Annotated in this window: 34 protein-coding genes and 2 tRNA genes (1 of these 36 only partly in view); 6 read left to right on the top strand and 30 right to left on the bottom strand. The window is 60.6% G+C overall.

Annotated features, from left to right (window positions below; translation table 11 throughout):
• The 3 genes from ACFPU0_RS09665 to ACFPU0_RS09655 all read right to left on the bottom strand — a co-directional run bounded on the left by ACFPU0_RS09665 (position 1) and on the right by ACFPU0_RS09655 (position 2,645).
• Positions 1 to 76, bottom strand: a tRNA-Ala gene (locus ACFPU0_RS09665).
• 140 nt (positions 77 to 216) lie between these two features.
• On the bottom strand, positions 217 to 1,698 hold the full coding sequence (gene gltX / locus ACFPU0_RS09660) for a glutamate--tRNA ligase (protein WP_377692708.1): 1,482 nt from the start codon (positions 1,696 to 1,698) through the stop codon (positions 217 to 219).
• 26 nt (positions 1,699 to 1,724) lie between these two features.
• The gene (locus tag ACFPU0_RS09655; RefSeq protein ID WP_377692707.1) at positions 1,725 to 2,645 is read right to left on the bottom strand and encodes a LysR family transcriptional regulator; all 921 of its coding nucleotides are present in this window, start codon (positions 2,643 to 2,645) and stop codon (positions 1,725 to 1,727) included.
• 108 nt (positions 2,646 to 2,753) lie between these two features.
• Here ACFPU0_RS09655 and ACFPU0_RS09650 point away from each other — a divergent pair, with 108 nt between their 5' ends.
• Positions 2,754 to 3,800: an HlyD family secretion protein gene (locus tag ACFPU0_RS09650; RefSeq protein WP_377692706.1), complete on the top strand. Its 1,047-nt coding sequence runs from the start codon at positions 2,754 to 2,756 to the stop codon at positions 3,798 to 3,800.
• A gap of 49 nt (positions 3,801 to 3,849) precedes the next feature.
• Positions 3,850 to 5,349 (top strand): MDR family MFS transporter, encoded by a 1,500-nt coding sequence (locus ACFPU0_RS09645; RefSeq protein ID WP_377692711.1) that lies wholly within the window; start codon positions 3,850 to 3,852, stop codon positions 5,347 to 5,349.
• 75 nt (positions 5,350 to 5,424) lie between these two features.
• Here ACFPU0_RS09645 and uvrB read toward each other — a convergent pair whose 3' ends face one another.
• On the bottom strand, positions 5,425 to 7,440 hold the full coding sequence (gene uvrB, locus ACFPU0_RS09640) for an excinuclease ABC subunit UvrB (protein WP_377692705.1): 2,016 nt from the start codon (positions 7,438 to 7,440) through the stop codon (positions 5,425 to 5,427).
• A 183-nt stretch (positions 7,441 to 7,623) separates the two neighbouring features.
• Here uvrB and ACFPU0_RS09635 point away from each other — a divergent pair, with 183 nt between their 5' ends.
• A complete protein-coding gene (locus ACFPU0_RS09635; protein WP_377692704.1) occupies positions 7,624 to 8,814 on the top strand; it encodes an amino acid aminotransferase in 1,191 nt (396 codons plus the stop codon).
• Positions 8,815 to 8,883: 69 nt separating this feature from the next.
• Positions 8,884 to 8,959: transfer RNA gene (locus ACFPU0_RS09630), tRNA-Asn, on the top strand.
• 313 nt (positions 8,960 to 9,272) lie between these two features.
• Here the strand turns inward: ACFPU0_RS09630 and ACFPU0_RS09625 are convergent.
• From ACFPU0_RS09625 to ACFPU0_RS09500, 26 genes are all read right to left on the bottom strand, one after another.
• A complete protein-coding gene (locus tag ACFPU0_RS09625; RefSeq protein ID WP_377692710.1) occupies positions 9,273 to 9,596 on the bottom strand; it encodes a ComEA family DNA-binding protein in 324 nt (107 codons plus the stop codon).
• A 63-nt stretch (positions 9,597 to 9,659) separates the two neighbouring features.
• Positions 9,660 to 11,672 carry a polysaccharide biosynthesis protein gene (locus ACFPU0_RS09620; RefSeq protein ID WP_377692703.1) on the bottom strand — a complete coding sequence of 671 codons (2,013 nt, stop codon included), beginning with the start codon at positions 11,670 to 11,672 and terminating at the stop codon, positions 9,660 to 9,662.
• 177 nt (positions 11,673 to 11,849) lie between these two features.
• The gene (locus ACFPU0_RS09615; protein ID WP_377692702.1) at positions 11,850 to 12,860 is read right to left on the bottom strand and encodes an MraY family glycosyltransferase; all 1,011 of its coding nucleotides are present in this window, start codon (positions 12,858 to 12,860) and stop codon (positions 11,850 to 11,852) included.
• Complete coding sequence (locus tag ACFPU0_RS09610; protein ID WP_377692701.1) at positions 12,857 to 13,858, bottom strand: NAD-dependent epimerase/dehydratase family protein; 1,002 nt, start codon at positions 13,856 to 13,858, stop codon at positions 12,857 to 12,859. Before ACFPU0_RS09610 ends, ACFPU0_RS09615 begins: the two co-directional genes overlap by 4 nt.
• Positions 13,859 to 14,046: 188 nt before the next feature.
• Positions 14,047 to 15,285 (bottom strand): glycosyltransferase family 4 protein, encoded by a 1,239-nt coding sequence (locus ACFPU0_RS09605; protein ID WP_377692700.1) that lies wholly within the window; start codon positions 15,283 to 15,285, stop codon positions 14,047 to 14,049.
• Positions 15,286 to 15,677: 392 nt separating this feature from the next.
• Entirely contained in the window at positions 15,678 to 16,811 is a 1,134-nt protein-coding gene (gene wecB / locus ACFPU0_RS09600; RefSeq protein ID WP_377692699.1) for a non-hydrolyzing UDP-N-acetylglucosamine 2-epimerase, read from the bottom strand.
• Positions 16,804 to 17,814, bottom strand: coding sequence for a polysaccharide biosynthesis protein (locus ACFPU0_RS09595; protein WP_377692698.1), 1,011 nt, complete (start codon positions 17,812 to 17,814; stop codon positions 16,804 to 16,806). Before ACFPU0_RS09595 ends, wecB (ACFPU0_RS09600) begins: the two co-directional genes overlap by 8 nt.
• Before the next feature lie 31 nt (positions 17,815 to 17,845).
• The gene (locus ACFPU0_RS09590; RefSeq protein WP_377692697.1) at positions 17,846 to 18,703 is read right to left on the bottom strand and encodes a dTDP-4-dehydrorhamnose reductase family protein; all 858 of its coding nucleotides are present in this window, start codon (positions 18,701 to 18,703) and stop codon (positions 17,846 to 17,848) included.
• Positions 18,704 to 18,706: 3 nt separating this feature from the next.
• Complete coding sequence (locus ACFPU0_RS09585; RefSeq protein ID WP_377692696.1) at positions 18,707 to 19,063, bottom strand: hypothetical protein; 357 nt, start codon at positions 19,061 to 19,063, stop codon at positions 18,707 to 18,709.
• Between the two features lie 268 nt (positions 19,064 to 19,331).
• Positions 19,332 to 20,627, bottom strand: a complete 1,296-nt coding sequence (locus ACFPU0_RS09580) for a glycosyltransferase (protein ID WP_377692695.1) — start codon at positions 20,625 to 20,627, stop codon at positions 19,332 to 19,334.
• Positions 20,628 to 20,655: 28 nt separating this feature from the next.
• On the bottom strand, positions 20,656 to 21,729 hold the full coding sequence (gene wecB / locus ACFPU0_RS09575) for a non-hydrolyzing UDP-N-acetylglucosamine 2-epimerase (RefSeq protein WP_377692694.1): 1,074 nt from the start codon (positions 21,727 to 21,729) through the stop codon (positions 20,656 to 20,658).
• Between the two features lie 119 nt (positions 21,730 to 21,848).
• A complete protein-coding gene (locus ACFPU0_RS09570) occupies positions 21,849 to 23,087 on the bottom strand; it encodes a hypothetical protein (RefSeq protein WP_377692693.1) in 1,239 nt (412 codons plus the stop codon).
• Between the two features lie 45 nt (positions 23,088 to 23,132).
• The gene (gene asnB / locus ACFPU0_RS09565) at positions 23,133 to 25,016 is read right to left on the bottom strand and encodes an asparagine synthase (glutamine-hydrolyzing) (RefSeq protein WP_377692692.1); all 1,884 of its coding nucleotides are present in this window, start codon (positions 25,014 to 25,016) and stop codon (positions 23,133 to 23,135) included.
• Between the two features lie 23 nt (positions 25,017 to 25,039).
• On the bottom strand, positions 25,040 to 26,332 hold the full coding sequence (locus tag ACFPU0_RS09560; protein WP_377692691.1) for a lipopolysaccharide biosynthesis protein: 1,293 nt from the start codon (positions 26,330 to 26,332) through the stop codon (positions 25,040 to 25,042).
• On the bottom strand, positions 26,320 to 27,411 hold the full coding sequence (locus ACFPU0_RS09555) for a DegT/DnrJ/EryC1/StrS family aminotransferase (protein WP_377692690.1): 1,092 nt from the start codon (positions 27,409 to 27,411) through the stop codon (positions 26,320 to 26,322). Before ACFPU0_RS09555 ends, ACFPU0_RS09560 begins: the two co-directional genes overlap by 13 nt.
• A 3-nt stretch (positions 27,412 to 27,414) precedes the next feature.
• The gene (gene wbpD / locus ACFPU0_RS09550) at positions 27,415 to 27,996 is read right to left on the bottom strand and encodes a UDP-2-acetamido-3-amino-2,3-dideoxy-D-glucuronate N-acetyltransferase (RefSeq protein ID WP_377692689.1); all 582 of its coding nucleotides are present in this window, start codon (positions 27,994 to 27,996) and stop codon (positions 27,415 to 27,417) included.
• 7 nt (positions 27,997 to 28,003) lie between these two features.
• Positions 28,004 to 28,954, bottom strand: a complete 951-nt coding sequence (wbpB, locus tag ACFPU0_RS09545) for a UDP-N-acetyl-2-amino-2-deoxy-D-glucuronate oxidase (RefSeq protein WP_377692687.1) — start codon at positions 28,952 to 28,954, stop codon at positions 28,004 to 28,006.
• Between the two features lie 22 nt (positions 28,955 to 28,976).
• Positions 28,977 to 30,290: a UDP-N-acetyl-D-glucosamine 6-dehydrogenase gene (gene wbpA / locus ACFPU0_RS09540; RefSeq protein WP_377692686.1), complete on the bottom strand. Its 1,314-nt coding sequence runs from the start codon at positions 30,288 to 30,290 to the stop codon at positions 28,977 to 28,979.
• Between the two features lie 168 nt (positions 30,291 to 30,458).
• Positions 30,459 to 31,517, bottom strand: a complete 1,059-nt coding sequence (locus ACFPU0_RS09535) for an LPS O-antigen chain length determinant protein WzzB (protein ID WP_377692685.1) — start codon at positions 31,515 to 31,517, stop codon at positions 30,459 to 30,461.
• Positions 31,518 to 31,762: 245 nt separating this feature from the next.
• Positions 31,763 to 32,041 carry an integration host factor subunit beta gene (gene ihfB / locus ACFPU0_RS09530; protein ID WP_226283900.1) on the bottom strand — a complete coding sequence of 93 codons (279 nt, stop codon included), beginning with the start codon at positions 32,039 to 32,041 and terminating at the stop codon, positions 31,763 to 31,765.
• Positions 32,042 to 32,189: 148 nt separating this feature from the next.
• Entirely contained in the window at positions 32,190 to 33,869 is a 1,680-nt protein-coding gene (rpsA, locus tag ACFPU0_RS09525) for a 30S ribosomal protein S1 (protein ID WP_044875460.1), read from the bottom strand.
• Positions 33,870 to 34,149: 280 nt separating this feature from the next.
• Positions 34,150 to 35,322 carry an acetylornithine deacetylase gene (gene argE, locus ACFPU0_RS09520; RefSeq protein WP_377692684.1) on the bottom strand — a complete coding sequence of 391 codons (1,173 nt, stop codon included), beginning with the start codon at positions 35,320 to 35,322 and terminating at the stop codon, positions 34,150 to 34,152.
• Positions 35,315 to 35,992 carry a DUF1028 domain-containing protein gene (locus ACFPU0_RS09515; protein ID WP_377692683.1) on the bottom strand — a complete coding sequence of 226 codons (678 nt, stop codon included), beginning with the start codon at positions 35,990 to 35,992 and terminating at the stop codon, positions 35,315 to 35,317. Before ACFPU0_RS09515 ends, argE begins: the two co-directional genes overlap by 8 nt.
• Positions 35,993 to 36,005: 13 nt before the next feature.
• Positions 36,006 to 36,437: a RidA family protein gene (locus tag ACFPU0_RS09510; protein ID WP_377692682.1), complete on the bottom strand. Its 432-nt coding sequence runs from the start codon at positions 36,435 to 36,437 to the stop codon at positions 36,006 to 36,008.
• Between the two features lie 57 nt (positions 36,438 to 36,494).
• On the bottom strand, positions 36,495 to 37,814 hold the full coding sequence (locus ACFPU0_RS09505; RefSeq protein ID WP_377692681.1) for a flavin-containing monooxygenase: 1,320 nt from the start codon (positions 37,812 to 37,814) through the stop codon (positions 36,495 to 36,497).
• Positions 37,815 to 38,185: 371 nt separating this feature from the next.
• Complete coding sequence (locus tag ACFPU0_RS09500) at positions 38,186 to 38,680, bottom strand: DMT family transporter (RefSeq protein ID WP_377692680.1); 495 nt, start codon at positions 38,678 to 38,680, stop codon at positions 38,186 to 38,188.
• Between the two features lie 79 nt (positions 38,681 to 38,759).
• On the opposite strand from ACFPU0_RS09500, the gene ACFPU0_RS09495 reads away from it, so the two are divergent.
• A complete protein-coding gene (locus ACFPU0_RS09495; RefSeq protein ID WP_377692679.1) occupies positions 38,760 to 39,665 on the top strand; it encodes a LysR family transcriptional regulator in 906 nt (301 codons plus the stop codon).
• 90 nt (positions 39,666 to 39,755) lie between these two features.
• On the top strand, positions 39,756 to 41,238 hold the 5' portion of the coding sequence (locus ACFPU0_RS09490; RefSeq protein WP_377692678.1) for a VRR-NUC domain-containing protein. 149 nt of this gene lie beyond the right edge of the window; the window shows 1,483 of its 1,632 coding nt (coding positions 1-1,483); the start codon lies at positions 39,756 to 39,758; its stop codon lies off the right edge, out of view.

Here is a 41,238-nt window from a genome sequence, read left to right as displayed (position 1 = left end):
TGGTGGAGCTAGACGGGATCGAACCGTCGACCTCTTGCATGCCATGCAAGCGCTCTCCCAGCTGAGCTATAGCCCCGTCGCGAGGACGGGGCGCATATTAGGGGCGCCCCCTCCCGCTGTCAACAATATTTTTACAACAACACGAACTTTTTTATCTGGAAGAACAAACACTTACCCGACTGGCGCGAGCCCTTCCCCGCGCCAGCCACAAGGCCATCAAGCGATGGCGGCGAGCAGCTTCTCCCATTCCTTGGTTTCCTTCTTCGACACGCCACCGAGCAACTCGATGGCCTGGCGCAGACGGAAGCGACTGAGGTCGGCCCCAAGGATTTCCATGGCATCCAGCACGGAAACCGAGCTGGCCTGACCGGTGATGGCCGGGAACATCAGCGGCATCACGTCGCGCAGCTTGAGCTCCAGGGACTCGGCCACGGCCTGGATACAGCCGGTGATGCGGTCTTTCTCCCACTGGCGCAGGGACTCCAGCTTCCACAGCACCAGCTGCATGACCTGGCGCACCTGGTCCTGGTTCAGCTTCTTGTGCTCGAACAGCCGGGCATCCAACGGCACGCTACCGGAGAAGAAGAAGCCGGCCAGCGGCGCGATCTGGCTGAAGGTCTCCACCCTGCCCTGCACGTGCGGCGCGATGCGCAGCAGGTACTCCGGATTGAGTGCCCACTTCTGCACCTCTGCGGCGAAGCGCTCCACCGGCAGCTCGCGGATCCACTGGCCGTTCAGCCAGGAGAGCTTCTCGAGGTCGAAGATCGGACCGCCCAGGGAAATACGGGACAGGTCGAAGTGCTCGACCATCTCCGCCAGGGAGAACTTCTCGCGCTCGTCCGGCATGGACCAGCCCATGCGCCCCAGGTAGTTGAGCATCGCCTCGGGCAGGAACCCCATGCGTTCGTAGAAGGTGATGGAGGTGGGATTCTTGCGCTTGGACAGCTTGCTCTTGTCCGGATTGCGCAGCAGCGGCATGTAGCAGAGCTTGGGCTGCTCCCAGCCGAAGTATTCGTAGAGCTTGATCAGCTTGGGCGCCGAGGGCAGCCACTCTTCGCCGCGCAGCACATGGGTGATGCCCATCAGGTGGTCATCCACCACGTTGGCAAGGAAATAGGTGGGCAGGCCGTCGGTCTTCATCAGCACCTGCATGTCCATGCGGTCCCATGGGATCTCGACATCGCCACGGAGCATATCCGGCACCACGCAGACGCCTTCGCTGGGCACCTTCATGCGCACCACGTGGGGCTCGCCAGCGGCGATGCGCTGATCGGCCTCGTCCTTGGCGAGGTGCATGCAATGACCGTCGTAGCGCGGAGTTTCCTTGCGCTCGGTCTGTTCGGCACGCAGCTTGTCCAGGCGCTCGGCGGTACAGAAGCAGGGGAAGGCGTGCCCCTTGTCCACCAGCTCCTGGGAGTACTTCTTGTAGATCTCGCCGCGTTCACTTTGGCGATACGGGCCGTGAGGGCCGCCGACATCCGGACCTTCATCCCACTCGATGCCGAGCCAGCGCAGGGCATCGAAGATCTGCTGCTCGGACTCGCGAGTGGAGCGCAGCTGATCGGTGTCTTCGATGCGCAGGATGAACTGACCGCCGTGCTGGCGCGCGAAACACAGGTTGAACAGGGCGATGTAGGCGGTGCCCACGTGCGGGTCGCCAGTGGGCGACGGCGCGATACGGGTACGGACGGTGGTCATGAGTTGCTCTCGAAACAGAGGGACGATCAAAGGCGCGATCTTATCAGGCTGGCCGCCGCGGGCTCCAGCAAGTGTCCTTCCTGCACCGGCAGGCTGCGCATCAGGAAGTCGAGGAATGCCTTGACCTTCATCGCCTGGAAGCGCCGGGACGGGTAGACCGCATAGATTTCGCCACTGGGCAGCCGGGCCTCCGGCAACAGCTCGATCAGCTCGCCACGTTGCACGGCCGGCTCGGTGAACATCAGTGGCAGCGCGGCGATGCCAGCTCCGGCCAGCACAGCCTCGCGGGCGAAGGTGATGTTGTTGCAATAGAGGACGCGCTGGCAGGGCACGCTTTCGCCCTGCAGCATCCAGTAGCGCTGGGAATCCTGGGGCAGCAGCACGGCGCGGTGGCCGGCCAGCGCCTCCACCGTGCGCGGCGTGCCATGGGCCGCCAGGTAGGCGGGGCTGGCGCAGAGCCGGCGGCCGCTCTCGAACAGTTTGCGCGCGATCAGCGTGGAGTCCTGGGGCTGGCCGATCATGATGGCGATGTCCACGCCCTCCTCCAGCGGATCGACATTGCGCGAGGTGATTTCCACCTCCGCGGTGATCTGCGGGTACTGGCGCATGAAATTGCCCAGCACCTTGCCCAGGAACAGCTGGCCGAACTCGATGGGCGCGGTGATCCGCAACAGTCCCGATGGCTCCTGCTGCAGTTGCATCACCGCCTGCTCGGCCTCGGCGAAGTCCAGCATGATCTGCCGGCAGCGCTCGTAGTAGGCCAGCCCCACTTCGGTCAGGCGAAGCTTGCGTGTGGTGCGATTGAGCAAGCGCACCCCCAGGCGTTCTTCCAGCAGGGCGATGCGTCGGCTGACGGTGGACTTCTGCATGCCCAGGCTCTGGGCCGCCTGGGTAAAGCTGTGGCATTCGACCACGCGAGTGAAGATCAGCGCATCATCCAGCCCCATTATTGTTCCCTATAAGCAACAAAGTTTCTGAATTGTAGCGGCTATTTGCGAGCACGGAACACTGCTAGATTCGCAACATTCTGCAAAGACTTCGAGCCACGTTTTGCCATGCCTGCCAAACTGCAACGCCGCCTGTTCACCTTCATCGCCCTGGTGGCACTGGCCATCGCCGCGCTCTTCGCCCACTGGCTGCTGGTCGGTCGCTTTGTCGAAAGCACCGACAACGCCTATGTGCAGGGCGAGATCACCCGCATCTCCAGCCAGCTTGGCGCGCGCATCGAAGAGGTGCTGGTCAGCGACAACCAGCAGGTGAGCAAAGGGGACCTGCTGGTGCGCCTGGAGGCGGACGACTTCAAGCTGGCCCTGGAACGCGCCCGCGCCCAACTCGCCACCCGCGAGGCCGAACTGGCCCAGGCGCAGACCAAGCTCGCCCAGCAGTCCAGCCTGATCGCCGCCAGCCAGGCCGATGTGGCTGCCAGCCAGGCCACCCTGGGCCGCGCCCAGATCGACCTGTCGCGTGCCCAGACCCTGCGCAAGCCTGGCTTCATCTCCGAAGAACGGGTCACTACCCTCTCCGCCGACTCCCGCGTCGCCCGCTCCCAGGTGGCCAAGGCCGAGGCCGATCTCAAGGCCCAGCGCCAGCAGGTGGACGCCCTGAACGCCGAGATCAAGCGCCTGGATGCCCAGATCGCCAATGCCCGCGCCGAAGTCGCCCAGGCGGAGCTGAACCTCGGTCGCACCGAGATCCGCTCTCCCGTGGATGGCCGTGTCGGCCAGCGCGCCGCACGCAACGGCCAGTATGTACAGGTCGGCGCCCACCTGCTGTCCCTGGTGCCGGATGCGGACATCTGGGTCCAGGCCAACTTCAAGGAGACCCAGATCGAGCGCATGCAGCCCGGCCAGAAGGCCGAACTGGTGTTCGACAGCTTCCCCGACACCCCGATCGAAGGCCGCGTGGACAGCCTGTTCGCGGCGTCCGGCGCACAGTTCAGCCTGCTGCCCCCGGACAACGCCACCGGCAACTTCACCAAGGTGGTGCAGCGCATTCCGGTGAAGTTGACCCTCGCCGCCGATCACCCACTCAAGGGGCGGATTCGCCCGGGCATGTCCGTACTGGTCAAGGTGAGCCTGAAGGCCGAAAGCCATGGCGGCTGATGCCCTGATCCGTCCCAGCGGCGAGCCGACGCGCCGCGACTGGATCGCGGTGATGAGCGCCATGCTCGGCGCCTTCATGGCGGTACTTGATATCCAGATCACCAATTCCTCGCTCAAGGACATCCAGGGTGCCCTTTCCGCGACCCTGGAAGAAGGCTCGTGGATCTCCACCTCCTATCTGGTGGCGGAAATCATCATGATTCCCCTCACCGCCTGGCTGGTGCAGCTGCTTTCGGCCCGACGCCTGGCGGTCTGGGTATCGATCGGCTTCCTCATCTCCTCGCTGCTCTGCTCCCTGGCCTGGAGCCTGGAAAGCATGATCCTGTTCCGCGCCATGCAGGGTTTCACCGGCGGCGCACTGATTCCCCTGGCCTTCACCCTCACCCTGATCAAGCTGCCGGAACACCACCGCGCCAAGGGCATGGCGCTGTTCGCCATCACCGCCACCTTCGCTCCTTCCATCGGTCCCACCCTGGGTGGCTGGCTGACGGAAAACTTCGGCTGGGAGTACATCTTCTACATCAATGTGCCGCCGGGCCTGCTGATGATCGCCGGGCTGCTCTACGGCCTGGAAAAGAAAACGCCGCACTGGGATCTGCTCAAGCGCACCGATTACGCCGGCATCGTCACCCTGGGAGTGGGGCTCGGCTGCCTGCAGGTGTTCCTCGAGGAAGGTCATCGCAAGGACTGGCTGGAGTCGGAGCTGATCGTCGGACTCGGCAGCGTTGCACTGATCAGCCTCGTCCTCTTCGTCATCCTCCAGGTATCCCGACCCGATCCGCTGATCAACCTGGGCATCCTGAAGAACCGCAACTTCGGACTGTCGAGCATTTCCAGCGTCGGCCTGGGCATGGGCCTGTACGGCTCCATCTATGTGCTGCCGCTCTACCTCGCACAGATCCAGGGCTACAACGCGCTACAGATCGGCGAAGTGATCATGTGGATGGGCATTCCCCAACTGTTTCTGATTCCGCTGGTGCCGAAGCTGATGAAGGTGATCCCACCCAAGCTCCTCTGCGCGCTGGGTTTTGGCCTGTTCGGCTACGCCAGCTTCGCCTCCGGGGTGCTCAACCCGGACTTCGCCGGCCCGCAGTTCAACCAGATCCAGATCATCCGCGCCCTGGGCCAGCCCCTGGTGATGGTGACCGTGTCGCTGATCGCCACCGCCTACATCCAGCCCCAGGATGCAGGTTCGGCCTCCAGCCTGTTCAATATCCTGCGCAACCTGGGTGGCGCCATCGGCATCGCCCTGCTCGCCACTTTGCTGGATGCACGCGCCAAGGTCTATTTCGACTATCTGCGCGAATCCCTGGTACCAAGCAATCCGCAAATCGCCGAGCGCCTCGCCCTGCTGACCGAGAAGCTCGGCAGCGAGCAAGCGGCCCTTGGCAAACTCAGTGAAATCGCCCATCAACAAGCCAGCATCATGGCCTACAACGACGCCTTCCACTTCATCGGCATCGCCCTCGGCGTCAGCATGCTCGCCGTGCTGCTCACGCGCCCCCTGCCCTCCGGCGCTACCGGAAACGCAGGCGCCGCCGCCCACTGATCTCGAACTGGGCGTCGCGCCGATCAGCTTTGGCCACCGCTGAGGGTAATGAAGGGCGCCGATCGGCGCCCAATTTCAGAGCTGCAGCAAGCGTTCCCGCAACTTCTGGATCTCGTCGCGCAGTTGCGCCGCGGCTTCGAACTCCAGGTCCCGGGCCAACTGGAACATCTTTTCTTCCATCTGGCGAATACGCTTGGTGATCTCGCTGGGCGACCGCAGCTCGGCCTCGTAGCGGGCGCTCTCCTCCGCCGCCTTGGCCATGGCCTTGCGCTTGTTGCTGCGCGAGCCGGGCACGGTGGCGCCTTCGAGGATGTCCTGGATGTCCTTCTTGACCCCCTTGGGCACTATGCCGTGGGCTTCGTTGAAGGCCATCTGCTTGGCACGGCGCCGCTCGGTCTCGCCAAGGGCCCGCTGCATGGAGCCGGTGACGTTGTCTGCATAGAGGATCGCCTTGCCGTTGAGGTTGCGCGCGGCGCGGCCAATGGTCTGGATCAGCGAGCGCTCGGAGCGCAGGAAGCCCTCCTTGTCCGCATCGAGGATGGCCACAAGGGAAACTTCCGGCATGTCCAGGCCTTCGCGCAGCAGGTTGATGCCCACCAGCACGTCGAACGCACCGGTGCGCAGGTCGCGGATGATCTCCACGCGCTCGACGGTGTCGATGTCCGAGTGCAGGTAACGCACCTTGACGTCGTGGTCGGCCAGGTAGTCGGTGAGGTCCTCGGCCATGCGCTTGGTCAGGGTGGTGACCAGCACCCGCTCCTCGACGGCGACGCGCTTGCGGATTTCCGAGAGCAGATCGTCCACCTGGGTGGTGGCCGGACGCACTTCCACTTCCGGGTCAACCAGTCCGGTGGGCCGCACCACCTGTTCGATCACCCGCCCAGCATGCTCGCCCTCGTACGGCCCGGGAGTGGCCGACACGAAAATGGTCTGCGGGCTGATGGCCTCCCACTCGTCGAAGCGCAAGGGACGGTTGTCCAGCGCCGAGGGCAGGCGGAAGCCGTACTCCACCAGGGTTTCCTTGCGTGAACGGTCGCCCTTGAACATGGCGCCGACCTGGGGAACCGTGACGTGGGATTCGTCGATTACCAGCAGCGAGTTGGCCGGCAGATAGTCATAGAGCGTCGGCGGCGCCTCGCCCGCGGCGCGGCCGGAGAGGTAGCGGGAGTAGTTCTCGATACCGTTGCAGTAGCCCAGTTCGAGGATCATCTCCAGGTCGAAGCGGGTGCGTTGTTCCAGCCGCTGGGCTTCTACCAGTTTGTTGGCTGTGCGCAACTGTTCCAGACGCTCCTTCAATTCCTCCTTGATCTGGTCCACCGCCTCCAGCAGCACCTCGCGGGGCGTCACATAGTGGCTCTTTGGATAGAAGGTGAAGCGCGGCAGCTTGCGGATGACCTCCCCAGTGAGCGGGTCGAAGGCCGCCAGGCTTTCCACTTCGTCGTCGAACAGCTCGACACGAATGGCTTCCAGGTCAGATTCCGCCGGGAAGATATCGATGACATCGCCGCGAACCCGGAAGGTGGCGCGCGCGAAATCCATGTCGTTGCGGGTGTACTGCAGCTCCGCCAAGCGTCGCAGCAGGCTGCGCTGGTCGAGACGGTCGCCGCGGTCGATGTGCAACACCATTTTCAGGTAGGACGCCGGGTCGCCCAGGCCATAGATGGACGATACGGTGGCGACAATGATGGCATCCGGCCGCTCCAGCAGGGCCTTGGTTGCCGACAGCCGCATCTGCTCGATGTGGTCGTTGATCGAGGCATCCTTCTCGATATAGGTATCGGAGGACGGTACATAGGCTTCCGGCTGGTAGTAGTCGTAGTACGACACGAAGTACTCGACCGAATTGTTCGGAAAGAAGGATCGGAACTCGCCGTAAAGCTGGGCCGCCAGGGTCTTGTTCGGTGCCAGCACGAGCGTAGGACGCTGAACCTGGGAAATCACGTTGGCAATGCTGAAGGTCTTCCCCGACCCCGTCACACCCAGCAGGGTCTGGTGCGAAAGGCCGGCCTCCAGCCCTTCCACCATCTGGCGAATGGCCTCCGGCTGGTCGCCGGCGGGCTTGAAGCGGGTGACAAGCTGGAACTCCGACATGCTGACCTCGACTTTGGATGTGACACCTGCGCAGAACGGGCGTCATACCTGGCGGAAAGCTTGCGCGCGATGTCGCCGCAAGCTGTCTGGGCCGCTATAATACCGGCCCGATTGCGCAACCCCTAGCGCACATCGTTCGGGGTTGCATCCCATCCTCACCTTCCTCCTCCGAGCTGCCGCATCATGAGTCTGTTTTCTGCCGTCGAAATGGCTCCGCGCGACCCCATCCTGGGTCTCAACGAAGCGTTCAACGCCGACCCCCGTGCCACCAAGGTCAACCTGGGCGTGGGCGTCTACTACAACGAGGAGGGCCGCATCCCGCTCCTGCGTGCTGTAGCTGAAGCGGAAAAGGCCCGCATCGAAGCCCATGCTCCGCGCGGCTACCTGCCGATCGAAGGCATCGCTGCCTACGACCAGGCCGTGCAGAAGCTGCTGTTCGGCGCCGATTCCGAACTGCTGGCACAGGGCCGTGTGGTCACCACCCAGGCCGTAGGCGGTACCGGCGCGCTGAAGACCGGCGCCGACTTCCTCAAGCGCCTGCTGCCCAACGCTGTCGTTGCGATCAGCGATCCGAGCTGGGAAAACCATCGCGCGCTGTTCGAGTCCGCCGGCTTCCCGGTGCAGAACTACCGCTACTACGACGCGGCCACCAATGGCGTGAACCGCACCGGCCTGCTGGAAGACCTCAAGGCCCTGCCCGCTCGCTCCATCGTGGTCCTCCACGCCTGCTGTCACAACCCCACCGGCGTGGATCTCGGTCTGGATGACTGGAAAGCCGTCCTGGAAGTCCTGCGCGAGCGCGAGCACGTACCTTTCCTCGACATCGCCTACCAGGGCTTCGGCGAAGGCATCGACCAGGATGCCTTCGCGGTACGCCTGTTCGCCGAATCGGGCCTGCAATTCTTCGTGTCCAGCTCCTTCTCCAAGTCCTTCTCCCTCTACGGCGAGCGCGTTGGCGCCCTGTCCGTGGTGACCGGCTCGAAAGAAGAAGCCGGCCGCGTGCTGTCCCAGGTCAAGCGCGTGATCCGTACCAACTACTCCAACCCGCCGACCCATGGCGCCACCGTGGTCGCTTCGGTGCTCAACAGCCCCGAACTGCGCGCCATGTGGGAAGAGGAGCTGGGCGAAATGCGCACCCGCATCCACGCCATGCGCCTGGCCATGGTCGAGCGACTCGCCGGCGCCAAGCGTGACTTCAGTTTCGTGGCTCGCCAGCGCGGCATGTTCTCCTACTCCGGCCTGACGGCCGAGCAAGTGGAGCGCCTGAAGAACGAGTTCGGTATCTACGCCGTCAGCACTGGCCGTATCTGCGTAGCCGCGCTGAACAACAGCAACCTGGAAACCATTACCCGCGCCATCGCCCAGGTCCTCTGAAAAGAATTTGGAGAAGCTCAAGCAGATGCTTGACTTCTCCTTTCTAATCAGTAAGATACGCGCATCCGATCCGCGATAGCTCAGTCGGTAGAGCAAATGACTGTTAATCATTGGGTCCCTGGTTCGAGTCCAGGTCGCGGAGCCAATTCGAAAGCCCTCGGCACATGCCGGGGGCTTTTTCTTTGTGCTCAAGACTCTCACCAGGGACTTCGTCCCAGGTTATTCGGGCCTGCGGCCCTCACCCCTTCGGGGCCGCGCTGAAGCGCGTTCGGCTGGCGCCGTCGAGTCCAGGTCGCGGGGCCAGATTGAATGACATCCAGTTCATCCCGCGGGCCTGTTCGTCATGCGGCACCAGAACTGCCGACGGATACGGCCCCTGCCGCAGGAGCGCTGCATCAACACTCCCGCAGGCATTAAAAAGCCGGCCATCGCGGCCGGCTCTTCAACGCTTTGCTGCATTACTCCACGCTGAGTTTCTCGCGATTCTTCTCGAGGGTCTTGGCACCAATGCCCTTGACCTCGAGAAGCTCATCCACCGAGGAGAACGGACCATTCTCCTCCCGGTACTGGATGATTGCCTTGGCCTTGGTTTCGCCAATACCAATCATCTGGCCCTGCAGGGTAGCCGCATCAGCCGAGTTGATATTGATCTTGCCGGTCTGCTGCTCAGCACTGGCGACAGCGGCCGCAGCCTCCTTCGGCGCGGCAACCGCGACCTGGCCAAATCCAAGGAAGAGCGTACAGAGAGCAAGAAACAGCGAGGCAACACGAACGCGCAACATCATGAACACTCCTTGTCATCAGTAAGGGAAAGGGCGGTACATCCTCAACCGCCCTCACACAAACTAATGCCTGGAGCTGGAAGGCTCAATGCGGCGCTGTTGATGGATCCAGTCAACAATTTCCTCTTCTGGGGTGTATCCGTTGACGGTTTCGCGTAGGAGTTGGCGCACACGCACATAGTCATCACTCTCGACCGCAGCGAAGAGCTCGGCCAGCATGCGCTTGAACACATCCCAGGGCAGATGCTCTTCGTTGGCCCGCATGATCATGGGATGCTCGGTGGGATTCACATTGTCACCGATCAGCAGCTCTTCATAGAGCTTCTCGCCCGGTCGCAGGCCAGTGAACTCAATGGCGATGTCACCACTGGGATTCTTCTCCGAGCGAACGGTCAGACCGGACAGGTGAACCATCTTCTCCGCAAGCTCGGCAATCTTCACCGGCTGCCCCATATCCAGCACGAACACGTCCCCCCCCTGCCCCATCGAGCCCGCCTGGATAACCAACTGGGCGGCTTCAGGAATGGTCATGAAGTAACGTGTGATATTGGGATGGGTCACGGTAACCGGGCCGCCACGCTTGATCTGCTCGCGGAACAACGGAATAACCGAGCCGGAAGACCCCAGGACATTGCCGAAGCGGACCATGGTGAAACGAGTCTTGTTGACCCGGTGAACGGAAGCCTCTTCCCCCACCAAGACGGGTGCCGACTCCCGGCTCAAGGCCTGCAGGACCATTTCCGAGAGGCGCTTGGTACCTCCCATGACATTGGTGGGTCGAACGGCCTTGTCCGTCGAGATCAGCACGAAATTATCGACACCCGCCTTGATCGCCGCCTGCGCGGTGTAGAGCGTCCCCATCACATTGTTGAGTACGCCTTCGGCAATGTTGTGCTCGACGATAGGAACGTGCTTGTAAGCTGCCGCGTGATAAACGGTGTCCACGCGCCAGGTCCGCATCACATCGTGCAGTCGAACCAGATTGCGCACCGACCCGAGAATGGGGACAAGGTGGATGTTATGCGACTCTCGAGAGATCCGGCGCTCGAGTTCGATCTGAATGTTGTACAGGTTGAACTCGCTGTGCTCGAAGAGGATCAAGGTCCGCGGACCGCAACTCAGGATCTGCCGACACAACTCCGAACCGATGGAACCACCGGCACCGGTCACCATGACCACCTGATCACGGATGCAGCGCTCGAAAAGCTCCTTGCGGGGAGGCACCGCGTCACGACCCAGCAGGTCGGCGATATCGACCTCCTGGATGTCATCCACCTTCACCCTGCCGCTGGCCAGGTCCATGAAGCCGGGGATACTGCGCACGTGAAGGGGATAGCGTTCCAGATCAGCCAGAATCTGCCTTCTGCGCTCTCTGGAAGCAGACGGAATAGCCAGTAGCACTTCCTGGGCTCCGGTCTGCTCGATCATCTGACCGATGTGCTTGGGCTTGTAGACCTGCAAGCCGGCTATGGTTCGAGTCGCGATGCTGCTGTCATCGTCGATGAAAGCCACAGGCCGCATAACCCGCCCCAGACGCAAAGCCGCGACCAGCTGGTTACCTGCCGCCCCGGCACCATAGACCGCAACCCGCGGAAGACCATCCTGCGCGGTCACGAACGGCATCTGGCGCGCCGCGGCAAACCAGTCTCCCAAGAAGTACTGACGCATGACCAGGCGCAATCCGCCGACCAACACCAGGCTCAACCACCAATAGTTGAATACAAGGGAACGGGGAATCATTTCGGGGGCGCCACGGTACCAATAGATCGCCAGCGCCAGGATCAAGGTCGACAGACTGACAGCCTTGACGATCGCAATAAGAGCATCGTTGCCGAAGTAGCGCATTACCGCCCGGTACATCCCGATGCGAATGAAAAGCGGTATCGAAACCACTGGCGCCAGGGCAAACAGCCAGGCATGCCCGCCAAAGGGATGTACGAGTTCATTTCCCCCCAAGCGCACGACAAAGGCAAGCCACAGTGCGACCCACACGAGCAGCACGTCGACAATCACCTGCAGCAAGCGCTTGTAACGCCTTGGCCAGCTCAGAAGCCATTTGCGCAGCGTATTCGTCATCCTTTCCTCACCTTGTCGCGCCCCGCAAAACATTCATTTCCCAAATTCACCTCCGAAATCGTCGCCTTCCAGAAGGCAAGCGAAACCGCAGCAATGCTAACACCCCACTGTCGCGGAATAACGACCACAAGGCGACAGTCAGAGTTTCCCGCGCCAGGTATCCCGGACTGGAACAGCCTACTCCTTATGACCCGCCCTGAATTTCACGGCAAGGATCAACAGCGGCAGGTAGGCGACAATCAAGCCAAGCGGCCCGCTCACAACACGGTTGCCAACCAACGCCGCAATCGGGAACAGCCAAAAAAGGTTTATTGCCGTGACTGCAAGGGTCACCGGCAGATGTCGGCCGTACTGTCGCGACGCGAACTGGTATGCATGGCTCCTATGGGCCTCATACACCTTGTCCCCCCGGAGCAAACGGCGGATCAGGGTCCAGGTCGCGTCCACTATGAACACCCCCAGCATAATTATCCAGCACCATAGAAGCTGGGGCGCTACCCAGCCCGCGTGGAGCGAAAGAATGCCGAGAGAAACCCCAAGGAATCCACTTCCTGCATCCCCCATGAATATCCGCGCTGGAGGAAAGTTCCAGTAGAGAAAGCCAGCAACTGCAACGGCCAGCAGTGCCGGCACGACAGCCAGAGAACCGTAGCCGAGATACCAATAAAGGAACGCCCCTCCAAGGCCTACAGAAATGGCCTCAACACTGGCGATACCGTCGATACCGTCCATGAAATTGTAAAGGTTCAAAAGCCAGACCAAATAAAGTGCGGCAAGCACGTGCCCCACCCAGCCGAGCTGAACATGAATGCCCAACAATTCTATCGACGGAAGTCCACCCAACCAGAACAAGGCCCAGATAGCTGCAACGAAATGGGCAAGTAGTCGCCATCGCGCGGCAATGTGGCCATGATCATCAAGAAACCCCACGACGGCAACCCAGAACCCCGCTCCAGATAGCGCCCATAGTAGCTGCCAGGGCAACATATCGAGCATCGCAAGCACAGGAAGCGCCACAAGGAATGCAACAACAATTGCCACGCCCCCCCCACGTGGAGTCGGTACCGAGTGTGAGCTTCTGGCGTTCGGAATATCCATCAGACTTCGATTAAGAGCGTATCGACGCAATGCTCCAGTCATAAGAAGCGATGCTACGACAACGGTTGCCAGCACCCACCAGATAATCATCTTTCTTGATGTTCCAGATAATAAGAAGCAGTTTTGCCAAGGGCCTTATCAACATTTGACACGGGCACCCAGCCAAGCAAGGTTCTTGCTTTGGTTATATCCACCTGCAGAGACCCACAAAGGCGCTGATACAACGCTTTCCTGCCCAACACTGCGGCCCCCATTTCCAAGACCCAGGCCGATACTGGTAACAGCCGAACTGGCTTGCCAAGTGCTCCGCCCAGTCGACGAAGCAAATCCCCAATGGAAAGATCCTCCCCATCAGCGATGAGAAAGGTCTGGTTCGCGGCAGCCGGGTGACTCATACAAGTAAGAATGAAATCAACCAGATTATCCAAGGCAACAAGACTGCGCTTGTTTTGCACCGCAGCGAAGGGCAAGGGAAGCCCTTTAGATACAAGTTTGATCAGTCGCGCGAAGTTTCCTGGCGCATTGGGCCCATATACGAGCGGAGGACGGATAATCACGACCTCCATGCCAGTCTTGACGGCCAACAACCGCAACCCCTGCTCAGCCTCTAGTTTGGAAACAGCGTAAGGCTCTACGGGATGGGGTGAATCGTCCTCGGTGAAGGGTCGCGAACTCTGATTGCCATTCACCCCGATCGAACTAATGAAAACGAATCGCTTGACCCCAGCGGCCGCCGCCTGTTTCGCCAGCGCCAATGTTCCATCGACATTCACACGACGAAACTCCGAAGTCGGATCTGCGACGGTCTCATTCAAAACATGGGCGCGGGCAGCAGCATGGACGACAACATCCCGCCCAACCAACGCGCTCTTCCAGTCCGCATCCGCCGCCAACTCGCCAACTTGAATACTGGTGACTCCGACAGGTATCCCTGTGAAAGGGCGCCGCAGCGCTACGAGCAGATCAAGGCCCGAAACCTCGGCAATCCTCTCCATCACTGCTCGCCCGACGAAACCCGTCGCACCGGTCAACAAAATACGCATCAAACTCACCTCGAAACGGCCAAATCCTGAACCAAGCAGAAACATTGATGCGCTCGATTATACCCAGCACACCTTCCCAGCCTGACGCAGCAAATGGTCAGCCAGCAACAAATCTCTTAACCGTCGCGCTCAACGTGTAGCCTCTTGAGGCCCCCCCAGCGGGGGGCATCGATAATCTAGCCGCCCCCTGGCACTGAAGGCTCGCCGAATAGCTGTAACATCCAAGCATACGCCTAGCGACCATTGACCACATTTATTCGGTTCTCGAGTATTTCCACAAGGCGCTGACATTGCCGCCCCATTTCGAAGTGCTCCTCGAAAAACTGCCGGCCCGACAGCCCCAACGCTTCACGCTCATCAGGCGACAATTGAAGCAACTGCTCTATACAGGAGACCAGACCGTCCACATCTTCAGCAGCACAGGTGAAACCAGCCCCAGCCTCTTGAATGACTCTCGCACCTTCACCATCCAAAGCAGCAATGATCGGCCGGCCAGAGGCAAGATAAGCCTGGACTTTGCTAGGGATCGTATAGGCAAAGATCTCTTCTCGCTTAAGTGTCACCAGAAGACCCGCGGCGCGATTGAATATTTGCGGCATTGTAGAAGCCGGATAGCGTCCGGCAAGAATCACGTTATCCAGACCTCTTGAAGCTTTCTGCTCTTCAAGCCAAGACAGCATGCTACCAGATCCGACCAGAACCAACTTGAGCCCAGATTTATGCCTCAGCTTTTCAGCAGCATGTACCAATGTCTCTACCGACTGAGCAGTACCCAGGTTACCAGCGAATACTATGCAGGTATTACGCTCCAACTCCGACAACAACTCGGCAGGAAGGGTTTTCTCAGTTTCCGGAACCAGTTCATTACGATATGAATTCGGATAATAGACTATTTTATCGGAACGAGAGTATCGAGCCACAGGTGCGTGAAAGGCTTTTGACTGAACCAATAAAGTATCGGAGCAGGCATATATAGCCCGCACCATCCAGCCCGCCACGCCCAAAAGAAAGCGATTGCGGACAAACCCTGTTGCACTAAGGCTTTCAGGCCAAAGATCCTGAATCCAGACTGCCAAATGACTCTTCATCCGCCACTTCAAATAAATGGCCGGAATAGCTGCAGTAATAGGGGACATGGCAAAAACGAATACCACGTCGAACGATCGCCCCTCTAGCGATTTTCTAAAGAAAAGAAGCCCGTTCAATACAAAAGAAAAATAGTTAAGAATCAGATTCTTCGCCCCTCCCTCCCCCCGTGGGCGCAAAGGCACCCTATACACGGGGACGGTCGAGTCGAAAAGCTCTTCAACACACCCGTCGGCCCTATAACCTGAATATACTTTTCCTTCAGGATAATTTGGCTTACCAGTGGCAACAACCACCTCGTGCCCCTGTTTGGAAAGCTCCCTCACAATGTCGTTGATAATGAAACTTTCTGGCCAAAAATACTGAGTAACCAACAAAATTTTCATTCAATCACCAACAGAAACATCGAACCTGAAGCCGTGAGACACCGTCCCATAAAGAATCCATTTCCTTTAATCATGTAGCGCAGGCTCACAACATAGCCCTCAGTAGGACGTCGAATCGACTACATACATGCGCCGTGCTACCCCGCCTCATGAAGCCTTTACCAAACTGGTATCACCGCCCATATGCGACAGTCTGACTGGCCGATAGATCCAGGCTTGGCAATCGTTTCGTGAGACTCGTTTCGCGAAATAGCAGGCGGTGACCCGAGGTGATGCCTAAGCATGAGCAGTGAACACTGGTCGGGTTCTGCTATCGCGGGGAGTTCCTGTCCTGACCACCAAGCACCGCGCAACAATCGAGTCTGGCGAGCACCACGCAGCCGACTACGCCGCTAGATACCCACCTTGGACCAGACCGTACGATTGATGTAGTCCGTATAGCTCAGAACCACTCGAACCACTTGCTTGGAAACAGGTCCTGCTTGGTAATCACGCACCACCGGAATTACCCGGCGCGAAGGCTCATGCTGGGTCGTGACGACTCGGACTGCGTCCATGACCCGCTCGGTTTTCAGACCGCTCATGATCAAAGTACCCTCATCCATCCCCTCCGGCCGCTCGTGAGCGTTGCGGATGGTGATGGCCGGCAGGTTCAGCAGCGAGGCTTCTTCGGTGATGGTGCCGCTGTCGGAGAGTACGCAGAACGCCGACATCTGCAGCTTGATGTAGTCCAGCAGGCCGAAGGGCTTCACGAACCGGATCAGCGGATGGTCGAGCGACTCCCCAAGGGCCTCCAGGCGCTTGCGGGTACGCGGATGGGTGGAGACGATGATCGGATACTTGTAGGTGTCGGCCAGCGCCCGCAGGGTTTCGAGCAGATCCCGCAGGTTTTGCGGAGTATCGACGTTCTCTTCGCGATGGGTGCTGACGATGAAGAACTTGCCTTCCTCAAGACGCTCCCTGGACAGCACATCCGATGCCTGGATCCGAGGCATGTAGTAATCCAGCACTTCTTCCATGTGCGAGCCGGTCTTGATGATCGTTTCCGGACGAATGCCTTCGGCGATCAGATAGCGGCGCGCATGCTCGGTCAGCACCATGTTGATATCGCTCAGATGGTCGAGGACCTTGCGGTTCAGCTCCTCAGGAACTCGCTGGTCGAAGCAGCGATTGCCCGCTTCCATATGGAACACGGGAATCTTGCGGCGCTTGGCGGCAATGACCGCCAGGCAGGTGTTGGTGTCGCCATAGAGCAGCAGCGCATCCGGCTTCTCCAGGTCCAGGACTTCGTCCGCCTTGGAGATCACCTCGGCAATCGTCTTGGCCGCAGTCTCTCCCGCAGCGCCGAGGAAGTGGTCCGGCTTGCGGATTTCCAGGTCGTCGAAGAAGACCTGATTGAGCTCGTAGTCGTAGTTCTGGCCGGAATGCACCAGGACGTGCTGCACCTGCTTGTCCAGCTCGGCGATGACACGGCTCATCTTGATCAGTTCCGGCCGGGTTCCGACCAGGGTCATCACCTTAAGCATCGAGCTCCTCCTGGATGTAGTCCAGCTTCAGCAACACTTCCTTGATTCCGGCCACGTCGAGTCGCTCGGTATTGTGCGAGGTGTAGTCATCCAGTTCGGAAATATGGGTTTCACCTTCGACGAAGTATTTCTTGTAGTTGAGGTCGCGATTGTCAGCTGGAATCCGGTAGTAACGCCCCATGTCCTCGGCCTTGGCCATCTCCTCGCGGGAAATGAGCGACTCATACAGCTTCTCGCCGTGGCGGGTGCCGATCACTTTCACGGGGTTGTCCCGCGCGAAAAGCTCCTTGAGAGCCTGGGCCAGGTCTTCCACCGTCGAGGCGGGCGCCTTCTGCACAAAGATATCGCCCTGCTTGGCGTGCTCGAATGCGTGCAGCACCAAGTCCACCGAATCTTCCAGGGACATCAGGAAACGAGTCATGTTCGGATCGGTCACGGTCAGGGGCTCACCGGATTTGAGCTGGTCGATGAACAGGGGGATCACCGATCCCCGCGAGGCCATGACGTTACCGTAGCGCGTGGCGCAAATGACCGGACCGCTTTCGGGAATGATCCGCGACTTCGCGACCATCAGTTTTTCCGCCATTGCCTTGGAGATGCCCATGGCGTTGATCGGGTAGACCGCCTTGTCGGTGCTGAGAACCACGACGCGCTTCACGCCATTGGCCACGGCAGCATTCAGGACATTCTCCGTGCCGATGACGTTGGTCTTGACTGCCTCCATCGGATAAAACTCGCAAGACGGCACCTGCTTCAACGCCGCGGCATGAAAGATGTAGTCCACGCCCACCATTGCGTTGGCTAGGCTATCGTAGTCACGAACATCGCCGATGAAGAACTTGACCTTGTCATTCGCCAGGGCGATGCGCATGTCTTCCTGTTTCTTCTCGTCGCGGCTGAATACCCGGATCTCCTTCACATTGGTATCCAGGAAACGCTTCAACACTGTATTACCGAAAGAACCGGTACCACCGGTAATCATCAGGACCCTGTCGTCAAACATAAGCAGCCACCAAAATTCAATATGAAATGATTCAACGCTGATCGCGCATCAGCGCGATGAGTTCCGGCCACTTCGGCGGTGTATAGCCAGCTTCCCTGCGGAATCGCGAAGAATCCAGCGAGCGGTCGATCTGCACCCGGTCGTCCTCCTCTATCTCGATCTGCTTCCCGTACACCTGGGCAACCAGTCCAAGCAGACTGTACTTGTCGATCGGATCGACCGATACGTGATAAAGCCCGCTCAAGCAGGGGGCGGGAATCACATGGTCACGAATCACACGGGCCAGTTCGACCGTGGGCAATCCGGAAAAGATGGCCTTGCGATAACCCTTGACCCGTCCTTCCTGGGAAAGGAACCAGTCGACCAGCGCGAAATTACTGCCCAACTCGTGGCCGATAATCGAAGTCCGCAGCGTGATGGCGTGCGGCAGGTCATGCAACTCGCCGATGTACTTCGACTTGCCGTAGAGGTCTTCGGCATCGGAAAGGTCGGACTCGAGGTACATTCCCTTGCGGCCGGAGAACACGCAGTCAGTGCTCACATGGATCAGGCGAGCCCCGAGCAACTCGCAGAGCCTGGCCAGCCGGTGCGGAAGCATGGCATTGATCGGCAGCGCCGCGAGCGGATCCCCGGCGTCAGCCAACTGCTTGATCAGGCCGACGCAGTTGACCACCACATCGGGCCGCACACGCGCCAGCGCGCCTGCAAGTGCATCCTGATCGAGGACGTCCACTCCGGTCAGCAGCCGCTGCCGTTGAGCCTCATTGAAATGGCGCAGCGCCGCAGTGCTGCGCAGGGTTCCCCAGACGTCGATATCGGTACCTTCACCAAGCACCTTGAATACGTCATGCCCCAGCATGCCGGTGACACCCAATACCAGCACTTTCATTTATCAAACGCCCCCTTTTTCGGTAGCACGCGACTCGAGGATCTCCACTCGCCGCTTCACCTGGCGATCCATGTCGAAAAATTCATTGAAGTAAGCCTGTCCTGGCACGCCTGCAGATTCCCGCTCCACCGGAGCGATGCGCTTGAGCGCCAGGCTACCGCCTGCCAGGGGTCGCGGGACTTCTGGCTCGCAGATCCTGCCCGCTCCCACTACTTCGACCACGCGAGCGTCCTCGTCGTAACGCGAGGCGACCACGGGCCGACTAGCGGCAATACAGACCTGTCCGTTGCTTGAAATGGTGTATGCGAAAATCTCTTCGCCCCTAAACGAAACCAGCAGCACAGAAGACCATTGGATCATTCGATGGCCTGGGCTGTTCCGGTGTTGCCCGCGAAAACCACACTGAAGTCCTGCTCCGCCCCCCGGCAAGCTCGTCGGGCACCACAGCTGCAGCCCTGGCCACAACGGAGCCCGGATAGTACACCAGCTTTTCACGCCGGGCATATCGTGCGGCCGTATCCGCGAAAACGTGCGACCGGATCACCTCAGGATTGCGCACGAATCCTCTGGCGGTGAGCCTTTCAGGCGAGAAATACGAGGCTAAGGGCAGGAATTTCACGTCGACCAACTAAATCATGCTCTTGACTTCAGTGATCAGGCTTTCTGCCTGGACGCTACGCCTGAACTGGTTGAGGTAATCCATATTCGGTTCGACCTTCCGCACTCCGGACGCCAGAGCGTTGAGTACCCGCCGCTTGAGCTTGGCGACATCTCTACCGTAGTGGTCGCCCACTGCGGACTTGCCTAGCATCTCCGCGACGATCATGTCGTCGGTGACACCGATCGCCATCACTTCGGTACCTGAAATCAGATATTCGAATATCTTGCCGCTGACCACCCCGGTGGTAGACCCGACCGAACTGACAACTGGCTTCGAACCAAGGAAGAGCAGAAAATCGGCATTCTTCTGCACGCGCAGGATTTCCTGGCGGGGCACTTTTCCGCAACGATCGATATAGCCCTCGACCACGGGGTCGAAGGCCATCGGGAAGTTCTCGAGTGCCGAATAATCTCCGTAGAACTTCACCGATACATCGCCGGAGTTGATCTTGCCCTCGACGGCCAGTTCCTTGATAGCCTGGAACAACGGGGTCGGATCCTGCAGGCCTGGAAGAATGCTGCCGGCGTATACGATGCTGACCCCATCCCGGTTGCCCTCGACTTCAATGCCACGAAAGACGTCGACCTCGCGATCGTCGAAGCCATTGGGGACCACCAGGTACTTCCTGTCGTCACCGTGAAGCGTCTTCAATTCAGAGATTAGGGGCTCATTGATCGAAACGATCAGATCGGCGTTACGCAATACCAGTCTTTCATGCCAGTGCTCGAACGCCCGCACCGGCCCGCACCCCGGAAAAATCGGGTTTCCCGACCAGAGGTCCCGATAATCCGCCACCCAAGGAATCTCGCGACTGAAAAACTTTATCGCGGCCGCAGCGGAGTGCGCCGTATAGGACGGCACAGTGGAAATCATGAAATCGAACTTGATTTCCTTGGCCAGGGTCTTGCAGACGAAATGGGAAACCCTCGGCCACCAAAGCAAGCGTGGATCAAGGTAGTTGGAGAGGAACTTCCTCTTCACCCAGTACTGGAAGTTGATCAGCTTCCTCTTGAGACCCTTGGCGCCTTTCGAATATCCCTGAACACCACCGGATTGCCGCCCGCCGATGAAGAACGGTGCCACCTGGTGCACTATCACATTGGGGTTACCGTTCAGATCCGTCGGCAACTCGCCCGAGTAAGGCATGGTCACCACATGGACCTTGTGGCCGTGCTGGGACCAGTACTTGACGAAAGCATTGATCCTGAGTACTCCGACAGAGGTTTCCGGGCCGAAGTAACTGGAAATCACAAGAATATTCATCAGACGCTATTTTCCAGGTGATATCAGATCAGCGAAAGGCATCGACGATAGCGTCGATCACCAGATCGGCAGCCCGGCCGCTCCCGTAAGGAGAGGCGCCCGGAGTTCCGGGACCAGGCAACGCGCTGACCTTGTCCAGGAAGTCGACATCGCCTGGGGGTAGCAGGGTATTCCATCCCAATTGCACGAGTTCGACCCATTCGGTTTCGTCGCGGAGGGTCAGGCAGGGCACGCCATGGAAATATGCTTCCTTCTGCACGCCGCCGGAGTCGGTCGCGACCAGGAACGCATGCTTCTCGAGCATCACCATGTCGATGTAACCGAGCGGCTCGAGGATCCGGACGTTGGCCGGAACCTGCAGCCCGAAGGAAGCGATTCGCTGCTTGGTACGAGGATGCAGGGGTAATACGACCGGGTGGGCCATTCTGGCGAAACCTTCCAGTATGGTACCCAGGCGCTTGGCATCGTCGGTATTTTCCTGGCGGTGCACGGTCGCCAGAATGTAGCCTTTGGAAGCGAGGTCAAGCCGCTCCAGAATCTTGCTGGTATGCTCGGCCTTCTCCCCGAAGAACAGTGCAGCGTCATACATGACATCGCCGACGTTCCGCACCTGGGGTCCCTGAATCCCTTCCTTCGCGAGGTTCTCCACCGCGACATCGTTGGGTGTCAGCAGCAACGCACTGATGTGGTCGGTCAACTGCCGATTGATTTCTTCCGGCATGCGCTTGTTGAAAGAGCGCAGTCCGGCCTCCACATGCACCACCGGAATATGAATCTTGGCGGCTGCCAGCGCCCCGGCCAGGGTGGAGTCCGTGTCACCGTAAACCAGGGTGACGTCCGGACGTTCCTTGAGCATCACCCCCTCGATGGCTTCGAGCATCCGTCCGGTATTCTGGCCATGGGTGCCACCTCCCACGCCCAGGTTGTACGTCGGTTCGGGAATATCCAGTTCCTGAAAGAACACGTCGGACATGTTCGCGTCAAAATGCTGGCCGGTATGCACCATGACTTCCGAGCAGATGGCCGACTTGCGGATTACCCGGCTGACCGTGGCGGCCTTGATGAACTGGGGTCTGGCCCCGACTATGGTCAATACCTTCACATACACCTCGACAGAAACTTGAAAACGTTGGCTGAAAACACCAGGTTCCAGCGGACCTTGCAAAGTCGGTCGCAGCGGATCGACTCCGGATTAGCACGATTCCTCCTCCCAGCCCCTCATCATTTTTCCGGCAGGAGTACCGGCGCACGCATGCCACCGGGCATATCATTTCTCGTCTTCCCGTAGTACCTGACCTGGGCAATGGCACAAAGCAGGAAGACCAAGACGAAACCGTTACTGGCCAGGTTGCCCACCAAGCCGGAAACATAGAGACCGAAAGCGAACAAGGGCCAGATGGCGTGTAGTGCTTTATCTGCGCTATTGGCGATCATCCTGAAGATGACGCCAATGATCGCGGAAAACAGGATCACGCCCAATATCCCGAAATTGACATAGGCATCCACAAAATAAACCGAGTTGGCAGAACCGGTACCGGTCTCCGTCTGCCCCCACTGGTACCCGAACACGAGACGCTCGAACTCGACCCTTTCCAGCCGAAAGATGGCCGAAAGCAGCGAACTGGTCGCCCCCATCAGCGGAATGGAATGCAGCACCTCGGAAAAATAGGCCAATCCGTCGGCCGCAGTGAAGATCGGAACGGCGACAGCGCGCCAGACCAGGAAATTCAATGTGCCAACGGCTCGATACTGGCTGGAGAAAAAGGCGGCACCACTTTCTTCGGCACCACTACCGAAGCCGGAGATAGCCCCCAGGAAAATCAGGATCGAGACACAGGCGCCAGCCACGAAGACGAAGGTGGAAACAGAACCCGAGCGCACGCAGAACACTACGTAGAGCAACGGAATCATTGCCTTCAGGAAAAACACTTTCTCGATGAAGATGATGCAGTAAGCCAGGAAAGCGAAGAATGCCAACCAGCGCCACTTGAACCTCTCGAGAAAGAAGTAGGCAAGGCAATAGGGTATGAGCGCACCGGTGAAAAGGCCGTTGATGTAGGGGAAGATCGCCTGCCAGCCTTCACGGGCCTTGAGAAATTTCTCCCGCAAAACCACCAGAGTTTCCGAGTCGGCCCCGCCGAGCCAGGCGAGCAGCGGAATGCCTTCGGCCGTCGCCAACACCAAGGTGGCGAAACAGGCGAACATGCCAAATACAGCGAGAAACAGGAGTCCGACCCCCAAGACTATCTTGGGCCCGACGATCCGTTCCCGAATCAGCGAAACCTTTGCAAAGGCGAGAACGGTTACCGAAGAAACCAGCGCCAGAAATGCAAGATCGAGGTAGTAAGGATTGTCAGTCGTGAAATAGCCGAGCAACGCCCCTCCTCCATACCCCAGCAGCAAGGCAAGCGAGAAAACCTGCGCTGCATATTGCGCCCTGAAGTACTTGAACAAAGACATATCAACCCCTACTGCACAGAGCCCCGCGAACCCACCAGCGCGGCCTCAAGCCACCATCTCGTACCACTTGCAATAATTTATCCAACGCCAGACCTGCCAACTGAATGGACGCCGCCCTGCCATCATTTCGTCGAATCCTTCCAGCAGTCGAACATGCTGCAAGAAAGGAATCTCTGCGCTGCTGCGCAACCATTCACGTATTGTTGGCGCAACGCTCGTCAACCACTCTTTCTCAGGCGTCGCAAAACCGATCTTGTCCTTACGATCGAGCACATGATCGGGCACTATCCCCCGCATCGCGGCACGGAACACGCTCTTTGTCTCACCTGCCGGCGAGATGAGGTAGTGTTCGGGCAATCCCAGCAGCAGCTCCGCCATAGGCAAAGTCAGGAAGGGAACGCGGCTTTCGACAGAGAAGCGCATGGAGTTGCGGTCAGCATGACGCAGCAGCTCAGGCAGCCCGCGATGGCGCAAAGAGCTCAGCAGGCGCTCGATCACCCGGCGGCCGCGGCCATCCGGACGAATGCCATGCCGAGCCTCACGCAGGTTCACGCCGGATTCCCTGAGTACATCGACATTCAGCCAGCCAGGAGCGTTGCTCTTGCCAATACTGCCCTTGGCCACGTCATATACGCTGTCAGGCATGACAAGCTGCATCAGGTGCATCCAGGCATGTCGCTGCTGGCGCCCCGGCCACTGGCTCCATTTGCGGGCAAAGCGCATGGCCTCCCCGAACTGCCCCCCCTCCAGCAGGCTGAGCAGGCGTAACCCCGGATAGCCGGTATATCCCGCGAGCAGTTCGTCGGCGCCCTGGCCGTCCAGTGTCACTGTGATGCCAGATTCCTTGGCTTTCTGGAAAACCCGGTATTGGGCATAGATGCTAGTGCTGCCGAACGGCTCGCCTTGCACGCGGATCATGTCGTCCAGGTCACGTATCAGTTCGCCACCCGTTGCCACGAACTTGTGGGGAGTCGCGCCGACGTGGGCATTGATCTGATCGACCCAGTACTCCTCGGAAAGAGGACTCCCATCGGCAATGAAGCTGAAGGTATGGATTGGGCTTTCCGGGTCCACATGACGCATGGCGCATACGACCGCGGAGGAGTCGATCCCCCCGGACAGCGCAGCCCCCAGGGGCACGTCGCTTCGCAGGTGGAGCCGGACATTATCCAGGAACTGTTCGCGCACAGCCTCGGTTGCCTGGGCGAAGGTCAGCGAAGACGTCTGGACTGGGCTTGGCCGCCACCAGGGCGCCGGCTCCGCAAGCATGCCCGATTTGAGATCCAGCACCATCTTGTGCGCCGGGGGAAGGTGGTAGGTACCCTCGATGAAAGTACGTGCCTGGCTGTCGTAGTCGGCATTGACCAGATAATCGTAACTGCGTTGCCAGTCGATCTTCGGCTTGTTCGGCAGCAACGCGAGCAGCGCGGGCAGCTCGGACGCGAAGGCGAACCGTCCAGGTGACCAGGTGTAGAAGAACGGCTTGATGCCAAATGCATCTCTCACGCAGGTAAGGGTTTCGGCATGCCGGTCATGGATCACGAACGCGAACATGCCTTGCAGGCGCGCCAGGCAACGCTCGCCCCACGCGACCCAGGCCTGGAGCAGGACTTCCGTATCGGAGTCGGAATGGAACTGGACGCCGGTCGTGCGCAACTCCTCGCGCAGTTCCCGGTAGTTGTAGATTTCCCCGTTGAACACGATTGCATAGCGGCCATCCCCGGAATACATGGGCTGATGGCCAGCAGACGACAGGTCGATGATCGAAAGCCGAGTATGACCAAGAGCCACAATGCCATTCGACGCATTGTTCAGCTCGAAACCCTTATCATCCGGGCCACGATGATGCATGCGCAGAAGAGCGACATCTAGCCTTCCCTCCACGCCCTGCTCTGCACCCTTCCAGTAGCCACCGACAATCCCGCACATAGTTGTTCTGCACTCAGTAGAAATCAGGACCTGGCACTGTATTTCCTTGCATGCGCCAGAATTATCAATATCGAAGCTGCATATCCCACGACACCGACCATCGAAAAGCCGATGATGGCTGCAAGCGGGCTACCAAGGTGGTAGCCATATACAAGCACGGCCGTTTTTGCAAACAGCATGAAGAGATGGATAAACAGATTGATCTTTTGCCCATTGGTGGCCATGAGCACCATGGAAATGGGTGAATACAGGAACTGCACCGACAGCCCGAGCATCATCCAACTGGCATAGACACCCGACTCTCGCCAGGCTTCGCCAAATATCCAGGCAAACAGATCCCCGGCCCAGAAAAAGATGACGATCACCGGGGCGAAGATGATCGCAGACAGGCCGGACACGATCTTCAGCGCCAGCCTGTCCAGCGTGCCATTCTTGAGTGCCTCGCGACTGCTGCCGAACAGGACCTGCCCCACCGCCTGGCCGAGCAACCCCATCGGCATCGACAGCACGCGCTCGGCCAACATGTACAGACCTGCAATGAACGGGTTGAACAGCGCCGCAAGGAGCACGTTCGGCAATTGCACGCTCAAGGCGTCTACGGTCGCAGCCGGCGCATCGTATTTCGGGAAGTGCCGATGCTCACGCAGGAGCGCCCGCGCCCGTGCCCCGCGCAAAGACGCCAAGGAAAACCTTTCGCGCAGCCCCGTGCCCTTTGCCAAACGCGCGGCACCAGCCGTCTGACCTATCACCTGGCCGAGGATCAGGCCCAGGGCCCCGAGGCCGATGAGACCGGCCACGACCTGGGTCGCCACGTTGGCGATGCTCTGCACGATCTTCGTACGCGCGATCACCGGATAGTCGTTGTTGCGCACCGCCCAGTAGCTCAGGGCCTTGTACGAACCGGCGAAGACAATGGCGACCGGCAGCAGCCAAAGGTAATCGGCCAGGCCCGGGTTCTTCGTGAGGCGAGCGATATCTTCCCGGAACACCGCAACCACGACGAGGGACACAGCAGCCATGGCCAGATTGATCGCCAGCGACAGATGCAACAGCAGCCGCGCATTCCAAGCGTGCCTGGGCAGGGGAATGGCGATCTCGTACCGCAGGCTGGACACCACCAGGACGACCGACATCACGGCGATGAACACCGCCAGCAGACCAAACTGCTCCGGCGTGTAAAGGCGCGTGAGCAACGGGGTGGCCAGAACGAGAATGATCTGGCCTGCCGCCGTCGCTGACGCCAGCGTGAGTACCCCAGTCAGGAAGCGGTTGTTGAGCAGCCGGTCTTTCCAGCCCAGGACCTTTACTCCTTCCAACCGGAAAGCCCGCCTGCGACGATCTTCTGATCTTCCTCACTGATGTAGGGGTGCATCGGCAGGCTGATGACCTGCTCGGCCACCGCATCGCCCACCGGCAGGTGCACGCCGGCATCGGCCACGGCGGGTTGCTTGTTCAACGGAATGGGGTAATGCACCGCGGTTGGCACGCCGAGCCCCTTGAGGTGCTCCTGCGCTGCCGCGCGATTCTCCACGCGCACGGTGTACTGCGCATAGACGCTGAGGTTGTGCACCTCGACGTACGGCGTGCTGGCCACCCCCGCTGCTGCCAGCAGCTCGTCGTAGCGGCGCGCCGCGACCTGGCGCAGGGCGATCTCCTCCTCGAAGATCGCCAGCTTGGGCAGCAGGATGGCCGCTTGCAACGTATCCAGCCGGCTGTTGACCCCGACGCGGATGTGGTGATAGCGGCGATCCTGGCCATGCCGTGCGATCTGCCGCAGCACCAGGGCGAGTTCGTCGTCGTCAGTGAAGATCGCCCCGCCGTCGCCATAGCAACCCAGCGGCTTGCTCGGGAAGAAACTGGTGCAGGCGATGGTGGTGAGCCCGCAGGAACGCCGTCCCTTGTAGGAGGCGCCGAAGCTTTGCGCCGCGTCCTCGATCACCGGGATGCCATGCCGGGCCGCGATGGCATTGATCGCATCGAAATCGGCGCACTGGCCGTAGAGCGAGACCGGAATGATCGCCTTGGTGCGCGGCGTGATGGCCGCTTCGAGCAGGGCCGGGTCGAGGTTGTAGGTCCGCGGGTCGACATCCACGTAGACCGGCTTGGCACCCAGCAGCGCGACCGTCTCGGCGGTCGCGATGTAGGTGAACCCCGGGGTGATGACTTCATCCCCCGGACCGATACCCAGGGCCATCTGGGCGATCTGCAGGGCATCGGTGCCATTGGCGCAGGAGATGCAGTGCTTGACGCCGACAAAGGCCGCCAACTTTTCTTCCAGCTCCGCCACTTCCGGGCCGAGGATGAACTGGCCATGGGCCATGACCTGCTGCACACCGGCATCGATCTGATCCTTGATGCGGGCCTGCTGCGCTTTGAGATCAATGAATTCGATCATGTGTTACGCATCCAACTTGCTGATTTGCCTGCCATTGAGCAGGTACCGGGCGCCGGTGTGCACGCAGCGGGCCTCGCCCTCCCCCTCCAGGGGAAGGGCGAGTTGCTCGCCGAACTGGCTCATCCAGCCGATCTGACGCGCCGGAACCCCCACCATCAAGGCATAGGCCGGGACATCCTTGTTGACCACGGCGCCCGCACCGACGAAGGCGAATTCGCCAATGGTGACGCCGCAGACGATGGTGCAGTTGGCGCCGAGCGTCGCGCCGCGCTTGACCAGGGTATTGCGATACTCGCTCTTGCGCTCGATCAGCGAGCGCGGATTGTAGACGTTGGTGAAGACCATGCTCGGCCCGCAGAACACGCCATCCTCGAGGGTGACGTTGTCATAGACGGACACGTTGTTCTGGATCTTGACCTTGTCGCCGATCACAACCTGGTTGCCAACGAAGACGTTCTGACCGAGCGAGCACTCGCGCCCGATCCGTGCTCCGGCACAGACGTGCACGAAATGCCAGACCCGCGAGCCCTCGCCGATCACTGCACCATCGTCGACGATGGCGCTGGGATGTACCTGGTAGCTCATGCGAACCTCAGAGCGCGAGGGTCTTGAGGAAGGGGTGCCCCTCGTCGTTCTGCGGGGTGGTGCAGGCAGCCGAGCGAATGGTATTGACCGTTTCGACGCAGTGCCGTGCATCCTCGATGCCGAATCCGCGACCCGCCAGGATCTCCTGGTAGCTGACCGTGTGCAGGTCGGTGAAGCCTTCGGAGAACTCCATTTCCTCGCCGTCCACGGTGATCGAACGGTAGGTCGGTTTCTTGCCCTGGACGGCCAGCGGCAGGTCCCGGGCATCGATGGAAAGGAACCAGCGCACGCGTGCACGCTCGTATTCCAGGTAGCCAGCCGCCTTCTGTTCATTGGCGTAATGCACGACATTGCGCTGCAGCTTGCCGAAGATGAAATGCAGCATGTCGTAGAAGTGGACACCGATGTTGGTGGCCACGCCGAAGGACTTGCGCGGATCGCCTTTCCAGCTCTCCATGTACCAGCGGCCGCGCGAGGTGATGTAGGTCAGCTCGACGTCGTATTTGTGGCTGTTCGCCGCGCTGCTCACCTTGTCCTTCAGCGCGAGGATGGCCTGGTGATGGCGAAGCTGCAGGATGTTGTAGACCCGCCGTCCGGCCTCGCGCTCGACCAAGGCCAGTTCGTCGAGGATCTCCGGCGTCGGCACCAGCGGTTTCTCGCAGATGACATCGCAACCCAGGCGCAGGCCTGCGGCGATGTGCGAGTGGTGCAGGTAGTTGGGCGAGCAGACGGCCACGTACTGCAGCGCGGTCTGCGGATTGCGCTTCAGCTGCCAGGCATGTTCGTAGAAGCGCTCGAACTCGGTGAAGAATTCGCTCTGCGGGGAAATGCTGTCGATGATGCCGACCGAATCATTGATATCGTAGGCGGACACCAGCTGGTTGCCGGTGTCCTTTATGGCGCGCATATGGCGCGGGGCGATGTAACCGGCCGCGCCGATCAGGGCGAAACGTTTCAAGGCAGAATACTCCGGAAGATGGTCAGGCTTTGACGATGTGCGCCTGCGGGGCACGGTACTTCCCGCGGCTGTCGATCAGCAGACGGGCGTGCTGGCTGATGAGCGCGTAGTCGAAGCGATCATGGTCAGTGGCCAGGACCACCGCATCGAAGCTGGCCAGGTTCTCCGCGGTCAGCGGCTCGCTGGACAGGTCGAAGTGATGCTCGCGCATCTTCGGGAAGACCGGCACATGCGGATCGCTGTAGGCCACGACGCCGCCCTTGGCCTCGATCAGCTCCATGATCTCCACCGAAGGTGACTCACGCATGTCATCGACGTTCTTCTTGTAGGCGATGCCGAGCACGAGCACACGGCTGCCCTTCAGCGCGCGGCCGCGATCGTTCAGACCGTCCATCAGCTTGCCGACGACATATTCCGGCATCGCCTGGTTGACCTCGCCGGACAGCTCGATGAAGCGGGTATGCAGGCCGTACTCGCGCGCCTTCCAGGTCAGGTAGAAGGGGTCGATGGGAATGCAGTGCCCGCCGAGGCCGGGACCGGGGTAGTAGGGGGTGAAGCCGAACGGCTTGGTGGCGGCGGCATCCACCACTTCGAAGATGTCGATGCCCATCCGGTCGGCAACGACCTTCATCTCGTTGACCAGGCCAATGTTGACGGCGCGGTGGATGTTTTCCAGCAGCTTGGTCATTTCGGCGGCCTTGGTGGAGCTGACGGAAACGACGCGCTCGATCGCCTGCTCGTAGAGCGCCACCCCGACCTCCAGGCAGTTCGGGGTGTGACCGCCAATTACCTTCGGGATAGTGCGGGTTTCGAAATTCGGGTTGCCCGGATCTTCGCGCTCCGGGGAGTACACCAGGAACAGATCCTCACCGACCTTCAGGCCATTCTCCTCAACTCGGGGCAGCAGTTCTTCCTCGGTCGTACCGGGATAGGTGGTGCTCTCCAGAGATACGATTTGGCCTTTGCGCAGATACGGCTTGAGCGCATCAGTGGTGTTGATGACGAAGCTCATGTCCGGCTCGCGATACTTGTTCAGCGGGGTCGGCACACAGAGGATCAGGGCGTCGCATTCGGCGGCCCGAGCAAAGTCACAAGTCGCCTCGAAGCCGGTTTGCCGGGCTTGGGCGATCTTTTCACCCGAGATATGCTCGATATAACTCTGCCCGGCATTCAACTTGATGACCTTGCTTTCGTCAATGTCGATACCGAGCACCCGGAAGCCAATGGCATTATAGCGCAGCATCAGCGGAAGGCCGACATAGCCAAGTCCGACAATACCAATAATGGCTTCCTTACTTTTGAATCTTGCAATACCTTCCTGCTTGATGCCCGACATTAGGTATAACTCCAGAACATTCAAATTCAAGACCGAAACAGAAGTAGCTAATCGAAACGACTGTAGGCTTCAGCACCTACGACACTGCTCCAACCCAGACCCCTGCCACCAACACAAACAACCAACCGACCGAAAGCAGAGCCCCCACACTGAACTTCTGGCGAATCATCAGACGAAGGCAGCGCGTCTTTTCAGCACAACTCGCACCACAGCGAATAGCCCACCCAGGACGCCGCCCAGAATCACGCCCAGCGAAAGGATCAAGGCTTTCTTGGGCTTGATCGGCTCATCAGGCAACACGACGTCGCCATCCTGCCGAAACACCCCGATCTTGGGGGAATCGGCAGCAATACTGGCATAAAGCTCGTACTTTTCCTCAAGACCACGAAGCTGCGGAATGAAGGGATCATCTGACACCCGGGACTCCAAAGCACTCAATTCCGCACGCAATGCCTTCGAACCACGCATGTAGGTCAAACTTCCTTCCATGATGGCATTCAGCTGTTCGGAGGTCTGCCCGCTGAGCACCGGCGGCTCGACCAAACCGACAGCCTCCGCCACCTTGAGCGCCTCCTTCAACTGGATGATGCGATCCTGGCGACGGGTCTGGGCAGTCGCTCGCAGCGAAGCGATCCTCTGCTGCACAGTATTGGCCGCGACGTCGACCTCACGTCGCGCATTCCCGACCGCCTGCTCGAGTGACTCCCCCGCCACCTGCTCGATGTAAGTGGTCGCCCACCTTGTAATCTCGTCGGGATTCTTACCCTGAACTACAAGACTATAGCGTTCAGGACGAAGCCGGTCGGGCGCTACTACCTTGAAGTCCTTGAGAAAGCGAGCATAAAGCCTTCCATTCGAATAGCCCTCTCGATCCTCTGCACGCAAAGCCGGCAAATAGACGGTCTTGTAGAATCGACGAAGCGAGTGATCAGACTCGAGATTGCGTGTAAAGACCGAATAGATATCATCAACTTTGAAAGGCTCGAGCCCCATCTCACTGCGCCCGGAACTAAGTGGCGCGACATCACTCAAGGATGGAGGAAGAAAGGAAATTCGCGCCTCATACACAGGTGAACTTAGGAAAGCATATCCCGCAGCACACAGCCCACCAACAAGCGCAAAAATTGAAATAACTAGCTTATAGTTCCAGACAGACTGAACAAGCTCAATAAGATCAATTTCACTATTATATTGCTGACCACGAAGGGAATTAACGCTATCGTTCACTGCAGTCTATCTCGGTTGCGATTTGATTATATAGATAGCCTCCCGACAACAGGGGTTGTGCGCACGAAGCCAGAAATTAAACCCGCCCATTCTGCCAAAAGATCAGGAGATTACAAGCATCACCCCGCGACGCATCCTACAGAAACGCTGACCACTCGCACCATTTCAGTGCGAACCCCGAAAAAACCTACGACCACGAAAGCATCACAAATTGATCGACACCACAGCAGGCGCCCCACCCACCATTACTCGTTGACCCGGTCCCTCAACTCCTTGCCAGGCTTGAAATGCGGAACGTACTTGCCATCCAGGCGCACAGACTCGCCCGTCTTCGGGTTTCTACCCACGCGCGGCGCGCGAAAGTGCAGGGAGAAACTGCCAAATCCTCGAATCTCGATGCGATCCCCCGTAGCCAGGGCCTGCGACATCTGTTCGAGCATCGTTTTGATGGCAAGTTCCACATCTTTAGACGACAGCTGGCCCTGATGGGTAACGATTCGTTCGATCAACTCCGACTTGGTCATGGTTTTCCCTTCTAATTCAAGCGGCTAGATCAGCTCAATGAGGTTTTAGCACGCTAGCGAGGCTTTGAACAGCCTAAAGCCTACAAGGGAAACGCGGACAACAAAAAGGGCGGCCTAGGCCGCCCTTCTTGCCGATGGAGCAGGGTGATTAGCCCTGGTTCTCCATCTGAGCACGGATCAGGTCACCAATGGTGGTCGGGCCGGTGGACTCGACTTCCTGCTTGCGCAGTTCCTTCATGGCGTCCTTCTCGTCATCAACGTCCTTGGACTTGATGGAGAGGCTGATTACACGGCTCTTGCGGTCGATGCTGATGATCTTGGCTTCGACTTCTTCGCCTTCCTTCAGCACGTTGCGCGCGTCTTCAACGCGGTCACGGCTGATTTCGGAAGCCTTCAGAACGCCTTCGATCTCGCCGCCGAGGCTGATTACAGCGCCCTTGGCGTCAACTTCCTTCACGGTGCCGCGAACGATGCTGCCTTTCTCGTGCAGGGAGGCGTAGCTGGAGAACGGATCGTCTTCCAGTTGCTTGATACCCAGGGAGATGCGCTCACGCTCCGGATCAACGGAGAGGATGACGGTTTCCAGCTCGTCGCCCTTCTTGAAGCGGCGAACGGCTTCTTCGCCAACTTCGTTCCAGGAGATGTCGGACAGGTGTACCAGACCGTCGATGCCACCTTCCAGGCCGATGAAGATACCGAAATCGGTAATCGACTTGATGGTGCCGGAGATCTTGTCGCCCTTGTTGAAGCGGCTGGAGAAGTCTTCCCACGGGTTGGACTTGCACTGCTTGATGCCCAGGGAGATACGACGACGCTCTTCGTCGATGTCCAGAACCTGAACTTCCACTTCGTCGCCAACCTGAACGACTTTCGACGGATGGATGTTCTTGTTGGTCCAGTCCATTTCGGAAACGTGCACCAGGCCTTCCACGCCCTCTTCCAGCTCGGCGAAGCAGCCGTAGTCGGTGAGGTTGGTAACGCGGGCAGTAACGCGAGTGCCTTCCGGGTAGCGCGCCTTGATGGCGACCCATGGGTCTTCGCCCAGCTGTTTCAGACCCAGGGAGACACGGTTGCGCTCGCGGTCGAACTTCAGGACCTTCACGTCGATCTCGTCACCAACGTTGACGATCTCGGACGGATGCTTGATGCGCTTCCAGGCCATGTCGGTGATGTGCAGCAGGCCGTCTACGCCGCCCAGGTCAACGAACGCACCGTAGTCGGTGAGGTTCTTGACGATACCTTTGACCTGCTGGCCTTCCTGCAGGGATTCCAGCAGGGCTTCGCGCTCGGCGCTGTTCTCGGCTTCCAGGACGCTGCGACGGGAAACGACAACGTTGTTGCGCTTCTGATCCAGCTTGATGACCTTGAACTCGAGTTCCTTGCCTTCCAGATGGGTGGTGTCGCGCACAGGGCGCACGTCCACCAGGGAGCCCGGCAGGAATGCGCGGATGCCGCTGACGTCGACGGTGAAACCGCCCTTGACCTTGCCGTTGATAACGCCCTTGACCACTTCTTCGGCGTTGAAGGCGGCTTCCAGAACCAGCCAGGATTCGGCACGCTTGGCTTTTTCGCGGGACAGCTTGGTTTCACCGAAGCCGTCTTCCACCGCGTCGAGCGCTACGTGGACCTCGTCACCCACCTTGATGGTCAGCTCGCCCTGTTCGTTGTAGAACTGCTCGACCGGGATGACGCCCTCGGATTTCAGGCCAGCATGGACGGTGACCCAGTCACCATCGATGTCGACCACGATGCCGGTGATGATCGCACCCGGCTGCATGTCGAGGGATTTCAGGCTTTCTTCAAAAAGTTCTGCAAAGCTTTCGCTCATGTTCATACCTGTAGTCAAAGGCCAGGAAAGGCCCTATTCCGCACTCCAGCCAATGCGGTCAAGTCATCAATAGAAGCGACGAGGATCGAAGCTGGTATCCCGCGCCGCCCCAGTGGCGCCACTCCCGGCCTAGGCCGACAATGACGCAAATCTCGGGGTTGACACCGGCTTTTTCAGCCTCCAGACGGAGGAATCGAGCCGATATAAGGACGGGAATGTTAGCAATGGGGCTGACGCCCGTCAATTCCGCGCCCCGGGCATTTCGTGGGGGTGCGGCAGTCTACAGCAGTCTGGCCCCGCCCTGTAGATGAAGAGCCAGGCGGCGCAGCATGGCATCGCAACCGGCGAGCTGTTCAAGACTGATGAATTCATCGGGCTTGTGTCCCTGATCCATGCTGCCAGGGCCGCAGACCACGGTGGGAATGCCCGCCTGGTCGAACAGGCCGCCTTCGGTGCCGAAGGCCACGGTGCCGAACTCCGTCGAGCCACTGAGCAGCGCCAGCAGACGAGCGGCCTCGCCGTTCGGCGGAGTGGCCAGCCCCGGGTAGGCGCCGAGCGGGGTCAGGCGAATACCCGTATCGGCCTGGACCGCCCGCATCCGCGGCAAAAGTTCGGTTTCAGCGTAGGACTGCAGTTGATCCGCAACCTTTCGGGCGTCGAAGTCCGGTAACGCGCGGACCTCGAAATCGAATTCGCACTCCGCCGGCACTATGTTGAGCGCCCGCCCACCCTTGATGACGCCGGTCTGCACCGTGGAATACGGCGGATCGAAGCGCTCGTCACGGCGCTCCGGCCGTGCCAGTTCGGCGCCTATCTCACCCAGCCGGCCGATCAGCCTGGCCGCGTACTCGATAGCGTTGACGCCATAAGGGGCATAGGCGGAGTGACAGGCGGCGCCCTGCACCTGGCAGCGCATGGCCAGCTTGCCCTTGTGGCCCAGCACCGGTTTCAGCTCGGTGGGCTCGCCGATCAGGCACAGGCGCGGCTTGTGCGGCCGTTTTGCCAGCTCCGCGAGCATCGGACGGACGCCCAGGCAGCCCACCTCCTCGTCATAGGAGAAAGCCAGGTGCAGCGGCAGCGTCAATGGCCGTTCGAGGAAGGCCGGCAGCGCCGCCAGCACCGAGGCGATGAAGCCCTTCATGTCCGCCGTACCACGGCCGTACAGGCGCCCTTCCCTTTCGGTCAGGCGGAACGGGTCCACCGTCCAGGCCTGACCTTCCACCGGCACCACGTCGGTATGCCCGGAAAGCACGATGCCACCCCGATCCCGGGGACCGATGGTGGCGAACAGGTTGGCCTTGGTGCGCTCGGGGTTGTAGAAAAGCTCGCTCTCCACGCCCAGCTCCGCCAGGTAGTCACGGATGCAGGCGATCAGCTCCAGGTTGGAGTCTCGACTGACGGTGGCGAAACCGACCAGCCGCTCCAGCATGTCGCGGCTGGTCAGCTCACTCATCACCCGGCACCCCGTAGCTGGGTGCCGCCGTCGGGTCCAGCGCGCGCGTCAGGTAATCCTGCATTTGCGGGCGATAGGCCTGCCAGAGGTAATCGAGCCGGCCGATCGGATCTTCGTCCGCCCAATCCACCCGCAGGTCGACGATCGGCCAGGTGAGGTCGCCCACCACCTTGAGCGCTGCCGAATGCACGGGTCCAGCCTCGCCGCCAGCCGCCATTGCCGCATGCATGGCGGCCAGCAGGCGATCCGCCAGCAGGCCTGGCGCGGCCTCGAAGGCCTCGACCATGGCCTCGATCACCCAAGTACCGGCCAACAGGTTGCCGGCGGCGGCGCATTGCTCCCCCGCAACCGCGTTATGCACGCCCAGAGCCTCGCTACCGCTGAACAGGGCGACACGCCCCCGGTCGTCGATCACCGTTACCTGGCGGTACTGGCTCCAGCCATTGGCGCTCAGCGCCCGGTCCAGGGCAGCGGCCGGCTCCAGTTGCTGCCCATCCAGCAGGTCGAGTATCTGCGGCCCCAGCGCCGGCAGGGTGACGTTCTGGGTCGCCACCGCCCCCACCCCGGCACGAACCCAGGGGCAGCGGGCACCAACGGCGATGCTGGAGGAACTGATGGCGATGCCGAGCTGCCCGGTCTCCGGGCAGCGACCGATGATGGAGAACGTCATGAGCTGCTACTCCTTATGCCTTGGCCGGCTGCCAGTCGTCCGGGATCACCGCGATCACGTCGATTTCCATCAGCCACTGGGGCTGGCCCAGGGCCGACACCACCAGCCCGGTGGAGATGGGGAACACCCCCTTCAACCACTTGCCTACCTCCTGATAGACCGGCTCGCGATAGCGCGGGTCGATCAGGTAGGTGGTGGTCTTGACGATGTGGGACAGGTCGCTGCCCGCCTCTTCCAGCAGTTGCTTGACGTTCTTCATCGCCTGCTCGGCCTGGGCACGCGGATCGCCAAGGCCCACCAGGCGCCCCTCGAAATCGGTGCCCACCTGGCCGCGCACATAGACGGTGTTGCCGGCGCGGACGGCCTGGCACAGGTCGTTGTCCAGCGTCTGGTTCGGATAGGTATCCTTGGTATTGAACATGCGGATGCGGGTATGGGTAGGCATCGACTTGCTTCCTATGATCTGACTGTTTGAACGTGGGTATCGGGGCTGCTCGTTCGATCACTCGACCGCCTGGCGCTGCGCGGCATCGCGATAGGCGAGGTACTTGCGCTGCGTGGCGATATGGTCGGCAATGTGCTTGGCGTCGTGCCAAACGCCCCAGATGAAGGTGGAGCCACGACGCGACAGCCACGGCAGGCCGAGGAAATAGACACCGGGCTCGCTCGAGACCCCGCGTTGATGCTGCGGCTTGCCGTTCGCATCGAAGGCGTTGACCTTCAGCCAGCTGAAATCGACGGCATAGCCGGTCGCCCAGACGATCGAGGTAACGCCGGCCTTGGCCAGGTCGAGCTCGAGAATGGGATGGGTCACGCACTCCGGCTCCGGGAGGAAGAAGCGGGCTTCAGGTTCTTCCGGAAGGTCCAGGCGATTGCGGGCGATGTAGGCGTCTGCCGCGTCCAGCAGCGCCAGATAGTTCTCATCGCCGCGGGCCAGGTTGTCGGCGAGATCCGATTGGAAGGCCACCACACCGTCATTGAAGGATTTCGTCAGACCGACCAGCGTGATCCCCTGATGGGCAAGCCCCCGGAAGTCGACGGTATGCCCGCCACGGGCACCGCTCACGGCAATGGTGACGTGCTCCTTGCCCGGCTGGGCTGCTTCCGCGTCCCACAGGCCGAGCACCCCCAGCCACCAGCAGAAGTCACGATTGCGATAGGCGCGCGGAGGACGATCGTGCGGGCCGACGGAGAGGTAGACCTTCTTGCCGGCACGCTGCAGTTCATCGGCGATCTGCACCCCCGATGACCCGGCACCGACTACCAGCACAGCCCCCTCGGGCAGCTGTTCCGGGTTGCGATACTGGGCAGAGTGGATCTGCGTGAGCTTCTCGTCCTTGGGCGCGATCGGTGGAATGACCGGGCGCTGGAAAGGGCCGGTGGCGGAAACCACGCGATTGGCCTCGATCACGCCCTCGGAGGTTTCGATGGTGAAACCCGGCCGGTCGGCATTGCGTACCACCTTCCGCACTTCCACACCGGTGCGGATGGGCGCATTGAACTTCTTGGCATAGGCTTCGAAATAGGCCGCGACCTGGTCCTTCGAGGCGAAGGCGTCGGGATCGAGACCGTCGAACTCCAGTCCCGGGAAGCGATCGTGCCAGGCCGGGCCATTGGCAACCAGCGAATCCCAGCGGCCGGTGCGCCAGCCTTCGGCGATGCGATTGCGCTCCAGAACGAGATGGGGCACGCCGAGTTTGCTCAGGTGCTCGCTCATGGCCACGCCGGCCTGACCGGCACCGACAATCAGCGTATCTATCTCCGTTTTTCCAGCTGTCGCGCCCGTGCAGTTCTGCAAGGCGGGTTGATTCAGGTCGGTCATGGCTTGCCTCCTCTGACTCTGATCTTTGTTGTTCTGCAGTTGCGGCTATCTGTTGGGGTTGGCCGCATTCTGTTCAGAGCGAGGGATTAGCGAAATTATGATTTTTGTAGTCGCTGGCTAGGAAAAAGCTGCCCGCGCCCTAAGCGCGGGGCCCGCATGGCAGAAGGCTTTGGGTATAGTTTTTTTAGCTTCAGGGGCGACAAATCAAGTAATTCCGCGAAGCTCACAGAGCCCGCAGAATCGACGCCATTTTCCGACCGGAAGAGGATTTTCGAGATGTATGCGCCATGGCGACCAACGCATGAGCGGTCCGGCCATCCGGGACCAGCTCTCCTCAGCAAAACACCGGGCTGCGAACTGCGCGCCGCCGGCTAACCGCCTGCACGCTCCAGAACCGGCGCCGCCTGGGTACTGAACGCCTGGATCACCACCACCCCCAGCACCAGCAACGCCGCCCCCAACAGCTTGCCCGGATTCAGCGAGCGCTCCGGCAGGCCCATCAGGCCGAAATGATCGAGCGCCAGGGCGGCCAGCATCTGCCCCGCCACCGCCGCGGCGACGAAGCCGCTCACGCCCAGTTTCGGCGCCAGGATCAGTGCCAGGGAAACGAAGCACACGCCATAGACGCCACCAGTCCAGGCCCAGAGCGGAGCCTTGGCGGCCAAGGCGAACGACGGCAGCGGCACCCGCAAGGCCAGCAACAAGGGCAGCAACACGGCAATGCTCAGCAGCAGCGACACCAGCGTTGCCCAGAGCGGATGACCGAGGCCGCGCCCCAGCAGCGCGTTGGCACCGGCCTGCAAGGGCACCACGGCCCCAGCACCAAGGGCCAACAGCAACAGAAGCAGGGATTGGATCGATGGCATGGCAGGTCCTCCGAACAACTTTCCCTGGACTCTATGCAATTCATCGAACAGATTTAAATTCTGTTTTCTTCTGCAGAACATGCAGCATATGAATGATCTTCGCCGCATCGACCTCAACCTGCTGGTGATCCTCGACGCCCTGCTGGCCGAGCAGCATGTCACCCGCGCCGCCGAGCGCCTTCACCTCAGCCAGCCGGCGGTCAGCCATGCCCTCGGCAGGCTTCGCGACCTGCTCGGCGACCCCTTGCTGGTGCGCAGCGGCGGTAGCCTGGTGCCAACGCCACGTGCCCTGGAACTGCAACGCCCGCTGGTCGAGACCCTGGCGCGAATTCAGGCCCTGCTGGCACCGACGGGATTCGACCCCACCAGCACCCAGCGCAGTTTCCGCCTGGCCATGTCCGACTACGGCGCCGCCTGCCTGCTCCCGAGCCTGACCCGCATGCTGCGGCACGAAGCCCCGGGCATCGACTTGGCAATCAGCCAGGGCAGCCGCGAAGCCATGCTGGACCAATTGCAGAATGGCGAGATCGACCTTGCTGCCGGGGTCTTCCCCGAACTGCCAGAAAGCCTGCGCAGCACCTGCCTTTTCGAAGAAGACTTCACCTGCCTGCTGGACCGCTCCAGCCTGCCGGCGACTGGCGATCTCGACCTCGCCACCTACCTCGCCCGCCCCCATGTGCTGGTAGAAACGCGCGGCGGCGGTGCCGCCGAGATCGAACGCGCGTTAACCCGCATCCGAGAACGGCGCCGCATCGCCGTGCGCCTGCCGCACTGGAGTGTGGCCCCGCAGTTGATCGCCGGCACCGACCTTATTCTCACCGTCGCCACTCGCGTCCTGCGCGACATCGAGCACGACGGGCTGGCGATAGTGCCGCCACCATTCGAGTTGCCAGGCTTTTCCTTCGACCTGGCCTGGCACCAGCGCAGCACCGGCGACCCGGCCCTGGCCTGGCTGCGCGCCCAGGTGCTGGCGGCCACGGCCTGACGTCCCACTGATCGAAATCCATTTGCCGCGCCCCGGCCGGGCCTGATATCTGTATAAATCCACAGTAAAAGCCCGGCCTCTTTCCTCCCAATGCCCGCCGCCCTCGACGATCCTTTCTACTACCTGAACAACTTCCACACCCTGCTGGACTGGATCAGCGAGCGTTACCGCGATCTGCTGGATGATGAGGAAGCTGCCTTCATCGACGGCTTCCGCGCCCTGCCCCGCGCCTCCCAGGCGCTGCTGGTGCGGATGGTGATGCGCAAGGGCACGCTGTTTCGCGCCAGCAAGCTGAACTATGCCGAGATCGGCGACACACGGGATGCGGCGGCGCCGCTGGTGGAACTCGGCTGGGTCGATGCGGCGCCCGTACTGGACCTGGCGCAGCTCTTCGGCCTGCTCCCCCTGGGCGAAGTCGATGCCTGCTTCGGCAAGGCGCCCGGGCGCAAGGCGGAGCGCCTGGAGGCATTGCTCGCCGACCATGGTGAGCCACGCACCTTCGCCGGCTGGTACCCGGCCAGTAGCGATTGCGTCTACGCCCTCGGCCTGATGGACATCTGCGACCGGCTGCGGCTGATGTTCTTCGGCAACCTCTATCAGGATTGGTCCGAGTTCGTCCTCGCCGACCTCGGCATCTACCAGTACGAGAAGGTGGCGATCGATGCTGCGGCGCGGGGCTTCCGCGAGCGCAGCGACCTGGACTACTACCTGCGCCTGCACCACTGGCGCCAACGCTTCGACGCCGGCGAAGCGCTGGACGAACTGCTGCCGGCGCTGCCCCTGGAGCCCCATCCCAACCCCTGGCTGGACGCACGGCGACGCAAGCTGCTGTTCCAGGTCGGCCAGCACTGTGAACGTGGCGATCTGCTGGAGGCGGCGCTTGGCCTGTACGGCCTCTGCGACTACCCCGGTGCCCGGGTAAGGCGCATCCGCGTGCTGGAGCGGCTGGGCGCCTGCGACGACGCCTTCGGCCTGGCGCAGCAAGCCTGCGCCGCCCCCGAGAGCGAAGAAGAGGACCAGCACCTGGCGCGCATCCTGCCTCGCCTGCGGCGCAAGCTGGGCCTGCCCAAGGCGCCGCCGGCCGAGAGCGCGCCGGTACGGCGCATCGACCTGGTCCTGCCTCAACCGCCGGAACCGCTGTCGGTGGAACACGCCGTGCTGCTGCACTTCCATGAAGAAGGTGCGCCGGTGCACTACGTGGAGAACACCCTGCTCAACTCGCTGTTCGGCCTGCTCTGCTGGGACGCCATCTTCGCAGCCCTGCCCGGCGCATTCTTCCACCCCTTCCACAACGGCCCGGCAGACCTGCTCAGCCCGGACTTCCATGCGCGACGCGCGACCCTGTTCGACGCCTGCCTGGCGCAACTGGACAGCGGCGAGTACCAGGCCAGCATCCGCCACACCTACGCCGCCAAGCACGGCCTGCTGTCGCCCTTCGTCTACTGGGGCAACCTGGACGAGGAGTTGCTGGAACAGGCCCTCGCCTGCCTGCCGGCCGCCCAGCTCAAGGCCTGCTTCCAGCGCATCCTGGCCGATATCAAGGCCAACCGCGCCGGGTTGCCTGACCTGATCC

The organism is Pseudomonas sp. GCM10022186 (genome assembly GCF_042656385.1).
Classification (GTDB): domain Bacteria; phylum Pseudomonadota; class Gammaproteobacteria; order Pseudomonadales; family Pseudomonadaceae; genus Metapseudomonas.
Note: the sequence above shows the minus strand (reverse complement) of the source record. Positions and strands in the feature narration are given on the sequence as shown.

Bases quoted from the DNA above. Each gene is read 5' to 3' on its own strand.
- ACFPU0_RS09495 (WP_377692679.1), top strand. From the start codon at position 38,760: ATGCAGCATATGAATGATCTTCGCCGCATCGACCTCAACCTGCTGGTG.
- gltX (WP_377692708.1), bottom strand. From the start codon at position 1,698: ATGACCACCGTCCGTACCCGTATCGCGCCGTCGCCCACTGGCGACCCG.
- ACFPU0_RS09510 (WP_377692682.1), bottom strand. From the start codon at position 36,437: ATGCCTACCCATACCCGCATCCGCATGTTCAATACCAAGGATACCTAT.
- ACFPU0_RS09580 (WP_377692695.1), bottom strand. From the start codon at position 20,627: ATGAATATTCTTGTGATTTCCAGTTACTTCGGCCCGGAAACCTCTGTC.
- ACFPU0_RS09515 (WP_377692683.1), bottom strand. From the start codon at position 35,992: ATGACGTTCTCCATCATCGGTCGCTGCCCGGAGACCGGGCAGCTCGGC.
- ACFPU0_RS09590 (WP_377692697.1), bottom strand. From the start codon at position 18,703: ATGAAAGTGCTGGTATTGGGTGTCACCGGCATGCTGGGGCATGACGTA.
- ACFPU0_RS09655 (WP_377692707.1), bottom strand. From the start codon at position 2,645: ATGGGGCTGGATGATGCGCTGATCTTCACTCGCGTGGTCGAATGCCAC.
- wecB (WP_377692699.1), bottom strand. From the start codon at position 16,811: ATGCTTAAGGTGATGACCCTGGTCGGAACCCGGCCGGAACTGATCAAG.
- wbpD (WP_377692689.1), bottom strand. From the start codon at position 27,996: ATGAGCTACCAGGTACATCCCAGCGCCATCGTCGACGATGGTGCAGTG.
- ACFPU0_RS09610 (WP_377692701.1), bottom strand. From the start codon at position 13,858: ATGTTTCTGCTTGGTTCAGGATTTGGCCGTTTCGAGGTGAGTTTGATG.
- ACFPU0_RS09615 (WP_377692702.1), bottom strand. From the start codon at position 12,860: ATGATTATCTGGTGGGTGCTGGCAACCGTTGTCGTAGCATCGCTTCTT.
- ACFPU0_RS09570 (WP_377692693.1), bottom strand. From the start codon at position 23,087: ATGTCTTTGTTCAAGTACTTCAGGGCGCAATATGCAGCGCAGGTTTTC.
- uvrB (WP_377692705.1), bottom strand. From the start codon at position 7,440: ATGTCGGAGTTCCAGCTTGTCACCCGCTTCAAGCCCGCCGGCGACCAG.
- ACFPU0_RS09650 (WP_377692706.1), top strand. From the start codon at position 2,754: ATGCCTGCCAAACTGCAACGCCGCCTGTTCACCTTCATCGCCCTGGTG.
- argE (WP_377692684.1), bottom strand. From the start codon at position 35,322: ATGAGTGAGCTGACCAGCCGCGACATGCTGGAGCGGCTGGTCGGTTTC.
- ACFPU0_RS09595 (WP_377692698.1), bottom strand. From the start codon at position 17,814: ATGTTTGACGACAGGGTCCTGATGATTACCGGTGGTACCGGTTCTTTC.
- ACFPU0_RS09605 (WP_377692700.1), bottom strand. From the start codon at position 15,285: ATGAAAATTTTGTTGGTTACTCAGTATTTTTGGCCAGAAAGTTTCATT.
- ACFPU0_RS09620 (WP_377692703.1), bottom strand. From the start codon at position 11,672: ATGACGAATACGCTGCGCAAATGGCTTCTGAGCTGGCCAAGGCGTTAC.
- ACFPU0_RS09500 (WP_377692680.1), bottom strand. From the start codon at position 38,680: ATGCCATCGATCCAATCCCTGCTTCTGTTGCTGTTGGCCCTTGGTGCT.
- asnB (WP_377692692.1), bottom strand. From the start codon at position 25,016: ATGTGCGGGATTGTCGGTGGCTACTGGAAGGGTGCAGAGCAGGGCGTG.
- ACFPU0_RS09635 (WP_377692704.1), top strand. From the start codon at position 7,624: ATGAGTCTGTTTTCTGCCGTCGAAATGGCTCCGCGCGACCCCATCCTG.
- rpsA (WP_044875460.1), bottom strand. From the start codon at position 33,869: ATGAGCGAAAGCTTTGCAGAACTTTTTGAAGAAAGCCTGAAATCCCTC.
- ACFPU0_RS09625 (WP_377692710.1), bottom strand. From the start codon at position 9,596: ATGTTGCGCGTTCGTGTTGCCTCGCTGTTTCTTGCTCTCTGTACGCTC.
- wbpA (WP_377692686.1), bottom strand. From the start codon at position 30,290: ATGTCGGGCATCAAGCAGGAAGGTATTGCAAGATTCAAAAGTAAGGAA.
- ACFPU0_RS09585 (WP_377692696.1), bottom strand. From the start codon at position 19,063: ATGATCCAATGGTCTTCTGTGCTGCTGGTTTCGTTTAGGGGCGAAGAG.
- ihfB (WP_226283900.1), bottom strand. From the start codon at position 32,041: ATGACCAAGTCGGAGTTGATCGAACGAATCGTTACCCATCAGGGCCAG.
- ACFPU0_RS09555 (WP_377692690.1), bottom strand. From the start codon at position 27,411: ATGATCGAATTCATTGATCTCAAAGCGCAGCAGGCCCGCATCAAGGAT.
- ACFPU0_RS09505 (WP_377692681.1), bottom strand. From the start codon at position 37,814: ATGACCGACCTGAATCAACCCGCCTTGCAGAACTGCACGGGCGCGACA.